A 57,671-nucleotide genomic window follows, 5' to 3' on the forward strand; every position below is an offset into this window, starting at 1 on the left:
AGCGCTTGTGTAATTCGTCGGCTTTTTGCTGTTTATCATGGGGCCGCTCGCGGGGGTCCTGAATACTCAATGCGGCAGTAATAATTAATACTTCTCGCACCGAATGAAAATCTTCAGCCGCCACGACCATACGTCCTAAACGGGGATCAATAGGGAGTCGTCCTAGCGAACGACCAATCGCCGTCAGCCTGCGTGGACCTTTGCGGCCCCCCTTCTGCATCGCGCCAAGTTCATCGAGAAGACGCATGCCGTCATTAATAAAACGTTCATCAGGCCGCTGTAAAAACGGGAATTTGCGAATATCGCCAAGTTTCAGCGTGGCCATTTGCAAAATAACCGAGGCCAAGTTAGTGCGCAGGATTTCTGGGTCCGTAAACGGCGGACGTTGCTGATAGTCATCTTCGCTATATAAACGAATACAGATCCCTGGCCCTACCCGACCACATCGCCCTGCCCGCTGATTGGCACTGGCTTGGGATATATTCTCGATAGGTAAGCGCTGTACTTTGGTGCGATAACTGTACCGAGAAATACGAGCCGTCCCAGGATCAATCACATATCGAATACCAGGTACGGTTAAAGATGTTTCGGCGACATTAGTGGCCAACACAATACGCCGTCCTTGGGCAGGTTGAAAAATACGGTTCTGTTCATTGGCACTTAAACGCGCATACAAAGGAACAATCTCAAGGGATTCACGGCTATCTTGGTGAAATTCACGCAGAGCATCCGCGCTATCGCGAATCTCCCGCTCACCACTTAGAAACACCAAAATATCCCCGGGACCTTCTTTCATCAGCTGTGCAGATGCATCACAGATCCCCTGATAGATATCGACTTCACCATCTGAGCTGGAGCTATCCAAGAGCGGTTGATAGCGCACTTCAACCGGGAATGTACGGCCACTGACTTCAATAACGGGAGCATCTCGAAAGTGTTTGGAAAAGCGCTCAGTTTCGATGGTCGCCGAGGTGATAATCACTTTCAGATCCGGACGCTTATCGATCAGTTGGCGCAATACACCGAGTAGAAAATCGATATTCAATGAACGCTCATGGGCCTCATCGATAATAATAGCGCTATAGCGCTTGAGTAGCCGGTCCCGTTGCATTTCAGCGAGCAAGATACCATCGGTCATTAACTTAATGGCGGTGTGCTCTGACGATTCATCCTGAAATCTGATCTTAAAGCCGACACGTTGTCCTAAAGGCTCTTTGAGTTCTTCGGCAATGCGCTTTGCCACGGAGCGCGCCGCCAGTCGGCGTGGTTGCGTATGGCCAATCAAGCCATGTTCAGCAAAGCCCATTTCCAACAGCATTTTGGGCAATTGTGTGGTTTTCCCAGAGCCAGTTTCTCCCGCTAATACCACCACTTGATGGTCACGAATCGCCGCTAGAATACGTTCTTTTTCCGCAACAACAGGAAGCTGTGCAGGAAACTCAATGGGCCGCAGTGGTTTAGGAGATAAATCTGACATGAATATCGAACTAACTCTGGATAGAAAAAGGCTGACAAGTTTAACAAACCTGTCAGCCTCCGCCTATGACAACGATAAAAAAGCATCAGAGGTCTAGTCCACCTGATGCGGCTTCGTACTAATGATTGGCGTAGGAGTCCCGCAAGTGCAAATCTATCGCCCGCAGCACATCGGTACGGCTAATGACACCCACGAGCTGTTTCGCGTAATCCACCACCGGATAGACTTTCGGTCGTTTGTTTCCTAACTCCTGCGCTAAGTCGAGTATGGCCATATCGGAATTAACCGTGACTACCTCATTCGACATGCAATCAGCAACGGTTGCCGACTGCTCCTTGTGATAGGTTCCTTCAAGCATCATCGCTAGGCAATCTTGTTCAGACAAAAAACCAATCACTTGCTTATCGTCGTCAACCACAGGGCCGCCGCTTTGACTCGCTGCAATAAGCATAGCGACTGCCGTTTCTACCGGCATTTCACGCGTAAATTTCACTGGATGCCGATTCATGTAGTCATGAACTTTCATCGACCGCATAGTTTACTCCTCTTCAGCATAAATCCCGATCACGGTACCTTCCCGGCTCGTCCGAGCGCCACGGTACATCCCTTCGGTGTTAAATGGCATGCTTACATTGCCTTGTGCATCCATAATAATCACCCCGCCGGTACCGCCCGCTGGTAACAATTCTTCGTGAATCACGTAGCGCCCAGCTGCATCAATTGTTTCGCCAAGATACTTCACCCGACTGCAAATTTGAGCCGACACGTTATAACGAATAAAATATTCACCATGGCCCGTTGCTGAGACACCACAACTGGCATTGTCTGCCCAAGTTCCTGCACCAATAATTGGTGAGTCTCCTATACGATTATAGCGCTTCGCTGTCATTCCGCCTGTTGATGTGCCAGCCACGATATTACCAGCGCGATCTAAGGCTACAGCACCTACGGTACCCATATCAAAGGCGCGATCCCAGTCTGCGTGGGCAATGTGATCACCGCTACGATCTTGCTCACGGAGTAACTCGAGCGCACGCTGCAACTGCTCATACCGATGCTCTGTATTAAAATACGTATTATCGACAAGTTCTAAACCACGCTCTGCCGCAAATTCTTCCGCCCCGGCGGCGCTCAACATAACGTGGCGGCTGTTCTCCATCACTTCCCGAGCCAATGCAATTGGACTGCGAACCGTGCGAACACCAGAAACCGCACCGGCATCCAGAGTTCCGCCATGCATTAATGAGGCATCCAGTTCATGCCCCCCATCAAAGGTGTAGACTGCCCCTCGGCCAGCATTAAATAGGGGTTCTTCTTCCATCAGTTGAATGGCTGCAATGACCGCATCCATACTGTCACCACCTTCTTCCAATATCGCATAGCCGGCATCAAGCGCAGCGGTTAAGGCAGCTGTAAAGGCCGCTTCACGCTCTGGCGTCATATTTTCCCGGGTGATGGTTCCAGCCCCCCCATGAATAACAATGCCAATAGGCGGCAGTTCCGACGCATTGGCGCCGCCGTATCCTGCTGTTTCAGTGTTTGGCGCTTCGGAACAAGCGGTTATAGTGAGTAGTGCCGCAGCAACTAGTGAAATGCGTGCCTGAATGGTCATAGCTCTCTCCTGGGATTCTTATCGTTTGAGTTTGCAAGATAAAACTTAATTACACCATTATGAACACGACCAGAACTCGCATACAAGTCTGCAGCGGTGATATGCTTACCTTTACCGTTTAATGGAATAAAAATAATCATGACTGCTTCCATATATTGGCACGATTATGAGGCCGGTGGCGTGAATCCCCGTGCCGACCGCCCGATGCAATTTGCCGGCATACGTACGGACCGGGATCTGAACATCCTTGGCAAGCCGCTCTCCATGTACTGCCAACTCTCGCCCGATTACTTGCCACATCCGCAAGCTTGTTTAATTACTGGTATCACGCCGCAAACGGCAAACCAGCGTGGCTTACCTGAGGTGGAGTTTGCCCGTCGCATCTTACGCGAGTTTTCCCAACGGGAAACCACCATCTGCGGCTACAACAACATTCGTTACGATGACGAAATGACCCGATTTATGCTGTACCGGAATTTTCTCGACCCTTATGCGTACAGTTGGCAAAATGATAACTCCCGCTGGGATTTACTCACGCTCACGCGAGCAGCCTGGGCGCTGCGCCCAGACGGCGTAGTATGGCCGGAAAACGAGGATGGTCGGGTGGTATTAAAGCTCGACCAGCTGGCACCAGCCAACGGCATTGAGCACAGCCAGGCTCATGATGCCCTGGCGGATGTGTATGCCAGTATTGAGTTAGCTAAGAAAATCAAAACAGCCCAACCTAAACTCTATGATTTTTGTTTTGATATTCGGCGCAAAAAGCAGCTGAGCGCCATTGTCGATAAGGCGATCTCCGGACAAACCTTATTGGTGCATGTGAGCGGCCATTACGGTGCCGAGGCTGGTTACGTACGTTGGGTCATGCCTCTTGGCTACTCCCCACATCAAGCCAACCAATTAGTAGCTTGGCGCGTCGATTGCGATCCTGATCAATTTGCCAAGATGTCGGCCGAAGAGATTCACCAATTATGGATGACACCCAGCGCCGAGTTGGGCAATCAAGAACGCCCAGGATTAGTAACTATCGCTCTTAATCAATGCCCATTTTTGGCCCCACCCATGACCCTCAGTGACGCCCGCGCTGCCAATTTTGGACTTGACCGGCAATTGGCAGAAACCAGCCGCAACCAACTCCAAGCCAACGCGCCCCTGCGCGATCTCTTGATGCAGGCGGCCACTATCCAACGGGAGTTTTCCGACACCGAACAGGACGTAGACATCGCCCTTTACTCCGGAGGTTTCTTTAGCCAACAAGCACGCAGCCACATGGATCTAATTAGCCATGCCGCGCCAGAACAACTTGCCGCGTTGGATTTACCATTTGATGATCCTCGTATTCCGCAGTTGCTATTTCGCTATCGCGCCCGCAACTTTCCAACTACCCTATCTAGCCCCGAACAGGAGAAGTGGCGGCACTTTTGTCAGGACCGTTTGCAACACGGCAGCAAAGAGTTCTTAAGCTTAGAAGAATACGCGTTGGAGATTGAGAACCTCGCCCACCAGCATGAAGGCGATCCGAATAAAATGGCCATCTTAAAAGCGCTCTATCAATACGCAACGAGCTTATAGCAAATCGCAGTAGCAAAGCTTCACAGTAAAAGTCGGTACATGTTACGCAGACCCATAAAAAAACGCGGCCCGTGAGGCCGCGTTTTCTATTCATGGTTCCCGTAACGGTTAATTATTACTACCTAAGGCCTTCGGTTCTGATTTTGGGCCCACCCGGAATAGGCATGCAAGCGCAGGAATTAGAATGAGCGCACCGAGCATATTCCATAGGAACATAAAGGTTAATAGCAAGCCCATATCGGCCTGGAACTGAATCGGCGACCACATCCACGTAGCCACACCAATAGCCAAGGTTAAACCGGTGAAACCAACCGCTTTACCTGTTTTTGATAAGGCATACAGATAGCTCTCGGCCAATTCCATTCCTTGATTCAAGGCTTCGCGGATCTTCGAGTAGATATAAATACCATAATCCACACCAATACCGACCCCAAGCGCAATCACAGGCAAGGTTGCTACCTTCACACCGATGCCGAGTTTTGCCATCAAAGCTTGGCTCATTACCGTGGTAAACATCAGTGGTAACACAATGCAAATAACCGTTCGAATGCTACGGAAGGTAATCAAACATAAAGCGATGACCACCCCATAAACCCACATCAGCATACGGAACTGCGCGTCTTCAATCACCTTGTTGGTGGCCGCTTCGATACCCGCATTACCCGCGGCCATTAAAAACTCCACATCCTCAGTTGGGAACTGTGACGCAAACGCACGAACTTCATCCACCACCCGGTTTAAGGTATCGGCTTTATGGTCGTTAAGATATAAAATCACCGGGGCCATAGAACATTCGCCATTAAACAAACCACTTGGGCGTTGTCCAATAGACGCATTAATCACGAAATTATCGCGATTCACGCTACCCCATTTGAGGTTCCCCTCGTTGATACCCGCCATACCGAGCTTCGACACGTACACAATTGAGCGTACGCTTTGCACCCCAGGTACGTTTTCCATATGCCACTGGAAACGATCCATAAGTGCCATGTTCTTATAGTCGATACACTGACCTGGCGCTGTTTCCACCATCACCACAAAGATATCTGTGCTGGCGCTATAGTTTTCGACTTGGAATGCGTTATCTAAATTGTATCGTGAGTCCGCTCGTAATTCAGGCGCGCCGCTATCCAAGTCACCAATTTGTAGGTTTTGGGATTGATACACTCCCCACACCGTCATCATTAAAGCGACGGCAACGGCACCCATGGCCCATTTTGGCTGTGTAAAGCGGCCAAATAAAGTGAGCACTGGATGGGATCCTTTGCGTACCTTCTGCAAATACGCCACGCCGCCTTTGGAAACGTCCAAGTACGAGGTAAGAATCGGTAACAACCCTAAATTGGTCAGTACGATAACCGCAACACCAATACTGGCCGCTATCGCCAGCTCTTTAATCACTTCAACGTCGATGACCATCAAGGTCGTAAAACCGATGGCATCTGATGCTAATGCAGTAAGACCTGCAACATATAAGCCACGGAAAGCCAAACGTGCCGCATTGATTTTATCTTCACCATCGGCCCGATTGGCCATCACAGCGTTGATAATTTGCACCCCGTGGCTAACCCCAATAGCAAACACTAAAAACGGTACCAACATGGAATATGGGTTAATTCCACTGCCGATAAGTTTGATAATCCCTAGTTGCCAAATGACGGCAACAATGGAACAGAGCAAAACCACCAAGGAGCTGCGCAGACAGCGACTGTATAAAAATAGCATCCCCAACGTAATAAACATGGCGAGGATGAAGAACCCGCCCACCAACATGGCGCCGTCGATGAGATCGCCGACGACCTTGGCGAAGCCGACGATCTGAATATTGATCGTATCGGATTCAAAACGCTCACGAATATCCCGTTCTAAACGCTGGCCAAACTCGTGGTAATCCAAGCGCTCACCGGTTTCTGGATCGATTTCGTTCAGCGGCACATAAATCAATGCCGAGCGGAAGTTATTCGCCACCAAATCACCAACGGTGCCGGAGCGTAATATGTTTTGCCGCAATTGCTCCAGAGATTCTTCAGAACCGTCGTAGGTATCTGGGATGACTGGGCCACCGACGAACCCTTCTTCGGTTACCTCCGACCAGCGTACATTAGGCGTCCAAATCGAGCGCATTCCCGAGCGGTTTACACCGCGCACAAAGGAAAGTTCGTCGGTTACCTCACGCAGAAGTTCTTGGAATTCCGCTTCAAAGATAGTGCCGTCGGTGGTCTCTACAGACACCCGAATGGCATTCCCCATGGTGGCCAAATCATCTTCATATTTGAAGAAGTTTTGCACGAACTCGTGGTTCGCTGGAATCATTTTACGAAAGGATGCATCCGGGCGCACTTGTGCGGCGTGATACAGCAAAAATGCTGTCAGTCCCGCAAAAATCAACACCCAAAGTAAACGATACTTAAACAGCAGGTTCTCAGCCAGAGACGCTTTGCCATGTGTCGAAGTGTTTTGTTGTTCTTGCATGAGTTCCATGTCCCCTTAGTGGCCGATACGTGCAGGCAGTTGGAAGGTTTGCACACCCGCGCGACCTACCAAGATTAATGTATTTTCTGCGCTTTCACGCACACCAGAGAGAGGTGAGTTGGTTTCGTGAGAATAAAGCGTACTTTCGAGCGTATCGGGGTCAATAACCACAATCACACCGGAGTGACCGACCAAAACAACGCGTCCATCCGCCAACACCGTGCCGCTATTGAGGTTATAGCGCGTATTAACTTGAACATCGGTAAAGGTTTCACCATCGTTGTCAGACACAAATACATTACCGCGCAAACCATACACCCATAACTGATTTTGCTGATCATAAAGCGCACCAAACAACGAACCATGGTAAGGAGAATCTAACATCTCAAACGTTTCCCCTTGATCGTCGCTCCGCGCTAACAATCCCGCTTCGCCCACTAACACCAAGGTGCCATCTGCTGCGAGCACGAGTTTGTTGGGGTGATACCCCACGGGGTTATCAATGGCATCGGTATTTATCGACCAGGTATCGCCGCCGTCAGTGGTGCGCAAAATAGTTCCGTATGCCCCTACTACTAAACCGATGTCACGGTTTAAAAAGAGTACATCGAGAAAAGGCTTGGTCGGGCCCACTTCAAACTGGATTTCCGCCCCACCGATGTGGAACATTAATTCGTCTAACTGGAATTCGAGATCTTCCCGCTCGTATTCATCATCTGTTTCTGCGATAGCATCTTCAAAGTATGCTTCACGTTCTTGCAGCCATTCGTATTCCATCTCCAACAACTGAAGGCCATCCATGCGAAATTCCCACGTCACCCCGCCATCGGTGCTCTGCAGAATTACGCCTTCATGACCCACCGCCCAAAGGTGCTCCTGATCCACCGCATGAACGGCAGTGAGTAAAACACTAGTGGGAATATCTCGCTGTACCCAGTCGCCGTCTGCGTAATACTTCACGACGGTGCCAAGTGCGCCTACCGCATAAAAATTTCCATTCACTTGTTCTAAACCAACTAATTTCCCTTGGGTCGCTAAACGCGCCTGTGGGGCTGGTGTGAATAGCGGATCGTAACGCTCTACCTCGTCCTCAGCTAATGCTTGGGGACCAGCAAGGATGGCGGTCAACAGCCCAGCCAACGCAATCCGTTTCATAGATTTACTCCAGTCGTTTAATTTTAATCGGCGAACCGACCTTTCTTTGTTATTCTTCCGATTGTATAGTCTAACGGGCGTTTGAAAACCCCTGAGGCCAAATTTTTCTTATATTCGCTAGTATTTAATACAAAAATTCTACATATTTTATTTTAGTAGAATTTGGTGTAGCTTAGGTGTAACTCCATCCGGAACTAAATTCCGGACTGGTGTTCCAATTAAAAGAACGTACAGGAACTAAGGACAACGACAATGAAGAAAATCATGCTTACTGCTGGAGTCATGGCGTTATCGCTGGTCTCTGCGAGCGTCAGTGCAGCAGTTTCTGCAGAAGAAGCTGCGCGATTGGGTCAAGATCTGACTCCATTAGGCGCTGAGCGTGCCGGAAGCGCTGATGGACGTATTCCGGAGTGGACAGGCGGATATAGTCGTCCTGGTGAAGACGTACGCCGTCCGCAGAATCCTTTTCCGGATGACGAAATTCTTTACACCATTACCCGTGACAACCTTGATGAGCATCGCGATCGCCTGAGCCCAGGTCAAATCGCTATGTTCGAACGGTATGACACGTACAAAATGAATATTTACCAGACACGTCGCACAGCGGCTTATCCGCAAGAAATTTACGATATCGTAAAACAGAATGCGACCAATGCCAGCTTAGTTGAAGGCGGGTCTGGATTAGACGGATTCCAAGGCTATGTGCCCTTCCCGATTCCAGAAACCGGATTGGAAGTCATTTGGAACCACTTAACGCGTTATCGTGGCGGTGCCGTTCAGCGTACTGTGGGACAATTCCCAGTACAAACGAATGGTCGCTTTGAAATGGTACGTTTACGTGAGCAACTCGTATGGCCTGAAAACCTGCAAGGTGGTCGCGATGAGCGTGCAGACGACAACATTCTTTTCTACTTCTTACAAGAAGTTCTGGCCCCTGCATCGCAGACCGGTAACATCCTGTTGGTACATGACACCATCAACCAAGTAAAAGAAGTTCGCCGCGCATGGTTATATAATGCCGGTCAGCGCCGTGTTCGTCGGGCACCAAGTGTTGCTTACGACGGTCCGGGTACCGCAGCAGATGGTCTTCGTACTTCCGATGGCCTCGATATGTTCAACGGTGCTCCAGACAAATACGATTGGAAACTAGTCGGCAAGAAAGAAATGTATATCCCGTACAACAACTATAAGTTGTTAGACGATAGCCTTCGCTATACGGATATCATTAAGCCTGGCCACATGAACCAAGACTACGTTCGTTACGAACTGCATCGGGTATGGGTTGTTGAAGGTACACTTAAAGATGGCGAGCGTCATATTTATGCCAAGCGTAACTTCTTCATCGACGAAGATACTTGGACCGCATCGGTGATCGACCATTACGACGGTCGTGGTCAGTTGTGGCGCGTAGGTGAAGCCTATAACGTGCAATATTATGGAAACGACGTTCCGTGGATGTCTGCAGAAGCGCTGTACGACCTCAACAATGGCCGTTACCTGGTATTGGGTCTAGCCAACGAAGAAGGTGATTTCATGAACTTTGATATCACTCCACGTCGCTCAGACTTCACAACTCAGGCGTTACGCCGTATGGGTGTGCGTTAATTCCAACGTCCCAATAAAACACGAAACCCCGCTTCAGAGCGGGGTTTTTTTATGCATCTCACATGGCTAATCTACGCATGCTTCCAAACGCAGCAGGCGCTAGCCCATTCGTTACTTGAGTCGTGTAATTAAACTGCTGGTATCCCAGCGCCGACCACCGGCTTGCTGCACATCCGCGTAAAATTGGTCAATCAGCGCGGTCACCGGTAAACGAGCGCCATTGCGGTTTGCTTCCGCCAGTGCGATTCCCAAATCTTTGCGCATCCAATCGACCGCAAAGCCAAATTCGAATTCATCTTTCCACATCGTGTGGGAACGATTTTCCATCTGCCAGCTCCCTGCAGAGCCCTTGCTGATCGCATCCACCAGTTTCTCTGGATCCAGTCCCGCGCGCTTGGCGAAAGCGAGGCCTTCGGAAAGCCCTTGAACCACACCCGCGATACAAATCTGATTGACCATTTTCGCAAGCTGACCACTACCGACTGGACCTTGTAGCCCAACAAACTTGGAAAACGTATCCATTAACGGCTGTACACGCGACAACACGGAGGCCGCACCGCCCACCATAACCGTGAGCTGGCCGTTTTCGGCACCAATCTGACCTCCAGATACAGGCGCGTCTAGAAAAGCCGCTCCATGGCCCGCAGCGGCCTCGCCTAATTCCCGAGCTAAATCTGCTGATGCGGTCGTGTGATCGACCAATACCGCATCCTTTTTTAACCCAGCAAGAATGCCGGAATCGCCATAAATCACACTGCGTACATCGTCGTCATTGCCCACACAGACGAACACCGCATCTTTGTTGTCTGCGGCTGCCTTTGGTGTATCCGCCCGGGTACCTCCGAATTCGGCCACCCATTGGTCTGCCTTGGCTTGCGTTCGGTTATAAACGGTAACTTCATAGCCTGCACGAGCGAGATGACCCGCCATCGGATAGCCCATCACGCCCATACCAATAAAGGCCACTTTGAGCGAACTGGTTGTTGATTGGTTCATCGATACTCCTTTCTAAATAACGTGTGTTGATAGCGTCCCAGCGCACGATATGGCTCCTGGTGACGATAGCGTAGCTCAAGCTGCAATAATTTCTCGAAGTCAAACTCTGGGGGGCGAATATAGTCGTGAAAACAGCGTACCCCGCTATGTCGAAATAGCGTTAGCGGAAACTGCTGCATACGGGCCAACACAACCCCAGGATCTAACGGATGATTCGGGCTAAAACGGACTTTTTTCTTTACTTGAAGGTCGTTGGCTACATAGTCAAAGTTGCTATACACCATGTTAGCCATACGTTTTGCATGAACGTTATAGAACATCAATGATAGCCAACCACCTGCAGCGACGCGTTTTGCTAATAAAGGTAATGCCGCGAAAGGTTGGGCTAGCCACTCCAAAACTGCATGACACAGCACCACATCAAATTCTTGATCGGGAACTATACTCTCCAAGGATTGCAAATCCGCAACGTAATAGTGATACCGCTCCGATAGACCCAGAGCCTGATGGCGTAGTTTTGCTTTGTCCACCATGTCCTGAGATATGTCCGTGTGGATCACCTCATGCCCTGCTGCCGCAAACCAGGTGTTGACCTGCCCTAACCCAGCGCCAATATCAAGCACCCGTAATGGACGCGCACTGTGAATCAAAGCGTTCAGGTCTGCTGCGAGTACAGCCTCACGAATTTTCCCCTTTCCGGTGGCATAAATATTGCGATCAAACTCATCCACATCCGTGGCAAAAGCGCGATCTTGAGGATCTCGAGAGCTCATTAAGCAGGGTTGTCCATATCAAGAAAGTCTACCTGAATATCGGTTTCAGCGGCTAAACGCTCACCGAGCGCTCTCACACCGTAACGCTCTGTGGCGTGATGACCCGCAGCAAAAAATTGTATTCCACATTCTCTGGCCACGTGAATGGTTTGCTCGCTTACTTCACCGGTGATAAAAGCATCAGCGCCAGCAGCAACAGCTTGTTCGATAAAGCTCTGACCGCCGCCGGTGCATATGGCAATACGGCGAATAGGTTGTTCGCTCAGTTCCACCGCCACCAACGTGCGCTCAAGCAATGTTTCAATTTGATCGGCCAATTCATAGCCGCTTTTTGCCTCGGGCAAAGTCCCCATCATTAAAATACCATCGGGTTTCACACCGACAATGCCTTGAGCTTCTTCGGCACCCATTAAACGCAACATTTCCGCATTATTGCCAAAGTCAGGATGGATATCTAACGGCAGATGATAGCCAATTAGATTCATATCATAGGCGAGCAACGCCTTCAGGCGACGTTGTTTCATACCAATCACACGGGCATCTTCACCTTTCCAAAAATAACCATGATGAACCAACAAGGTATCGGCACCCGCTTGGATGGCTGCGTCAATTAAGTTTTGGCTTGCGGTCACGCCAGTAATTACATGACGAATATCTTCTCGCCCCTCTACTTGTAAGCCATTAGGGCAATAATCCTGAATCAATTGAGGCTGTAACCAAGAATCAAGTAAGCGAATGACGTCTGTGCGTAACACGAAAACACCTCTTATGCTGAGTTCCACACGGCGATGGATTAGACAGTTGCCGTAAAGTTAGGTATAAAAATACTGTAAACACATTAATCTATGTTACCACACAGGGAAACAACGATGAGCAAACTTGACAAAGAGCAGGTGCTTGCCGACTTTACAGCGGCTTACGAAAAAGCCAACGGCAAAAAGCCCAAAATTGAAGACAACAACGGCTGGTATAGTGTTGATGGCGGCAAGAATGTGCGCCTCGCTCAACTTGCTAAGGACGCGAAATCATTAGGTGGCGGAAAGAAAGCTGCCGTAGATAAGAAAGCGCCTGCAGCTAAAAAAGCGGCTGCGCCTAAGAAAGCCGCTACAGCCAAAAAAGAAACAGCAACCAAGAAAGCCCCTGCCGCTAAAAAAGCCCCAGCAGCGAAGAAAGCGAGCAGCAAGGCCAAACCGGCAACCTCCAAGAAATCAAGCAGTGGCGGCCTTACCGCAAAAGAGCTTTGGAAACAGAAGCTGGAAGAACAACCAGCGGCCCGCCTTCCACGAGGAATGCAATAACATCCTAAGTTCAGTAGCCGCTCCGGCGGCTACTCACTTTTTCCTATTCTTTACGCTCAATAAAAATTGTAATTTCACCGACACGAAAACCAAATTTGCGCATCTCGGTTTTGTTTACCAAGCGGTCGTCATCCAGTAAAAACATCCAGTCATCCAACGTAATGGCAATGGTGCCATCGCGCCAAGGTACTTCTAGTTGGTACACCCAATGTAGCGCGTTACCCGCAGTGGTTCCTCGCGCAGTACCCACAACATCACCGGCAGTGCCTTCATAACTATTTGGACCCGTCTTGGTGATTTCCCAAACCCGCGTTTCTTCGCGACCATCATCCCAGTAAAATACTTCGTCTAAAATCCCTTGGTTACCGTCCCACGTTGCCACAATATCTGCACGAAAACGTTGCGTCACCTTTCCAGATCGATCTTGAACCATTCCATAGGCCACGAGTTCACCGACAAAGAATTTATCAAGCGCAAGCCGCGGCTCCACATGCTCATAATCAGAAATATGCGTTGAGCACGCGCTCAAAAATAGTGTAACTGCCCCAAACCACCACCATTTATTCATTCTGAACTCCCACTGCATCGCAGCTGTAACCTGTTTATAATTCAACCCTATTCGCTGGCAGCACCAACGAGTTCATCACGGTTGCTGCGAAAACGCGCATCTTCCGACAACCAAATCCCCAGAAATCGTTCCGCGAACCCGTCTGCTTGGATAGAGCCAAGTAACCCTGTTTCCCCATGAAAATACGTGGTCCCGTTGCCCAAGGTATGGGCCACAATACAATCGCCACGCTCTACATCGGGCCAGATTTTCGCCAGCTCTTGGAGCCAAGATTTTTTCTCTTCATCAATCGTATAGCCCATACGTTCCCACTCATCGCGGGTTTGATCCACTAAGGTATTGGCAGTAAAGGAACGTCCGTAATTGATACGTAAGGCAACAGCTTGCGCATCAGAATGGCGGCCGGTATCTGTGTATAATTGGGCGTCGTAAATACGAAATAGCATAACGCGAAGACGTGTCTCCCCTACCTTTTCCCAATCCACCTGGCTGTACTCTGCTTCCCACATCTGTTCAGCACAGCGTCCATAATCTGAAGCAAGTGCCGTACCCGAGGCGCAGAGTATCGTTACACCCACAGCAAGTAACCCCATACAACGTTTCATCATTCCTCCTACGCAACGCGAGCGCACGAATCACCATGAACTTACTTACGGGATTTTAGGGCCTCTGGATTGACCAAGCGTGAAATAAATATCATGAGCAGTGCCCATGCTATTGCGTAAACCGCTATCACCCAAGGCACGGGGAGAAGAAGTTCTGCAGCGCCGAAGCGAGCACCCGCAAGATAGGTCACGGGACCAAATATTGCTCCCGCAATAGCCGCAAGTAGGTAACGGCGGTGTAACCAATCGAATACCACCAAGGCCATTCCAGTGAATCCGACCCAAAGCAGATAAAGCCACGCAGGAATGCCATTGGTTCCGGTAAATTGAATCACGCCGAATAGGACGGTGAGCCATTCCACCAATAGTCCCACGAGTAAAATAGCAATAAAGGCGCGGCGTTGCCGCCATAGAGCGGCAGGGGTAGCGGCAAACATGACAGCAATCATTAGCGCCGTGAGCCACAGCCAAGGATCACGCCCCCAGACGGCGCTTAACCACACCCCATCAAAGATGACAAAAGCGATAATGCGTGGGTTCATATTAGCTCGCGTGGGAGGCTTTGGTAGCCTTGAGTTGCACCGCCGAAATGGTGCGCTGTAAAAAGCCACCTTCGCAATAGCACAAGTAGTAGTTCCAAAGGCGGGCGAAACGGTCATCGTAACCGAATGCCTTCAGTTCCTCTGCTCGATGGTTAAATCGAATCCGCCAATCGCGTAAGGTGTGAGCATAATCAAATCCAATATCCGTTAATTCCCGCATCACAAGCTGCGTATGCTTGCGGAACATACGACTGACCAGCTCCACAGACGGCAAATACCCCCCAGGAAAGATATGTTTCTGGATAAAATCCACGTTGCGGTTATAACTATCCAAACGCTGATCTGCAATGGTGATTGCTTGTAGCACCATGGTGCCACCGGGTTTCAATAAATCGTTACACTTTTTAAAGAACACAGGCATGTATTCAGCGCCCACGGCTTCAATCATCTCCACCGACACCAACTTATCGTACTGCCCCTGCAGATCTCGATAGTCTTCTTTAAGAAGGGTGATTTTATCTTCAAGGCCTTCCTGTTTTACAAGAATTTGCGCGTGTTGGTACTGTGCTTCAGAGATGGTCGTGGTGGTTACGCGGCAACCATAGTGTTTGGCCGCAAAAATCGCCAACCCGGCCCAACCGGTGCCAATTTCTACCAAATGATCGTCTGGCGTGAGGGCGAGCATATCGCACAAGCGCGCGAGCTTGGCCTCTTGCGCTTGTTCCAAGGTGGTATCATGCGACGGATAGACCGCACTTGAATACTGCATACGACTATCCAAGAAACGCTCATAGAGCTCGTTGCCAAGGTCATAATGAGCTGCAATATTCTCTTTGGCGCGGGTTTTACTATTTCTACGACGCAAATGTGTGATGCGTTGGAGCGGCCAGCTCAACCAAGCCAGCTTTTTTTCAAGGCGATCCATGACATGCAAATTCGCCGCAAATAATTCAATCACTTTCGTAAGATCAGGGGATGTCCATTCACCCGCAACAAAAGATTCGCCAGCGCCGATATCACCTTCAAACAGAAAACGCCGATAGGTGGCCGCGGACTGAATATCAATCACCGCTGCTGGGCTTGCACCACGTTTTCCGAAGCGCCCTACTTCCTCACCTTGTTCTAGAATTCGCAGCTCACCTTCTGCAAGCTGATTTAACACCTTAAACAACAGCTGCCGAGTGAAACGCTCAATACGTGACATTTCACCGGATTCCATTAAAGCCGTATTTCCTTGCGACATTCTCATACTAAGATTCCTTGGAGCGGCTGTTCGCGCCGTTATCTGAAACTTTGTTGTTGGGCTTACCCGGGTGCCCATAGAACGGCACCCGTTTGATCAATAATTTCAATGCTTGCCAATAAATCCCACCGAGAATTTTTAAAATCATCAATGGGTGTCGTCTAAATACGTTGCGAATCGTACTCTGGTTCAATGGTTCACGGGTTAAGGCAAGACTGGCGTCAAAATGTTTCTCATCAACGTGGCATTCAATGTGCACGAGTAAAGGGCTCCCGGTATCCATCGACGGTTTCGTGAGGCGCCAGTGATACCGCATATTCATCGGGTTAAAGGGAGAGACGTGAAACGCTTTCTCGTGATCACGCACATCGCTAAGATCTAATAAATAATAATGCCGTTCGTTCCAAGGCGTATTACTTACCTCAGCAAGCATATAGCGAAACTCACCTTGATTATCGCGCAGGTAGTAACAGTTAATAGGGCTAAAGAAGAGCCCAAAGGTACGAATATTTCCTAAGAAAAACACGGTGCCTATTACCGGTTTCCCGGCTAACTCCGCCATTTTGTGACGAACCGCATCGGCGAGCGTATGACAATCGGCAATGCTGCCATTGCGCGGTACACTGGGGACGTAATCAGGCTCATGAAAGCGAAAATAAGCGCGCTTGTGACTCGTTGACAAGAGTTTGGATTGACGCTCTGCAGCGTCCAGGGCGTCAAGGTTAAACCACCACTGCATCACGCGATAATTAAAACGGTGGGATTTTGGGGTAAAACGTCGGTGTCGAACATTCCCCCAATAAATACCGTGCCCTGCAGCCTGTTCAGACATGTCTTTACTCATACAGCGCCTTTCATCTGATGTAGCGCAGCATTGCCCGCATCATCCGGCCCTTCTATGCCGAAGCGATGGGCGATATCTACAGCACTGCGCACCCCGTCTTCATGAAAGCCGCTGTACCAATAGGCACCGCAAAAATGGGTGTGGCGTTTACCACAAATTTCTAGTCGTCGTTGCCGTTTTGCAAATGAATCCACGGAATACACCGGATGGGCGTAGGTAAATCGCCGTAAGATCCTATTGGGATCAATCGCAGCGGTATTATTGAGCGTCACGCAGAACGTTTTCGATGGGTGCGTGATTCCCTGCAAAATATTCATGTTGTACGTCACCGTGGCAGGGTGAAGCTCCCCATCTTTGTGTTGTGGTAATAGGTAATTCCAACTGGCCCAAGCGGCTTTGCGTTTCGGTAACTGCGAGATATCCGTATGCAAGACCACATCGTTATCTTGGTATGGAATTCCACCAAGAATTTCTTTCTCTTCCGATGACGGATCAGCAAGCAACGCCAAGGCTTGAGCACTATGGCACGCGAATATCACTTCATCAAAATTTTCTTCGCGGCCGTCGCTATGCACTATGACCACGCCTTTATCCAATCGACTGACGGTGGCAATGCGAGCATTTAATTGAATGCGATCGGCAAAGGCTGCGGTTAATGCCGGAATATAAGAGCGTGAACCGCCTTCAATGACATGCCACTGAGGCCGATCACTGATATTAAGAAGCCCGTGGTTCATGAAAAAGCGTAAGAAAAACTGCAGCGGGAAATTCGCCGCTTCCTTAAGACTTGCCGACCAAATTGCCGCACACATGGGATACAGGTAGTTGTGCCTAAACTCCTGACCCAAAGCGAGTTCATCGACAAATTGAGATAAGGTCTGCTGTGCTAAATCTGCTTCTGAGCGATTACTAAATGCCTGTTTCGCCTGATCGTTAAAGCGCACAATATCCCGCAGCATACGGTAAAAACGAGGGCGCAAAAAGTTACGTTTTTGCGCAAACAAGGTCCAAAGGCTATGTCCGTTATACTCAAGACCAGAATTTGGATTCTGTACACTGAACGACATTTCCGTATCTTTCCAGGCAACCTGATTCTGCTTCAATAAAGCCTTGAAGTGCGGGTAAGTTCGATCATTAAACACGATAAAGCCCGTGTCTATTGCAAAGCGCTGTCCATCGAGGTCCACATCCACGGTTGCTGTATGTCCGCCCACGTAATTATTCTTCTCAAACAAAAACACATCGTGTTTTTGTGACAGCAAATGGGCCGCGGTGATTCCTGCGACGCCTCCCCCAATAACTGCAATTTTCATATATCGTCCTGAAGCCAAACACCGTTTGTATGTGTCTCACGCCAACCCGTAACTAAATCACGGGAAAAGCACTGACAATTAAGACTGCTTCATACGTGTTGCAAGGTAGTTTTGGATCCCTCGGGGTAAGCGTTCTAATAAAGAAAGTATGCCTCCAAACAGCCGAGGAAAGGCAATATGTGATTTCCCTTTAGCGATGCCTCGCCGTATCGCTAAGGAAGCGTGTTCGACAGATACCCGCATCGGCATCTCAAAGTCATTTTTGTCCGTGAGTGGCGTTTTCACAAAGCCTGGAGATATCGTGATGACCTGAACACCGTTTTGTCCTATATCGGCTTGCAGGGAACGAGCAAAATAATGAATCGCCGCTTTACTGGCGCCGTATGCTTCTGCGCGGACAAAGGGAAACTGACGTGCCATGCTATCGACGATGGCTATTTTGCTCGATACAGGCATACGCGCTAGTAATGCCTGCAAGCAATACACCACGCCAAAAAAATTAGCAGCGAATACACGTTCAACTAAGGCCGCATCAAAATGCAAAGGATCATCAATGTATTCGCATACACCCGCATTTAAAATGGCAACGGTGATCTCCTGCTCACGCAAAAAGTCCGAGAGCACTCTGGTCGTCTGCGCCCGATCGGTGACATCGAATGCGAGGGTCAGAACCTTCCCTTGATGGGCCTTGCAATCATCTTTCACTCCCGCAAGCTTCTCCAGATTACGACCACAGGCAACCACATCCGCGCCTGACTTCGTGTAATCTTCCACTAATTGGCGCCCAATACCTGAGGTTGCACCGGTAATTAAGATCATGTGAAGTCCACCATACGTTTGCGAATTTTACCCAAGGCCCAACCTAATATCGGTACATGGTCGTACACCATGGACCCAAGATCGTAATAGTCCACTTGATGGCGAATACTGTGGCTATCTTCAGCAAACACGAGATGACTGGTTCCTGGAACAACAATCTCCCTACCCCCGGCAAGTTTCTCGTGATGAAGACGCATTTGCCACACCACGAACGCATGTTTGGCATTAATCATTTCTTCATGGATCGCAAAGTGACATGAAGTTACGTTCGCAAGCCCGTGCTCGAGATAGCTGTGTAAATGCTCTAATCCATTCACCTGAGTGACAGGATCTACAAAGCTCACCTCCTTATGATAAATCTCTCCCAAATCGCTTAACGAATCGAGGCTAAGGTCATCATAGAAATGTTTGAATTTATCGACGAGATCCCGCCGTTCCTTCGTTTTAATTGTTGCCATGTTTCACCTGCTTAAAGTTCGCGATAAATCGTTCACGCGCTTCTTTGTGATTTACCATCGGCGCTGGGTATGAATTATCCGGATCATATTGCCGCAACCACTGATGAGGTTCATGTATATGTTTGATCGGCACGTCCTTGAGTTCAGGCAACCAACGGCGAATATACACCCCATCAGGGTCCACTTTCTCGCTTTGCCGAGTAGGATTAAATACCCGAAAATAAGGCACTGCATCGGTACCGGTCGAGGCGCTCCATTGCCACCCACCATTGTTTGCGGGGAAACTGCCATCGATTAAATTTCGCATAAACCACTGTTCTCCCAGGCGCCAATCCATGTGCAAATCTTTGGTAAGAAAATTTGCGACAATCATGCGTACACGATTATGCATCCATCCGGTTTTCGCCAATTGGCGCATGCCCGCATCAACGATGGGATATCCCGTCTGCCCCTCGCACCATGCCTGAAAGGCTTTTTCATCCTTGCGCCATGGATAATTGTCAGTTTCTTCTTGAAATGGTTTATGTCGAGATAATCGCGGCACATGAAACATCAGATGCTGGTAAAACTCGCGCCAGGCTAACTCAGAGAGCCATGTATGCATCCCTTCCGAGAGTCCAGAGGGGAACTCTGGCGCTTGCTTTTGCAGAAAATGAGCTGCGATCCGCGGTGAAATAGCACCGATCTCCCAATAAGGAGATAGCTGGGATGTGCCTACTTCACTGGGCAAATCTCTGAGATGATGGTAGTGATCCGCTTTCTCACGTACATACACCGATACTTTCTGGCGAATTTGGGCCTCACCCACAAGCCAATCATCGGTGTGTCGACATTGCCCAGGAATATCATCAGGAACTCGCACATCAATGGTGGGCGCAGAATTATCACTACCGTCAGGAATCACGCTGCGCTGGTAGGGTCCCGGTAAACCCGCTGTGACCAACTCCTCTTTCCATGCTCGAAAAAACGGTGTAAACATGCGATAAAAACTACCGGTTCCCGATTGAATCCGTTCCGGAGCCACCAATAGATTGCTATCGTATTGAACCACTTGGATGCCTACTTCCTCAGCGTTCACGCATAACCTATGATCGCGCTGCCGTTCATGCAGCGGATACTCGCGATTAATATAAATCGCTTGTACGTCCTGCTTTGTGGCATACGCGACTATGTAGTCGACACTATCCTTAAAACTGGCCACCGTATGCACATGCAAGCTGTGCCCCCGTTCTGCGAGATCATTTGCAAGGCATTGCAGTTGACGATGATACAGCGACCACTTTGCCGCCGACCAATCATGGGCGCGCCATGTATCTGGGGTGCGCACCACAACAAAGTTGAGGCGTTCATGATTCGACGCTGCTCCGTAGATGGCGTCATTATCGAGTAGCCGCAAATCATTACGCAGCCATACCAACGCCTTGCTATTAGAGCCCATAACGCAGCTTCAGATCATTTGGATAGGGTTGAAAATAGGATTGCGTCTGCAAATACGCATCTGGATATTGGCGCAAATAGCTATTCATTAACGTAAGCGGTGCCGCGAGTGGCTCTTCACCATGCCGATAGCGCAGGATTAAATCAGTTAATTCTTGCCGTTGCACATCGTTTAACTGATCCGAAAAATAGCCTTGAATATGCTGCAGTACATTGGTGTGGTCACGGCGACTTGCAGGCGCACTCAAGGCACCCATCAAAGTTTCAATATAACGGGTAGCGAATTCGTCAGAAAGCGCGCTGACTTCCCCTAGTTCACGCCCTAACCGACGGTAAGTTGGCTGGTCATGTGCTAATAACAAAAGTTTGTGACGTGCATGAAACTCATACAGATCACGCTTACTCACAGGCTTCGGCAACGATTTCCAATCGTGATACACATACAAACGCAGCACAAAGTTTTCCCGTAACAAAGGATCATTCAAACGACCATCCTCCTCCATCGGCATGGCTGGAAACATGCGTCGGAGTTCTGCTGCAAATATGCCCATGCCCTCTTTGCGATTTGCGTTGCTCTCTTCGTCGTAAACCCGAACGCGCTCCATGCCACAGCTCGGTGATTTTGCGCAGAGGATATATCCACTCAGCTTGACTAGTTGGCTTTCACGAACGCGCGCAAATGCAGCCAGCTGCTCTGTAACATTCTCGCCAGTTTTTTGCACCACTGCCTGCGGCGCGTCGGAATCCCCCACCAATCGTATCGTTGGGCGAGGCACCGACATACCGATCCCGACTTCCGGGCAAAGCGGCAAATACTCCACATGCTTCCCTAAATCTTGCTGACAAAACGACGAGGCTTTGTGGCCCCCATCGTAGCGGACTTTCTGGCCTAACAAACATGCGCTAATGCCCACATATATCAAAGCTATTACTCCTATTTCCCTATCATATTTACGCCGCGTTTTATGCTGCTTACATAACGATAGAATGAATTACGTAGATTTACACCTCTAGGATTGCTTCTTCATCATAAAAATAATTGGTCAAAATAGATCCACCTACTTTCATTTCACGTAACTCTCTTCGATTTGTCACAAAAGCACCAGCGTTCTGGTGATTATGAAGTACTGTGGGTTACTCGCTATGAATCAGGACCGTAAACAAACATTAGGATTATTTCCACTCACCTCCCATGTTTTGCCTGGAGGCCGGATGCAACTGCGCGTATATGAACCACGCTATCTGCGCATGGTTCGTGATGCCTTGCGTGCGCAGCAAGGGTTTGGCTTATGTATGCTCAATCCACATGGCTGCAAGGAAGACAACAAACATATATATTCGGTGGGAACTTTGGTGCGTATTGTCGACTTCGAAAGTTTAGATGATGGCTGTTTAGGTATTACCATTGAAGGTAATCAGCTCTTTGATATTCAGTCGATCCGTACCGAGTCCGATGGCCTTCGGGTGGGCGATGTTCACCTCCGCCATCCCATCAACGGAGTGAGCGAAAGCGAGCAGGATCAGGAGTTACGCGTCCGCCTTCAAGAAGTATTTGAGTCCTATCCAGAGCTTGCTCAGCTGTATCCCCAGAAACAACTTAACGATCCAGTATGGGTATATCACCGATGGCTTGAAATCCTGCCCTTACAAGCAGATACCAAACAGAATCTGTTAAAAGACAATTACACCCAGTCGGTTCGTAATTTTCTGCAAGATTTATTTGCACAAAACCAATGAGTTAAGCTTGTTTAGACACTTCAAGTTAAAAAGCCGCGAGAAAATCGCCGCCCATGTGATCCACTCATTCAAGACACACGTTAAAGAGATATGTGGAATTGGTGCTGTTGGGAAATAAGGCGTACACTACTATGCAAGTCATGCCAGAAAAGCGGAACACGCGTCAGTACATGAGCACAGTGCGAAGGGAACCCCAAGAGATGACAGCGGAACACTTAGGTCAGCTGTTAGCAGAAGTGGCGAAAACACGCTCGCGCGTTGCGTTCAGCGAGTTATTTCGGCATTTCGCGCCGCGTTTGCAATCCTTTGCAACGCGCCAGTTTGGTAACGAACAAACTGCAATGGATTTAGTGCAAGAGACGATGACGAACGTGTGGCATAAGGCGCATTTATTTAGCCCTGAAAAAGGCTCTCCCACCACCTGGATTTTCACCATCGCGAGGAACATTCGATTCGATATTCTGCGTAAGAATAGGCATCGGCAAAATGATGTGAGCGCGGAAGATTTATGGCCAGTACTATCCGAAGAAATGTCTGATAGCGATGAAGATTTTGCGCTTGATACGCGCATTCTATTGCAGGAAATTGGTGAATATTATCTGCAATTGCCAGACGCTCAACGGGAAGTTGTTGAGCAGATTTATATCGAAGGGAAGTCGCAGCAAGAAGTATCCGACACCTTAGGCATACCGCTAGGCACGGTGAAGTCACGCACACGGCTTGCGTTGCAAAAATTGAGAGAGTTAATTAGTGAGCAAAATTAAATTTCATCCCTCAGAAGAGTTACTCGTGAACTATGTGAGCGGGCAACTAAACGCAGCACTCGCTGTAGTTGTGGGAACACATATTGATATGTGTCCTCGCTGCCGCGCGGTTGTGCACGATATCGAAGTGCATTTAGCAACCCGGGAACTTCATCAAACGTCACCGGTTGCAGAACCGCAACTTACAGCCATGCTTGAATCCATTTTATCGTCTGAAGCACCGGCGATGCCGGAACGCCCTGCGCTGCAAGAACATGTCGTGCTTGAGAGTAAATCTTTTAAAGTTCCGCCTTCGTTAGGTCGGCATGCCGCACGTATGGGCCCTTGGAGTAAGATGCCCGGAGGTTTATGGCGTTCGCCCTTGGAGCTCAGTGCAGAAGAACGGATGTATCTGATTTATATGCAGGAGAATGCCAAATTACCAGAGCATACACACCGCGGTAATGAAGCAACTCTCGTGATCGATGGTGTGTTTCATGACGAGCACGATGAATATCGCGATGGTGACTTTATCTTCTTGGATTCAGATCAACATCACACGCCGCACACAGCCGATGAGAGCTGTTTAACCCTGGCGTTTTTAGATGCCCCACTTCACTTTACTTCAGGTGTGGCACGACTCCTAAATCCGTTTAGTAGCTTGTTCTTCCGCTAACGGATATCCGCAAACCGCACAAAGAAAAACACTGGCTTAAAGCCAGTGTTTTTTTGATCTTAGGGGTTATTCTTTATCTTTAGGAATTGCATCCTCTACCCGTGCTTTAAACTTTTGTCCTGGTTTAAAGGTCACCACCCGCCGAGCAGAAATTGGAATATCCTCACCCGTTTTTGGATTACGTCCCGGACGTTCTGCTTTGTCACGAAGGTCAAAATTCCCAAACCCAGAGATTTTTACCTGCTCGCCGCTTTCGAGGGTTTGTCGAATTTCCTCAAAAAACTGCTCAACAAGCTCCTTAGCGTCACGGCGATTAATCCCAACTTTCTCAAACAAGTGCTCTGCAATTTCTGCTTTGGTCAGCGCCATATTAACTGTCCCTCAACACCGCATTAAATTCATCTTTCAGTATCTGCACAACCGTTTCCATCAGTGCGTTAACTTCACTGTCTTCCAGCGTACGGTCTGCAGCTTGAAGCGTTAGAGCTATTGCCAGACTCTTTTTATTTTCTGGCAGATTGGCCCCTGTATAAACGTCAAATAAGTTTAGGTCAACTAACTGATTTGCGCCAACTTTCCGAATGGATTCAAGGATATTTCCTGCCAATACCTGCTGATCTACCACAATTGCAATATCGCGGCGGATAGAAGGATAGCGGGAGATCACGCCAGCAGTTGGAATCCCACGAGCACGAATCACGTTCAATGCGAGCTCAAATACAAAAGCACGGCCTTTAATTCCAAAGGTCTTTTCATATTGTGGATGTAACCCACCGACAAAGCCCACTAAGGTGTCACCCCGATAGACCCCAGCGCTTTGCCCCGGATGCAATGCCGTATGTGCTTCAGCCACAAATCGGAACTCATGAGCAGCGCCGGTTACCGCAAGCAGCCGCTCGACATGCCCTTTGACATCATAGAAATCCACTGGGCGCGTACCATCAGCCCAATGCTCACCCTGCACACTTCCGGTAATAACACCCGCAAGCATTGGCTCTTGGCGAATTCCATTCTCTGCCTCTGCATCAGGTACAAAACGCAAACCGGATTCAAACAAACGAACATTTGGTTGCTGACGTTTCTGGTTATACCCTGCGGCGGCCAATAGACCTGGCCATAAACCTAAACGCATCGACGACATATCCACGGAGATTGGATGCGGTAACGTAAGCGCCGGGAGCTCAGGATATAAAAGCGCCTGATGCTTCGGATCGACAAAACTATAGGTAATAGCTTCTTGGTAGCCCTGTGCCATCAAGCTTTGCTTAAACACCCGCAACGACACTTCAGACTCTTCCGTGCGCTGCATTCGCAAGGCCGCTTGCGGCGCTTCGGTGGGGATATTGTTATAGCCATATACGCGTGCCACTTCTTCAATAAGGTCTTCTTCAATGGCGATATCAAAGCGATAAGTCGGTACAACAACTTCCCAGCCTTCAGCGCTTTTAGTCACGGCAAAGCCTAAACGGGCCAGCATGTTCTCTACGTCTTGAGCAGGTACCGAAATGCCTAACAAACGCGTTAAGCGCGACGCTCTTAGGGTAATTTGCGCCGGCTTAGGGAGGTGATCGGAAGATTTTGCCTCAACAATTGGACCTGCTTCTCCGCCACAGATAGATAAAATCAGCGCAGTTGCGCGTTCCATCGCAGTGGCTTGTAGTTCCGGATCGACGCCACGCTCATAGCGGTGCGACGCGTCAGTGTGTAAGCCAAAGCGACGGGCACGACCCATAATGGCGTCCGGTGCAAAGAATGCGCTTTCTAGGAAAATATGTTTGGTATCCGAAGTAACACCACTGCCTTCACCACCGAAAATACCCGCCATAGCCAGAGGCTTCTGCTCATCCGCAATCAGCAACACATCATCTTGCAAGGTGACGGTTTGGCCATCCAGTAAGGTAATCTGCTCTTTATCCTGAGCCCAACGCACTTGTACGTCACCATTGATTGCATCAAGATCAAACCCATGCATGGGGTGGCCCAGCTCCAACAGGACGTAGTTGGTCACGTCGACTACAGGATCAATTGAGCGAATCCCACTGCGGCGTAAACGTTCTTGTAGCCACAACGGGGACGCTACCGTCACATCCAAATTGCGAATCACTCGACCTAAATAGCGCGGACAGCCATCAGGGGCCTTTAGATGTATCGCGCGCTGGTCATTAATCGTTGATGCAACAGCCTTAATTTCCGGTTCGCGTACGTCTAACTGATTTAATACACCCACTTCGCGCGCCAACCCTTTTACGCCTAAACAGTCGGCGCGATTCGGTGTGAGGTCAATATCGAGGGTAGAATCATTGAGCCCAAGCCAGACACGGAAATCTTCACCAATTGGCGCATCCGCGGGCAATTCTAGAATGCCATCATGCTCGTCACTGAGTTCCAGCTCAGATGATGAACACAGCATGCCGTGCGATGGCTCACCACGCAGCTTGCTTTTTTTAATCTTGAAATCACCTGGCAATACAGCACCCACAGTGGCTACCGCCACTTTGATGCCGGTACGACAGTTAGACGCACCACACACAATATCAAGATGCTCATCGGCGCCAATATCGACCTTGGTCACACGTAATTTATCGGCATTCGGATGTTGCTCACACGCCACCACTTGGCCTACCACTACCCCGGTAAACTCTCCTGCAACGGGTTCAACGCCATCGACTTCTAATCCGGCCATACTGAGTTGTTCAGCTAAGGCTTCGGTGCTCAGTTGTGGGTTTACCCACTCGCGTAACCACTGTTCACTGAATTTCATATCTCTATCACCCTACCACTTAGCTGAATTGTTTAAGAAAACGCAGATCGTTTTCAAAGAATGCGCGCAAATCATTCACGCCATAGCGGATCATGGTTAACCGCTCCACACCCATACCAAAGGCAAAGCCCGTGTATTCTTCCGGATCTATACCCACTGCTTTGAGTACATTCGGATGCACCATGCCACAGCCCAATACTTCTAGCCATTTTCCGTCTTTACGACGCACGTCGACTTCTGCTGAAGGCTCAGTGAATGGGAAGTAAGACGGACGGAAGCGGATATCCAGATCTTCTTCAAAAAAGTGATGGAGAAAGTCGTGCAAAATGCCTTTGAGCTCAGTAAAACTCACATTTTTATCGACCATAAGCCCTTCCACCTGATGAAACATCGGGGTATGGGTTTGATCGTAATCGTTTCGGTAAACGCGGCCTGGCGAAATAATGCGTAATGGTGGTTTTTCTACTTCCATCGTACGTATCTGTACGCCAGAGGTTTGCGTACGCAACATGGTTTGTGGCGTAAAGTAGAAGGTATCATGGTCGGCACGGGCTGGATGTTGCGCTGGGATGTTTAGCGCATCGAAATTGTGGAAGTCGTCTTCCACTTCAGGACCTTCTTTTACGGCGAAACCAAGTTGACCAAAATAGTCTTCAATGCGCTGAATGGTTCGCGTTACCGGGTGTACACCACCATACTGCGCCATACGCCCGGCAAGAGTGACATCGATCCGTTCCGCTTCAAGACGTGCGTTCAACTCTGCATCTTTTAGGGCATCTCGGCGTTCATTCAGCAAATCTTGGAGTTCTTGCTTCACCTGATTAATCAGCTGACCCGCTTTCGGGCGCTCTTCCTGGCTTAGCTTACCGAGGCTCTTTAGCTGCTCAGTTAACTTGCCTTTCTTCCCCATAAACTCAACGCGGACATCCTCGATGTCGGCGGGAGTTACTGCGGCATTTGCGGCTGCTTTTCCTGCCGCCAGAATCTCCGCAAGATTTGCTTGTAAATCCATGCTCATCCTCAATTACTCATACGCCCATGTATACCGGCGTTTCGCCCTAATTTTCAAAGCCGCAATCATAGCACAAAATTACGCCGGGGTAAGGCCCATATAGCGGGTTGAGTGCTTGGAAACTAAACAAAAAAGCCAGCTTCCGAAGAAGCTGGCAAAGGTCTCTCGAGGTTCGAGGGGGGAGAGATTAATAGAACGCTTTATGTAAGCGCGTAGCCGCGACCGCATAATCGCCCCGAGTCATACGCTTCGACGGCTCGAAAGTTGCCGTAATCGTCGGTTCCAAATCGAGCAATCCTTGCTGAATATGGAAGCGTACTGGCAGAACGCCGGCTTCTATAGACGCTTGTACATAACCACGCAGCTCTGATGGAATTAGGTTTGCATCCGTGACCGGTACCGCTTGGCCATTGAAATAAGCCACTACTTCACCGTCAAAATCCGCGACCTGAACACCTAACCCCATGGATTGAATCAAAGTGTAGGCAAGTTCAGCTTTCGTTACCCGCCCATTTGGGTTGAACTTGCTGCCGCTTGCACGAATCACGCCCGGCTCGAACTGTGCACGATCTTTAAGTGCTGCACCACGTGCTGTAGTCGCTTCAGCCAACAATGCTGAAAAACCACTTACATCTGTGAAGCGCGCGGCACTTGGAAGGAACTGACGAATACCTCCACCCATCACTTGAAAGTCCGCCAACTCGATGCGACGCAGTTCCCGGTTTGGGTTAAACGTATTGCCTAAACCATCCACTAAGCGGTTTTGTACTGCATATTCAATAAACCCTTGCGCTGGGTGTTGGTCGATATCGTCTAAGCCGCTGAAGTCGCCCGCACGCTCTTGAACAACCCGCACATTGATATCACCTGGTACGCCATAGCCATTGGTCACACCGAGCGGATCAAGGGCAACACCGGATAAACCACCGACACCGCGGATTTCTAGTGTCCACTCGCCGGCAACACCAGGCGCTGTCGCTGCAATGTTTTGACCAAGCACAGGCAATGACACACCGGATCCATAGCGATTACCGTTTGGGTCCGTCAGCACAATGGCGACGGTGTTTTCAGCCACATTTGCGCTAGCAGAAACTAAGGTAATGTCGCTACCTACTTGAAAACTATAACGCTCCGGCTCACCTACAGGCGAGAAGAATGCAGTGATGGTGTCTTCCGCGCCGACTTCAATTGTCGCTGACGCATTGAAATCGCGATCCAAGTTGTTCAAACCACTTGGGTCTACCGCAAGGCTCGCCGCCATTTTTACGGCTTCGTAGGCATTCACATACCCTGCGCCCACTTCCCAGTCATCGCGACCTGGCATGTTGGTGGCTGTGTGTTGCAGAATCGCTTTTACTTCACGCCATTCAAGCGACGGGTTTACTTCCAGCATTAATGCCACGATCCCAGCAACATGAGGTGCTGCCATCGAGGTACCGCTTTTCGCTGTGTAGTACGGTAAATGCCCCACTTCAATGCGCTCAGCATCAGATGTAGCACTCAAACCACCGAGCGGATCCGATTGTACCCGCGCAGAAATCACACCCACACCAGGGGCTGTGACAGTTGGACGATCTTCCCAAGTAAAGGTCTCGCCATTGATGGTGACATCGCCACCACGACCGCGCTCACCACGACTTGAAAACGATGCAAGGTTCCCCTGTGCGTCACCAGCCGCTACGGTAATTACCCAAGGGGCTTTTTTGAAGTTACCGGTAATGGTCCCTGCACCTGAACCTGAGTTACCTGCAGAGAACACCACGATCACGCCGCGGTCTGCAAGTTTCTTGGTCGCGATATTGGTTGGGTGATTCGGGTCAAAATCCGTTCCAGTATCACCAGTAGAGCCAAATGAGTTGGTAATCACACGGATGTCGTAACGCGTTTGGTTCGCTAATGCGTAATCGAAACCACCTAGGGTGTCGAGTAAGAAAAGCGCAGCGCCTGAACCATAACCAATGAGGTTCGCACCGGGAGCAACCCCTTCGTACAAGCCACCAGACATCACACCGTCACCACCCACGGTAGCTGCTACGTGCGTACCATGACCACCAAGCTGATCGGTAGTGACTAGGTTTTCTTGATAGGTAATAGGCAGTAATGGCGAAAAACTATTGAGGTTAATCGCTGCTGCGACGTTTTGAATCGTGCGGGTTGGATACTCCACGTCCCGATGTAAGCCATCAATCCCTGAATCGTTCACCACAACACCGACGCCACGACCAGTCACGGGGAAACCATTCACCCGCAAATCGCGATCCGTGCGTACCCGGTTTACCCCGGTTAATTCCGTCTCTTCGGCGTTCTCGTAGGTCATTTGTTTGTTTAAATACACTGAACGTACGTCAGGCAATGCTGTAATCGCCTGAATCTGCGGCAAGCTTGCCACAACACCTGCGATGGGAAGCTGTGAGAATGTGGTTCCGGTCACACCCAAGTTCTCAAGTGCAAGCACTTGATCACGAGTAAGTGGGCCGTCACCGTCAAAGCTCACAACTAATTCGACCGTACCGTCCAATTGGTTCGCATCCAGAATGGATTGAACCTGTGGGCCAATACTGGTCGCTTGGGCGCCAAGAGCAAACAGCGTCGCTGCCGCTACTGAAGCAAGTTTTAAGGAAGTTGATGTAGTGCGTTTCATTGTTGTGTCCTCTGTAACACGAATTTAACAAGGACACATTTACATGGTGGACGATTGCTTCATATCGGGGAAATCCCCGAACTTTATAATCAGCAAATATTCGAGATCAGAGATAAATAGGTAAGCTATTGATATATTTTCATCTTTACTGCAATTCGAATCAGCTCAGCGGTACTGGTTACTTGGAACTTCTGTAACACTTTCCCACGATGGTGCTCTGCAGTTTTCGTGGCCATATTCAACAAGCGACCAATTTCTTTGGTGGGATGGCCTTGCACCACCAGATGAAATACCTCCCGTTCTCGTCGGGTCAAGTGCTCTAAACTCGGGGTTACATTCCCGCTTTTTAAGGCATCTTCCAGTTCCTCAGGAAATATGCGGCGACCATCGTACACGGCGCAAATCGCTTGATAGAGTTCTTCACCCGTTGAATCTTTTAGCAAGTAGCCCGCGGCTCCGGAGTGATAAAACGCCTCCATATATTCAAGTTCATTATGCATGGTGAGTACCAGCACTTTTGCCTCGGGGCGTTGCAAGAGAATTTTTTCAATAGCGACTAAGCCATTCATGCGCGGCATGGCGATATCCATCAATATTACATCCGGTTGATGGCGAATTACCGCTTTGGTTAACTCCGCGCCGTCTTCACACTCAGCTAACACCTCAATATCATCGTACACGTCTAACATGCGCACCACCCCTTGCCGCATCAGGGTGTGGTCATCTGCAATCACGAGTGTAATACGACGACTCATAAGCGCACCTGCAAGGTGAGCTGGGTGCCGTTATTGGGACGGGTTTGCAGATCCAAGTTCGCATCAAAGGCGGCGGCTCGGTCAAACATGCTACTTAAACCCACGCCTTTCTCCACTGCGTCGTACACAAAGCCGACACCGTTATCAATAATATCCATCCGGAAGGCTTGGCCGTTGCGACAAGCAAACACACGTACTTCTGTGGCGTGCGCATGTTTCAAAATATTGGTAAAGGCTTCTTGGGCAATTCGGAATACCATAATATTCAGATCTGTGGGTAACTGCTCGGCTACGTCCACATCAATATCATAGCGAATTGCCTCATGTTCAAACATAGTTCGCGCTAACCATTTCAGTGCGGCGTGCAACCCCAAATCGTCCAAAACTGTTGGCCGCATTAAGCGCGCAAGTGTACGAATATCCTCCATGGCATTATTGGCAAGCAGATAGAGATTTTCGTCATCTTCGGAGTCGTCACGGCGAAGTTTCAAGCGCCGCGATAGAATGGCTAAGGATTGACCGACGCCATCGTGGAGGTCGCGAGCCAATTGATTACGCTCTAGCTCCTGTTGGCTCCATACGCGTTTCGCGAGATCACGTAATTCCTGCTGCTCTTCCATAAGCAGCGTGCGTAACTGTTGCTGTACCTGCCAGAGGGACTCGAGCTTATTGCTCACGGGCACACTCCATTAAAAACCAACACTGATAGCGCTGCGCCTGTTCTCTAGAAAGGGAGTTCAGCCATTGCTGCTGGGCATTGCCGATGACTTCTTCAGACGCGTCTGAGGCCACAATAAACACATGGTTGCGCCAATGGTCAGGGTGCCGCGCAAGCAAAGACGCCAGGTTACTCGGCGCTTCTAACTGATCCCGTGCCATCAAATAATGCACATGCAAATATTCTTTGTAATAAGATGACCGAATGCGTGCGCGTAGTGTCCGCTTTTCATCGTCATCCAGATAATCAGGAACAAACTCCCACAGCGACAAACGAATCTTCAGCTCAGTGTGCAGTGGTAAATTCACTTCATTCACCGCCTGAAGTAACTCTTCGATGCCTTCCGTACTAGTCCGTTGCTCTTGCAGAAAATGGTAACTCCAATTTAGCCAAGCAAACACAACCGCCTGCTCTCGCGTGAATCCGTCTTGCTGATCCATAAGCACCATATACTCGCGTTCAAGACAATCTCGATCCGCAAGCCAGAAACACATTTCATATTGCCATAGCGCGTTTTCAATCATCGCCCGATAATCTTGAATTGTCGTCGCTTGCGCAATAGCCGCGGCAATATTAGTGCGTGCCGTATCCATATTTCCTAAACCAAAGTTGCGATGGCTAAGAACAAAATTCAAAAAGGCTTGCTCAATGGGGCGATGATCCCCTACTTCACCACTTACGCGCGCTAAAATACGGGTCGCAATTTGGTATTCCCCCCGATGCAAATGCAAGTTCGCCAGTTGCAACTCTGTACGCAACATCCCATTTTGATGACCAATACGTTCAAATAACGTATAGGCTTGGCGTAAAAATATATCGGCCTGACTGAAATCCCCAGAGAGGAAATACACAAAGGCGACATTACTGATGCTTTCCGCTTGCTCGCTAGTACTACCATAGCGCATACGCAAATCTAGGGCGTCTCGAAAATACCGTAATGCAGCTTCGTAGAGCCCCTGTTCCTCTGCAACGTAGCCACGATCATTCATCACCTGCGCCATGCCTCGATGATCGTTCATTTGCGCAAAAATATCCGCCGCACGGCTTAACTGCGCGTCGGCCTCATCGTATTCCTGCATGATCGACAATACGTTGGCAAGATTGCCTAAAGTCACTGCCTGTCCCGATAAATCATTAGCCTGCTCCCGCACTGCAAGGGCCTCTTCGAAATAATCACGGGAACGCTCAAGATTACCCATACGAAGATATGCCACGCCAAACGCGTTTAAGATAGTGCCTTGACCCGCCAAATCTTCTTGCTGACGAAAACGAATCAGGCCTTGGGCTAATTCATGGTGAATGGCGCTTTGAATATCGCCTTGATTGATGCGTAATCGGCCTAGTTCAAACCACCGATAGCCTGAATTAGGATCAATGGCTAAAGCCCGCTCCAACAATCGTTCTGCAAGGGCAATATCATCGAGCTGCTGGGCAATTTGGGCACGGTGCTCCAGTAAATCCGGACGCTCTGGGAACTCCCTGAGTAAACGATCCAAAGCGACCGCTGCTGATTCAAGGTCTCCGTTAAGCTCAGCTTCCAATACTTGCCCTTGCAACACCCAGTAGCTCGCACTGTGTTGCTCTTGCGTGGCAAACAGTTGTGCCAGGTACTCCCGCGTCGCCGCGTCGTTGTCTTGCCAATACGCCCAGTCTGCTAGGGCATACCAAAAAGCTGGCGCTTGTTGATACTGGTCACGATACTCCTCAATTAACGACTGAAGCGTTGCATCAGACGCCTCCTGAATCCGTAATATGAGCGCGGTGAGCTCAGGCGATAAAGGAGTGGAGGTTACTTCCTGAACTTGACGACCCAGTTGCTCATCCAAATGACCACGGATGACTTGAAATACAGGCAACGGCCCCTCAGTAAGGGCAAATGCTTCCACCCCGTGAATACGATTATCCGGGAAGTGGCTTAGGTAAACCTGAATATAGGGTGCCGAGGTATCTGTTCCTGATGGTGATTCGAGAAATACGAGGGTGGACACATTGAGCAAAGTGGCCAAACGTTGGCGGTCGCGCTCCTGCTGAAAGGGATTCAATCCCAACTGACTCAACAACTCATCCACTCGCCCGGATGGGATAACCGAAAAGTCTGGTTCTGCGGTATAAGTCAGTGTGAGCATTTGTAGGATCTGCTGTAGTTCCGACGATCCTTCACCGCGCACAAAAGCAATACGTGCCGGTGCCTCGCCGCTTTCCACAATAGGCGCAGGAGCCGCCCCAGAGCGATCTTGGTAAAATTGATAGATGAAGGTAAGGCTTAGCAACATCACGATAAGCCCACCAAACATTACCGAGGGACGAATAGGTTGCGCTGAGGTGTACCGACTTAATGCGGAAAGTGATATCCGCGCATTGGGATCTGCATGGCGCATTTTTCGGGCCAATTGACGCCAACGTGAACGCCATAGCACCGACCGCAGATCACGCCCTTTCACCGCGCTAATGAGCCGTTCAACTACCCTTCCTAGGGCGTAAATATCAATGGCCGAGGTCGCGGTTTCACCGGCATCGAGCTCAGGGGCACGATAACCATCGGTGCCGCTTGTTCCTGAAAACTGGGTGCCTTGCGCTGCACTAATGCCAAAATCCGCCACAATCAGATCATGTTTTTCATTGATCAGTAAATTGGCGGGTTTAATATCCCCATGAATAACCTGGCCTCGATGGCAAGCACGCACCCCTTGAATAAGTTGCTGTATCCAGCGATCCGCTTCGGCCAGTGTGATCGGCTTCTGCAATCGGGTCGACAAGGTGGTGCCCTCAATACAATCCATTGTGTAAAACACATAGGCGTCGTCGCGATAAAACTCATGCACACGAATAATGGTGGGATCGGAAATTTGGCGGGCAGCAAGGAGCTCATCACGTAAGCGTTGAATGGCACCCTCAGAGAGCTCAGAACGGCGCGCTAACACTTTAATCGCAATGATCTTATCAGTCACCTGATCATGAGCACGATACACCTGTGCCTGACCACCTTCACCAAGCGCACCTTCAATCAGAAAGCGATTCGCTAAAAGGGTTCCAGCGGCAATTCCTGTATCGGTGACTACAGTTGTGCGGACGTCATCCTGATTCCCGTCTTGTGGGTTCGAAACATCCACCTCAGCTTCTACCTCTCATGCATAAGGATTGTTTTGATTTATATGAATTTTGAGGGGGTAATAGATGACTGGAAACAGCCCGCTATACAATTTTCTACAGTAGATTTTACACTGTAATCTTTACACTATAGCGGTATTTAAGAATTAGCAAGTTCTTGATCAATCTCCCGTAGACCAAAAACGATCCCTAATTGACGGGCATACGATGTAACGACACGTAAGTCAATCTCAGTGAATGGCCGCGATACTTCGGTGCTATCTGCGTACAACACCCCGTAGAGTGTTTGATTTAACGCTACAGGTACACAAATTAAGGAATTGATGCCTTGTTGCACAACACTATTGGCAATGCGCAAGTGGCGATCATCCTGAATATTTGCAAGTACAACTGGCTTGTGCGTTTCTACCACGCGACGAATCGCCGTTCGACTGCCAGCAAAATCATCGGTGTTTACCCAGTGAGGATTACCACAGCTGTGTGTTAACTCGCCCTGCTCATCAAGGAGTAAAAGTGCCGCCCGTTCACGGGGAAAGAGGTTCTGTAGAATTTCGGTGGCAAAGTTGGCAAAGGTATCTAAGTCCATCGGCTGCATTAACTGAGGCGTGCTATTCTGCACTTGCTTCAGTTGCCAATTTGCTTGGCTATCACTCACCACCGCGTCTCGATAAGGAACCCATTCGGCAACGCAATTTACCTGCCCCATCCGAAACTGCACAGGATCACGGGTTAAGCGCAATTGCGCCACTCGCTCGTGATTCACATAGCAACCACTGCTGCTATTGAGATCCTGTACTTGCCAACTGCCGTCGTGGAACTGAAACTGCGCATGGCTGCGAGAAACTGCCGGATGATTTAGATGAATATCTGCACTGGAGCCGCGGCCAACCACATAGGGTCGCCCTTCCATAAGAAGGGCAACCTGACTTGGTTGATCAACGAGATTCATGTGCAAGCGTAATGGCATGGCGTTGGTTCGTCCTTATAGAATCCGCAAGCTATAGCGCAACGTGCGCGCTTGCGCGAGCAGGGTTCCCGACACGTTCTCCAGGTCCTTCGATGAACGCCAGATAGACGGCATGGCTGCCTCATCTGCAGTTTCAAGAATCGTAATCAAGCTGTTTACCGTTGTTTGCGCACCACTATAATTACCGCTCGCCACTTGTTGTTGCAACGTCGACATTGCTGCTGCGAGTAAGTTATAGGTCGGAGAATCAATCACGTTAGATTGTGATTGTAAATAATCCGACAACGCACTGACCTTCCCTGAAATAACCGCGGAAGGCGACCGTAAGTCAGTCAAGATGATAAAATCTGAGAAGGTACCCATATTACCCCGGGCCCGATAACTTCCCGCACCCGTAGTGACCGTAATATCCTTAAATTGGCCGCCATTGGAGCTATGGAATAAGCGCAATGGGGAGCCCGGCACATAATGCAGGTTTTTCGTATAAACTTCGATTTCCGCAACCCCAGCAAAGCTAAAACCGCGATCTGATTTTGGTTGAATGGAAATCAGTACGGGGAAATCCGTCGGCAGCGAAACAAGAGTGCCGGGCAACCGATTCAGTACACTGGAATTCAATGGCGACACCAATTGAAAGTCCAAGGTGAAGTTCTCGGCTGACACTCCAATGGCATCTTCAAAACGAACAGCCACTTCCAGTTCAATTAAGCTAGTGAGCTGAACTTGGGCAGTAAAGCCGTCATTCGTATAAGAAACGTCCACGTTTGTTGCTGAATGTGCGGGTGTGGACATTGCATAAGCGGCAATACACACAAGCAATACACTCAAATAATGGGTAAGCCGTGAACGATTTGGCGTAGCACGATTGGCTGAGACAATCATCATCTTGCTCCTACGTTGAAACAATTTGTTACAAACTCAGTAACACAAATGTAACGCCTGTTTGAAATATAATCAATCGGGTCACGTCCTGTGAACCCGATTACTTTGTTTTTAGTTAGTTTTTATTGAAAATAACCATCATATAAACGGCTAGCCCATACCGAATATTCCGCACGTGTGATTGTTTTTTCTGGTTCAAAGGTTGCGGTAATGGTCGGTTGTAGGTCGAGCAGTCCTTGTTTGATATCGAATTTCACATTCGATAGCGACAAGTTCAGTGCCATCTGGACATGACCGCGCAGCTCACGAGGAATTGCATTCTGGTCGCTAATCGCAATGGTCTGCCCTTGATAAGTCACAGTGATTGGTTGGTCTGGATCAAAGGCCTCTGCCGCTGCTTGCAAACCGAGTGATTGTACAAAGCTATAGGCTAAATCCAACTTAGTCACTGCATCACGCGGCGCAAACTGATCGTTCACGATACGCATCACTGATTGTTGTGAGTAATCGGTATCACGCAGTGCACCACCTGCTTGGCTGACCGCTAAAGCAAAGCTTTCTTTGCCGCGCGGAAGCTGACTTACACTCGGTGAAGGCTCATTCAAGAGGTCACGATACTGACGCACAGCCGCGCCCATGACGAGGTATTCCGCTAATTGCTGACGTTGTAAGTTAGCATTTGGACGGAATCGACCATTGTTCAAACCATCCACTAAACGGCGGCTAATGGCATATTCAATGGCACCTTGTAACGGATGCCCTTCGATATCATCCACACCATCGTAGCCTGCAGACTCAACGAACTCTACCTGACCTGAAATTAACTCTGGTACACCAGGACCATTGGTCAAGCCCAAAGGATCTGCTTCGACACCAGAGAGTGACGTCAGTCCATAGGCATATAATGTCCAAGTGCCCGCTTGACCCGGTGCAGATACGCGCATTGCGGTTTCTAACGCAGGCAACGTCAGGTTTCCTGAATACTCAGTACCATCCGGTGCAACAAGCATGAGTTTTACCGTATTCGCTAACGAAGACGCGCTCGCTTTTACCCACGCAGTGCTATCGTCCACATCAAAAGTAAATGTATCTGGGTCGCCTACTGGGCTGTATAACACTTCAAAGTTCTCAGTGCGCTCACTGATCGATGTTAACGCATTGGCATTGAAGTCACGCAAACTGTTTACGTTCTCGCTAAACTCTTGGTTATAGCCAAGCACCGCAGACAAGGCAGCCCGCGCATTCACGTAACCTGCACCCACTTCCCAAGACTCGCGGCCTGGCATATTGGTGGCAGTTTGCTTGAGTAATTCAACGTAATCTAAAGGTTGTAAACGAGGGTTCGCTTCCATCATTAGTGCAAGCACACCAGATACATGTGGGGTAGCCATGGAGGTTCCCGAGATCATGGTGTAGAACGGCAGATATTCTTCTTCAATGGCGCCGATATCGTTCGCACCGCCATTTGCAGAAAGGTTTGTAGACGCGCGGGTTGAAATCACATCGACACCCGGTGCCACGATAGTGACATCATTAGTGTAGGTCCATTCAGAACCATCAGGCATGGTAAAGCTACCACTTTCACCGGCTAAACCCCGTGAGGAGAAGCTCGCTAGGTCACCATCTTTTGTGCCTGCGCCAACCGATACACCCCATGGGATTTGTGCGTATGGGTTATGCGTATCTTCACCAGGACCTGAGTTGCCCGCAGCAAATACGGATAAAATTCCGAGCTGATAAGCTTTATAGGTCGCAATAGTAATTGGCCCATTCGGGTCAAACTTCCCAGAGCTACCCCAGGAGTTACTGATAATACGAATCGGGCTGTTAAACGAATACACATTGCTGATGGCATAATCAAAGCCACCAAGGGCATCAAGAATCGCAATACCGCCACCAGAGCCGTAGCCCACTAATTCCGCATCCGGAGCCACACCTGCGTACTTACCGTCAGACATCATCCCGTTGCCGGCAATAGTGCCCGCAACATGAGTGCCATGCCCTGAGTTGGTATCCGTATTAATTTGACCTTCTAACCAGAAGCCATTGGTGCCTAGCAAACGCAGAGCCTGGGCATGGGTGAGGCCTTGCACATTCTCAACGACAGTGTCACCGAAGAAGTGATCTTGGTGACTCGCGTCGATACCACTATCGTGTACCACAACAGTGACACCCTTCCCGGTAAACTCAAGTCCGTTACGGTCGATAAAGTCTTGACCTTGTACCTGCTCAACACCGGTAATCTGACGTGAACCTGCGTTAAAGTACTCCAGTGGGCGGTTTAGCCACACTGAACGAACTTCAGGCTTGAGACTAATCGCTTCAATCTGGCTGGGGTCTGCGAGGACTCCAATAACCGGCAGCGATTGAAATTGCACACCTTCAGTAATACCTATATCCAGTAAACGGCCCAACTGGCTTTCCGATACAGGCTCCAATTGGTCATAGGTCACCACTACCATCACTTTGTCGGTAGGATCTAAGGTATCAATGGTATTTTTTAATACATCGCCAAGCACGCTAGCGTGGCTAGCATGCGCCATGCTCAACGCAAGCGCTGCGCCAATGGCTGCTGAAACAGATGACTTCTTCATGGTCGTTTCCTCCGCTGATCGACATCACGATCACATGTTATTGAAATGTTACGGGGGTAAGACTGACACTAAGGGGGCGATGCAGGTATAGGGGAGATCCCCGAAGTTCATCGTGTCTATTTAAGCCAAACAAAAAGGGAGCCTCGCGGCTCCCCTCTTTCTGACAAACTTGAAGCGGCTGCTTACGCGCCCAGACCTTCTTTAGCTTTCGCTACCAAAGCAGAGAAACCTGCTTGGTCGTGAACAGCGATATCCGCCAGGATCTTACGGTCGATTTCAACAGATGCTTTCTTCAAACCGTTGATAAAACGGCTGTAAGACAAACCACCTTGACGCGCCGCAGCGTTAATCCGAACAATCCATAATTGACGGAAAGTACGCTTTTTCGCACGACGGTCACGGTATGCATATTGACCGGCCTTGATTACTGCTTGTTTCGCTACGCGGAATACGCGTGAACGAGCACCATAGTAACCTTTTGCTTTCTTCAGGATTTTCTTGTGACGCGCACGCGCGACCACACCACGTTTTACTCGTGCCATTTCTCAGTCTCCTCTTACGCGTACGGTAACATGCGGTCTACTAAAGCAACATCGCTCTTATGAACCATGCTCTTAGCACGCAAATGACGCTTACGCTTAGAACTCTTCTTGGTCAAAATGTGACGCAAGTGAGACTGTTTGCACTTGTATCCGCCTGAAGCGGTTTTCTTAAAGCGCTTAGTAGCACTTTTTACACTTTTCATTTTTGGCATTGTCGTACTCCGCATTGGATAGCCAATTGAAATAACCAGGTGAACGTTCGGAATAAACGTTACTTGTAAACCTAAATTACTTCTTACTTTCTGGTGCCAGAACCATAATCATCTGGCGACCTTCGGCCCGTCGAGGGAACGATTCGCAGCTTGAAACTTCCTCGAGGTCGGTTTTAATCCGCTCCAACAAGTCAATTCCAATCTCCTGATGCGCCATTTCCCGGCCACGGAAACGAATGGTAACTTTTGCTTTGTCACCACCCTCAAGAAAGCGACGCAGGTTGCGCAGTTTTACCTGGTAATCGCCTTCATCAGTGCCAGGTCGGAATTTAACTTCCTTAACCTGAATCTGTTTTTGCTTTTTCTTTTGCTCTTTCTGCTGCTTACTTTTCTCGTAAAGGAACTTTCCATAATCCATTACGCGACACACAGGCGGCTCAGCATTTGGGCTAATCTCTACCAGATCCAGCCCCGCTTCTGTAGCAGCTTCCAGTGCTTCAGTTAAAGTAACAACCCCCCGCTGTTCGCCTTCTGCGTCAATCAAGCGAATCTCTGGAGCGGTGATATTGTCATTTATACGTGTTTTGTCGACCTTTTGGCCTTTTTTTCCGCCTTTAATTGTGTGTTCCTCCAAGCAGTTTAAGAAATTACGCGAGACGTAACGTCTTCGCGCAGACGAGACATGAAGTCGGCAACCGAAAACTTGCCAAGGTCTTCACCTCGTCGGGTCCGTACCGCGACTTGTCCTTCTTCGACTTCGCGATCACCGACCACCAATAAATACGGCACGCGCTTAAGCGTGTGCTCGCGGATTTTAAAGCCTATCTTCTCATTTCTCAAGTCGGCTTTTGCTCTAAAGCCGTGTTTTTTCAATTCTGCGACCAAATTTTGCGTATATTCGGCCTGATTGTCGGTAATATTCATCACCACAACTTGAGTGGGTGCTAACCAGATTGGGAAAAATCCAGCGTACTCTTCAATGAGAATTCCCATAAAGCGTTCAAGCGACCCCAAAATTGCCCGGTGAATCATCACTGGCACATGGCGTTCATTATCTTCGCCAACATAGGTTGCACCCAAGCGATTAGGCAATGCAAAATCCAGCTGTATTGTACCACACTGCCACGCACGACCTAAGCAATCGAATAAAGTAAATTCAATTTTTGGACCGTAGAAGGCGCCTTCGCCTGGTAAATACTCAAACTCGATGCCATGACTCTTCAGTGCTTCAGCCAGAGCCGACTCTGTGCGATCCCATGTTGCGTCGTCGCCTAAGCGTTTTTCAGGACGTGTGGAGAGCTTTACCACGATCTTATCGAAACCAAAGGTTTTGTAGGTTTCATAGACCATACGAATACAGCCAGCCACTTCGTCTTGTACTTGTGCTTCGGTACAGAAGATATGCGCGTCATCTTGGGTAAAGCCACGAACACGCATTAAACCGTGCAACGCGCCCGATGGTTCATTCCGGTGACAGCAACCAAACTCAGCCATGCGCAGTGGCAAATCACGGTAGGACTTCAACCCTTGGTTAAAAATCTGTACGTGACCAGGACAGTTCATTGGCTTCACCGCATACTCGCGATTCTCCGACGATGTAGTGAACATCAGTTCTGAGAATTTTTCCCAGTGTCCTGAGCGCTCCCAAAGCACACGGTCCATCATGAGCGGACCTTTCACTTCCTGGTAGTTATATTCGTTTAGCTTTTCCCGCACATAGCGTTCAAGTTCTTGGAAAATGGTCCAACCATTGTGGTGCCAAAACACCATTCCCGGCGCTTCTTCCTGCCAATGAAATAGGTCTTGGGATTTACCAATTTTCCGATGATCACGTTTCTCAGCTTCTTCTAACCGCTGCAGATACGCCTTTAATTCTTTCTTATCGGTCCAGGCCGTGCCATAAATCCGCTGCAACATTTTGTTGTCGGAATCACCGCGCCAATACGCCCCTGCCACTTTCATCACTTTAAAGTGCTTACAGAAACGCATATTTGGCACATGCGGGCCACGGCACATATCCACGTATTCTTCGTGGTGATATAACCCTGGCCGGTCTGATTTTGGAATGTTTTCGTCTAAGATTTCAACTTTGTAGCTTTCGCCGCGCTCAACAAAAGTTTCCCGCGCCTCTTCCCAACTCACATTCTTCTTAATGACATCGTATTCGGTTTTAGCCAATTCATGCATACGCTTCTCGAGTGCTTCGAGATCGTCTTGCGACAATGGGCGGTCGATATCAACGTCGTAATAGAATCCATTATCAATCACCGGGCCAATGGCCATTTTGGTATCTGGCCAAAGCTGCTTGATCGCATGACCTAGCAAATGTGCGCAGGAGTGACGAATCACTTCTAAACCCTCGGCGTTTTTCGGTGTAATAATTTCTAAGGATGCGTTCTCTTCAATCAGATCACTGGCATCAACTAGGGTTCCATTCACGCGGCCGGCTACGGTTGCCTTGGCTAAACCAGGGCCAATGTCGTTAGCAACATCAAGCACAGAAACGGCGTGATCAAATTCACGTTGACTACCATCGGGGAGTGTAATTACAGGCATGCTAAATCCTTTCTACAGTGGTGACACCTACCAAGTGCCACTTGTATGTTTCGGTTATGTTCGGCATGGGATCGATATACGTACATCGGGCGCGAACTGCGGTTCAATAAAACCCGTGAATCATAACGGTTTATGCTCTTAAGCGCAACGCAACAGAGGTGATCCAACGTAGGAAAACACGAACAGCCGCCGCGAAACCATTCGTCCGAAGTAATCGCCAAGACTCCATCGAAAACGAGCGTTCTAGCGCAAGAAGAGTAAGGCAATTCCCGCCATTGCAAGCAAGGTACCCGCTAAGGCCCGAAAGCTCACACGTCGGCCTCGAACAAAATTGAGGGATAGCATAAATAACGGCGCCGTGGATAATAAGGTTTGGGCAATGCCTGGTGTCACATAAGCAATAGCCAATTGCTGCAGCCAGATAGCCACAAAGGTACCGAGCAAAATGGCCATGATCAAAATTGAAATTCGGGTTTCTCGAAGTCCTTGGGCGGTAGCCATCAGCATCTTCGGTCGCAATAGAAGCAGTGCCAATGTAAGCACCAAGGTGCCCGCTGACAGTCGAATCATGGCTGCCTGCAAGGCACTCACCTCAAATTGCTGAAAGGCATGGAAGGCCATCACCAGCCCAAGCGCCTGACACAAGGCTGCCGCCACGCCAAACCAGACTCCGATCCGGTTTATCGGCACACCTGCGACAGGTTGACGTTCCGTGAGTACAGTGATTACCCCCACCAACACCACCAGTCCAGCCAAAATTTCAAACACAGTTAGGGTTTCAGACAAAAATAACCAGGCAATAATTGCCGCCAACGGGGGTGCCAGATACTCAAGCAAAATAGTATGCGCAGGCCCTAAACGCCGCAGTGCAGAGAAATAGCACGTATCGCCGATGGTAATGCCAATCACGCCACTCAGGACAAGCAACAATACCGGGCCAAGCGTCCACGCCAGAGCGTGCACATCGCTACTGAGCCAAAGGCCTAATAATAACAAGGGCGACGCCACGACCCCTTTTACCAAGTTCAATTGAGCTGCCGATAAATGATGGCTGCTGCGGCTATACATAAGGGTCGCCAATGCCCAGCTAAAGGCAGCGGCTAGAGCGGCTAATTGGCCCCAATACAAGCTCATAAAATCACCCTCATCGTGGCCCTATGCTCGTTAAATTCATTTAAATTGGCGCTTCACCGCCACACAAAATTCCTTGCTTTACCGCAGCTTTACTCGCTTTACACGGGTTTGCGCCGGCTGTTATGTGCAGGCTTGCTATAGTATGAATAAGTCGCACCATTGATAAAACCTTTCGGGATTTCCGAAATGGAGGTTACCACTACGAATAAGGACACTTTATATGGACGAAGCAAAGTTATGTGACGCACGCATCCATTGCCCTTACTGTGGGCACACGGTTCATCTGAATGTAGATACATCGGAAGAGAACCAAGAGTATGAAGATGAATGTCCAAATTGCGGTGATGTATTGTATATCACCATGCACCGGGACATCGGTGACGATAAAATTCATCTGCGTATTAACACGAGCGACGAACAGTACTACTGAGCCTGTTTAGCGAGCACGCGCCGAACGGTTTCAACGATGGTCATCGTTTGTTGATCTGCTTCAATATTTACGCGCTGACCGGGGCGTTTATCGCCAAGTATCGTAATCGCCAATGTTTCTGGAATGAGATGTAGCCAAAACCCAGAAGCAGTCACGTCACCGACCGTAAGACTCGCCCCATCTACGGCAATAAATCCTTTTGCTAAAATATAATCGAGCCACTTTGGCGCAATTTCAAAATACATGCGACAGTTGTTCGCGCTATCAATCCGCTCTTTTAAAGTCGCCGTTGTATGAATGTGCCCCGATACAATATGACCACCTAACTCTTTGCCCATGGTTAATGAACGTTCAAAGTTAACCGAGTCATCTAGCTCAAGTTCACCTAGGTTGGTTAAACGTAATGTTTCATCGATAATATCAAAACGTACCAGACTGCCATCGGAATCGTTTGATGGCTCAAGGTCAAAACTAGTTACTGTGAGACAACAGCCATTCACGGCAATACTGGCACCGGTTTCAATGCCGCGTAAGTGCTCACGTCCAACACGAAGTTCAAGATGACGAAACGTACCCTTATCTTGAATATGGTTCACCACAGCTTGGGTTTGAACAATACCTGTAAACATGACATCACCTATGCAAAAAATGACGCGCCACAGCCTGTTTCACCGAATGCTCAAAGTCACTCTGGGCGACGCTCTGACGCGTATGCGTTGTAATGGGCAAAGTGTAACTGAAAAAATCAAAGGAGAACACCAATGGAAGGCGCGATCCCTAGTGACTTTTGGAATCGTCGCGGTATTTCTAAGCGGCTGTAGCCGGGGTGTTGAAAACGATTTAGCCGACTATCAACAACGACTTAGTCGCTTACTCGACGAGCCCAAAGTTGCCGTGGAGTTGCCTCCTAACCCACGTATGCCTAGGACTCAAGAGGTGCAAACGCCAATTCCCGAAATCTCGATAAGTTTACTCGACAGTATGCGACTTGACCGTTGCCGTGTTGGTCAATTAGTGGCAGAACGCAATAGCTCCCTTGGACGTGTGCAAAGTACTCAATCCCGCGTACTTTATGAAATACAGATGATTGCTGCCTTACAGGAATGTTTAGCGAGCCCAGCCGCCGATGAAGAACGCATTGCCGAGTTATTAACATCAGCGTTAGCGCATAAAGTGGATACCCTTCCGCTCTGGTTTGATCGCTTTCTTACCAGTGAATCAGTAATCCGTGAACGGATGCGCGTATCCCGCTCTACCCTCAATCTTGAAAACACGCAGCAAGGTAGCGCAAGCGTAGCCGCCCTCACCTATTTTGCTGATGTCTTTACTGGCCTTAGTACTGACCCCTTAGGTTATCAAGTAGACCCGGAGCACTGGAACGAGCATATGCGGCATCTCGGGCAAAATAATTTTCTAAGTGATTTTTGGCGCACCCAACAAGTGGTGCATGGGTATCTGATCGAATTGAACAACATGCTCAACGATGCAGGCGATAAAGTGAGTTGTCAGGGCCAGTCAGTGCCCCAGCAAGCCCATTACCTACAAAACGTTATGCATAGCCTTTGGATTGCAGAACTGCAAACCAAACTTGCTCGTTTACAAGGCTATGAGCAGCAGATCTCCGCTCAATTGCGTCGATTACAGCAATTTGTTCGCCACGAACCATGGCAAAATTACATCGAGGAGTTGATTGGTACCGAGAGTCACGGCGAATATATTCGTGAACATAGCCGTGAGCACGCGCAGCAATATCAAGGCTTTTTAGCACAGTGTGGGTTTGATATCACAAACTAGCTATAGAAGGCATCCGCATGGTTATCCAGAGGGCGACCGCGCAATAGACAGGCGGCGGGAATCGTCCGAATAAATGCGGGGGTCTCACCTAAATACTCCCCGTCCACTTCAATAGGCAAGCCAACGGTTTGCACCTGGAGTGCATGAAACTGACCACAGTGCACTTCCTTAAATTGAATATGGGTGCCCCGATAGATCCGACGCAGCGCTCTCAGCTTACGCAGTATTCCGGCAGTTTCTACAAAACAATAGGCTAGCACGCCATCATCGACATGCGCATGAGGCGCGATTTTCATGCCGTTCCCAAAATAAGGGCCGTTGGCAAAGTTAAGCATAAAGAAAGGCCGACTCGATAGCGCCAAAAGCTTTTGTGAGCTTCCGGAAAGCTCGATTGGCTGCGCATTTACCGTAAAAAGAATGCGTAGCGCGGTGAACAAATAACTTAGGCTTGGAAATCGTCCTTTGCGCCCTTGCAAGCGTTTAGCAACATGGGCATCAAAGCCTACCCCCGCCACGTTAATAAAATACCGTTGGTTTACTTGACCTAAATCTATGGCATGCACATCCCCGTGAATGGCTTGTTGAATCCACTCTGAAAGCGATTGCTGCTTATAGGTTTTACCAAAATAACCGCGCGCAAAATCATTGCCGGTACCGCAAGGAATATAGCCCATCGGTAAACGATAGCCGGCAAGCGCATTGACTGCCTGATGGAGGGTGCCATCACCTCCCACCACAATCACATCGGTAATTGTGTGCGCACGCAATTGATCTTCCACCGCAACCACGGTTTTCTGCAAAAGTTCATGGGTTTCTAAACGAACGAAAGGAATAGCGCGCTGTTCAAGCTCAGCCATTAATGCATCGACCACCTGGCGGCGGTAACTTGAGCTCGCGGGGTTGATGAGCAACAGAATGCGCTTGTTCTCACCTATCTGAGTCATCAGTACTCCCCGCAGCCATGGGCACCCGCGGTGCCCTTTTCTTTATACTAGCGGTTTATCCTTGATTTTCAATGAAACCATCAATGTTTCATATATTTGCTGAAATAACCTAGCCATTACTCGATTCAGGTTTCAGATTGTTGTACACCTCGCGGGCATCAAAAGTTTGCCCTTCTTCCGGTCGTACACCGCGTCCCATACGCACTTCCAAGACAGTTTCTACCACACTTCGATCGTCCCCGAGGGCAATCCCCATATGGTAGCTACGTACCGGACGACGATATACGCGGCACCCTAATGGGGTGCAATCGCGAATGGTTTCATACCCCGCGCCAGCGCCAAAGCTGCTGCCAGAGCTTACACGCTCACGATTAACAAACGTCTCCCGATTCACTACTTGAAACCAGTCATACTCTTGTTCCAACGTAAGTTCACTTGCGCGCAATAATGCGTAATCCATGGCCAAGGTGGTATTGTCACCACGGGCTTTAAAATTCACTCGGTAGTGGTTATCGGTAATTTTGCGTTCACTGTACCCAAAACCACTGCCATCGGCAGCACGATACGGCGACGCACTTGAGCATGCGGTTAACGCCCACGCCACCAGTAATAGTGCACCAATTTGTAGAATCTGTGAAAGCACTGTGGTGTCTTGCCACCGTGCTGTTTTTTGTGTCGCTGTCGTCGTTTTCTTCACAACTACCTCCGTAATGTCATGATATCAGTCTAGTTATCAAAACAGACTGTCGTAAAGGTATCTTACTGAATCTTTGCGTGTTCTTCGTCGGATTTAATCCAGATCCGCTAACCGTGCCTGTTCCTCTTCAATGCTGAGCGCGGCACTGCCATCTAACACCTGCAAAGTAACTTCCATAAGTTGGCTTGCAGAGGCGGCCGCATAATCACCTGCTTCGGTATTGCTACGGTAAGCCGTAGCCACTGGCAACCATGCATTCCCACTGCGACAGGCAATTTCATCTCGGGTAAACTCTCCGTGTATGGCATAGCTGCGGCACAAACGGCCATCTCCCGCCGTAAAGCTAAAGTACGGCTGCAACTCATCACCACTCGCCAGTATAGCCCTTTGCCCACTTGCCGTTGCATTCAGTGCATCGCCAATCTGCGCCCAATAACTTGGTCCCATTGTTGTGTCACCCGAGGGCAACATTTGCCCCGCACCGATTCCAATCAGTAAGGCAACGCCTGCGGCCAAGGCAACGTGTTCTCTTAGCTTTTGTTTCGCTGCTTGCCATGCAGAGATTTGCACCACAGTATTTGATTCTGGATGCTCTGCCTGGGCTGCTGGGCTATCCGTTAATAGCGCCTGCAACTGTTTTGGCACCGGTGTACGATCGATTTGTGCCGCGTAACTATTCACCGCGTCATCAACTTGGCTCAACATCGCTAACCGATCTGAAAGCGTTTCATCACGAGCGAGGGCTAATCGAACCTCATCCATGTCTTTGCGCGAAAGCTCGTTATCGAGAAATGCGGAGAGTTTTTCATCACTGATTGCCATTAGTGTAACTCCTTTTCTGTGCCATACAGTTGCTGAGCAAGCGCGCTCCTTGCGCGTGCTAGCCGACTCATTACCGTACCGATGGGAATATTTAATGATTCTGCGGTTTCCCGATAGGACATGCCTTGAACCGCGATCATGGCCAACACTTCATGTTGATCCGCAGGTAACCGCTTCATCGCTTCACCCACATGATTGAGTTCCATTTCGGTTTCAATCACATCGGTGCCATTCACCTGCTGAGCTTGTTGTAGATCCGTATCGAAGGTGGCATTTTCCCGAACACGACGGGCACGATAATCATCGATCCACAGGTTTCGACAAACCCGAAACGCCCACTTTAATAACTCCACATCGTCAGGAACCGGGCGCGTAAGAATGCGCTCAACGGTTTGCTGCACCAAATCATCGGCATCCGGCATGGATGTCGTGAGTGAAAATGCAAATCGACGTAAGGGTGGAAGTAAACTTGCCAACTCCGCTTTTCGCCTTGACGATGCACTCATATAGTCAATCTCCGAAGTCACGTGCGGGTCATCTAGTCACATAACGCGCCAGCATATGGGTTTATTCCATAAAAATTGCAAAAAATGAAATAGATTAGGGTCTGAAACGTTACTATAGTAAGACAGTAATTTAATTTTCTGAACCAGAGGTACAGAATATCATGCCATGGCTTGCAAGAACGCTCTACTTCACCATAGCCGCGAGCATAGCGCTCATTCCTCTGTTAGCGAGTAGCCAACAGGCCCCGAATGTGCCTAATGTTCCCGTGGTTAACCCAGCGGAACGTGCCATTGAACGGCAAATTGAGCGGGCGACGCGACAGGCCGAACGACTTGAGCGAAACTTGCCGAGTGCCGCTGAAATCGGCCAGGCTCGTGCCCTTGAACAGATTGCAAGTAATACAGAGCGGACGATTGAGCGCTTGTCTAGCCTCGATCCCCTTTCCAACCTTCCCGAGCGCCTGTCGATTCGTGATAAGGAAGGCGTTGAACGCTTTGTCGATATCGAAATCGAGCCTGGTCGACGCGCGATCGAGCGGCAATGGGTGTTAATGCTAGATAACGAGGCATTAGCGCAATTCCCCCAACAAGCACCAGAACTGTGGAAATACCTCACTGAAAACGAAACCTTATCTGGGTTAGGTCAGAATATCCTGACATTTACGGTGCCCCGTCATCTCGACAACCGCGCGGGAGTTGAGCGTTTAGTCCCAACAGGTTTACATCAAGCCTTAGACCGCAACCATATTTACCAAGCGACTGGTGATCTTCGTCCTGAACAAATGCCTTCAGAGCAAGCCAGTATTCCGGTTCCCCCCCTGCAATTGCAATGGCCTGCCCGATCAGTGTGCACAGCGCCCTTACGCATTGGTGTGGTTGATACCGGCATTCATTCAGATCACCCTGCCTTTGCACAAGCCGTCACGGAAGGTCGCTTAATACGTCGCGGATTTCTAGACCGAGATATCCCCCAGCCGGGTCATCATGGCACGGCAGTTACAGGCATTCTCATTGGTGCTGCTGAGAATCATCCGGCACTTCTCCCAGATGCCACTGTGTATCATGCGGAAGTGTTTTATCAACAATCGGTTTACCATCAAGGCGCATCCCTAACCCACCTGATCCGCGCATTAAGCTGGCTCAGCGAGCAGCAGGTGCAAGCCATTAACCTGAGCCTTACCGGTCCAGAGAACCGTTTGTTAGCGCAAACCGTGCGACGCTTACACCAAGCCAATATCGCTGTGATTGCTGCCGTCGGTAACGACGGTCCGCACGCGCCGAAACTCTATCCTGCTGCTTACGATGAAGTGATTGGTGCCACTGCCGTGGATAGCTATGGTCGAATTTACCGTTGGGCCAACCAAGGGGAGCATGTGGAATTTGCGGGCTTTGGCGTGTCTGTTTTGGCACCACGCGCAGACAATCAATGGGGGTACGAGTCAGGTACATCTATGGCCGCACCTTTTGTCACAGCGCATGCGGCCTGTTCCGCCCAAGATACAGTTACAGCAACACGCGCTGAACTGAAAAAACGCGCATATGCGGAGAAGCAGGAGCGAGATCCCACCATTGGCTTTGGTGTTTTGCATCCCGCGTTGATTATTAACGGTGTGTTAGCGAACACGCACTAAACAAGAAGCGTACACGGCAAACACCTGCACCTAGGATCATAAAAGCCTGAACCACAAAGATGTGATTCAGGCTTTTTTCTGGCAATTTTTTGGATAGCCTATGGCGGTGGAGCTTCGACTTGAACGAGCACTGGCTTACTAGAAGCGCAAGCGAAGTCCAATTGAAGCACGCGTTTCATCGTAATCGGCTGTCTCTAGGTTAGACGAATAATCGCCATGCTCAACCTGGCCAATAAAGGCGAGTTGCCGCCAGACAGGGAGTTCAACTCGAGCATCAATAACTTGATGACGATCAGAGCGCGGCTCGCTAATGATCGTGGTCATTCCTTCGTAGTCCCGATCATGCCAGCGATATCCTAGTTGGAATCTTCCATCCCCTGCTGCAAACGAGAACCGAGTGGAATAGCGGATACGGAGCGTATTTGCCTTATAGGAGTATTCATTACTGCTTGCATCTTCATCATCATGGTTGGCACCAAGCAAAATAAAGCTACGACCTTCATTAAAGAAGTAAAAAACATCCGCTGAAACACCCACCGCATCTGCGTCACGCTCGGAAAAGTCCGCAAAGGTCTTATCAGACTGATTTAAGGCTAGCCGCGCGTAAAACTGGTCGCCTAACATACGCGCTACATAAATAGAGCGTTGATGTAAATCTAGAAATGAATCGCCACCTAAGCTCGCATCAGCAAAGTAATAGTTACCGCCAACGGTATACACATCAAAGTCATAGCTCACATCTGCGTACACGAGGTGCATTGCCAAATCAAACTCATTGAACTCGCGATAACGTCGGTCGCTGTAACTGTAGCCCCCGTCGATATTCCACGACGGTGCAGGTTGCCATTGGGCGTCTAATGCAACTTCAATCACGGTGGCGGTATCTGACTCGCCAATTGCCGTTTCCAGTTCACTCACACTCACATTACTGTTGTGTTCACCAGATACGTCAACACGGCCCGAAAACGAAAATGAATCTGACGCGTCTTGCGCCGATGCTATGCCTGCAGAAAGTGCACAAGCCAATGCCAGCGCAATTGGACTTAACTTTGTGATTCGGTTATTCATAGATTTCTCCAACGCTCATCGTTTTGGTACCCATGCCTCAGCCAGATAGTCTCTGAACCGTGCATGTACACGGCGATAGCTCAAGGTTTCTCGACCTTGAGTATAGATACGTTTAGAACAAAGAAACAGAGGGGGAGCCCCCCTCTGTTGTCGGTCATGATTAGCCACCATTCGGGCCGACACGATTACGGATGTTATCGCGAACATTACCACGTACATCACTACGTACTGTTTCCGATACCGTGGTACGTACACTTTCCGATACGGTCGCGCCTACTTGGCCTGCAACTTCAGCACTTACCTGTGCTCCTACATTACCCGCAGCTTCCGAGCGAACTAGGTCGGTCATTACAGAGCGCATTTCTGCGGCTGTTGATGTCGCTAATTCCGCGGTTGCACTTCCTGTGCTCTCTGCACGGTTTTCGAGCTCACTGCGCATCATTTCTGCGCGTTCCTGACCAGCTTCCACTTCCTGTTCTGTGCGCGCTTGTGCACGAGCGGTGGTATTCCCTAGCGCCTCGAGCGCGGCTTCGGCAACAGATGTTCCCTCTTCCTGCGCTTGCTGAACGGCACTTGACACGTTCAAGCCGATTTCAGCATTGGCGTTTGCTTCTGCGCGCGCTTCAGCAGATGCTTCAGATTCGGCGTCAGATTGCGCTTCGCTTTGTGCAGATTGCTCTTGCTCAGTATCTGCAGAAGACGACTGTGAAGCTTGCGTCCGGGCATTTACTGAAGCTGAAGCACTAACACGTGCTTGAGCGTCAACGCTTGTATCTTGCTCGTCTGCAAAAGCTGCTGGAGCAGATGCTCCTAAGGCGAAAGCACAAGCGATAGCAAGAACTGATGGTTTAAACATGGTTTTCATGGTCATTACCTCCGTTTGTCACAAATGACACCTAGGTAACGTCACAGGCTTGCGCTTTATTCCGTAAAGAATGGGTAAGCTAAAAATTCAGGGCACTTACATACCGCGTTTATTCGCCATGAAGTTCTTTATGCAGCTTCCGCCAATGGGGAATAGCATCCTCCATAAGCCGGTAAAAACGTTTGTTATGGCCAGGTTCAAGTAAATGCACCAATTCATGCACAAGCACATATTCGAGTAAGGTATCGGATTTCGATGCCAGCATCATACTCAGCCAAATTTTCTTGGTACGCAGGTTACAACTGCCCCAGCGGGTTTTCATCAAGCGTACGCCAAAGGCCGATGCTTTCACTCCGAGTTTCTGCTCCCACCGCGGTGCAAGGGCATGAACTCGCGCTAACAATGCGTTGCGGGCACGGGTTGAGTTATCGATAGGATGTGTGCGTGGCAGTGCTTTCGCACGCTGTTTCTGCTTTAAGATCCAGTCTTCACGTTCCTGTACAAATTGATACAGCACATGGTCGGATACATGGTGAGGGGCAGACAAATGCACAGTGGCATCGGTGGCCCTAATCCGCAAACGAATTGATTTCATTTGTTTTCGGGTGACCGAAATAGGAATTCCTGAGGCTGTCCGCATGTTGCGCTCCATGGTACTCACTGCAATACTGAGCTTAACACACACCTTCGGAGTCAAATAGATGAAGCACACCATTATTGTTCTGCTGGCGATTTCCGCCAGTTTTTTTGCCTTTACCAGTCATGGAAACTCACCAGCCCATGTCATCATTAGTGACGCCCTTGAACAGCGCGTGATTGAGTGGCGCCGTGACATTCATCAGAACCCAGAATTAAGTAACCGAGAGTTTCGTACAGCGGGAGTCGTTGCCGACCATTTGCGTGACTTAGGCCTAGAAGTCACCACAGAAATCGCGCATACCGGCGTTGTTGGCGTGCTTCGTGGCGGCCGTCCTGGCCCGACCATCGCGTTACGGGCAGATATGGACGCCCTCCCGGTGAAAGAGATGACAGATGTACCCTTTGCGTCCACTGCCACCGGCGAGTACCGTGGTCGCGAAGTGCCCGTCATGCATGCCTGTGGTCATGATCTTCACGTAGCTATGTTAATGGGCGCAGCCGAGTACTTAGCTAGCATGCAAGAACAGCTCGCCGGTACTGTGATGTTTATATTCCAGCCTGCTGAAGAAGGCGCCCCTGAGGGGGAAGAAGGGGGCGCGGAACTCATGCTGAAAGAAGGGCTTTTCGATATCGTGCAACCCGAGGCGGTGCTCGGTATCCACGTATGGTCCGCGGGTACCACAGGCCATATTGGCTATCGCAAGGGCCCTCTAATGGCATCTTCCGATCGCTTTGAAATCCGCGTACGCGGTGAACAGACCCATGGTTCGCGTCCTTGGGGCGGTGTCGATCCCATCGTCGTCGCTGGCCAGATCATCAATAACGTGCAAACCATTGTCAGCCGTCAAGTAGATATCACTAAAGCGCCTGCGGTAGTCAGTTTTGGGATCGTTGAGGGTGGTGTTCGTAATAATATAATCCCAGACGAAGTCTACCTTGAAGGCACCATTCGTAACTTCGATATGGGTATTCGTAGTCAGATCTTCGAAAAACTAACGACCACCGCGGAAATGACAGCGGCAGCCAGTGGTGCACAAGCAGAGGTAACCATTCATGAAGGCTACCCAGTGACCGTGAACGACCCTGAATTAGTTGCCCGCATGATGCCCACCACGGAACGTATTGTCGGTCGTGAGCAGGTGTATGAAGCAGATTTGGTAACTGGTGCAGAGGATTTTTCGTTCTATGCGATGGAAGTGCCCGGTATGTTCGTGTTCTTAGGAATTACGCCACCGGATCAGGATCCAGCCACGGCACCGAGTAATCACTCCCCCTACTTCTATGCCGATGAAGCTGCATTACGCGTAGGAACCGAACTCTTTATTAATTGGGTGCTGGATTATCCAACGGCGCGTTAAGTTCGTGACGTAAAAACTCATTGAGGTCCGCTAGGGGCATCGGTCTCGCAAAATAATATCCTTGCAGCAAGGTACAGCCTTGCTGCTTAAGGATGGCTTCCTGCTCTGCAGTTTCGATGCCTTCGGCCACCGTAACGAGCGATAAGTGATGAGCCAAATCAATAATCCCCCCAACGATGGCACAGTCACGCTCACTTTCGGTCACTTCATGAATAAATGAACGATCTATTTTTAATTTATGCACGGGCAAAAGCCGTAAATAGCTTAAGCTCGAATAACCGGTACCGAAATCATCGATAGACACGCGAATGCCCATGTTTTGCAAGCTATGCAGCGTGTCGATAGCGATTTCCTCATCGTGAAAGAGCACCCCTTCTGTCACTTCAATTTCTAGCATAGAAGGTTCAAGGGAGAACTCCTGTAATAGCTTCTCAATATTGCATAAGAAATTACTGCGGGTAAATTGTAACGGCGAAATGTTCACAGCAACCGTCAGTGGTTCCTCACGGGTTTGATTGAGTTTTGCAATGGTTGTACAGGCCTCGCGCAATACCCAATCGCCAATTGCAATAATTTGCCCAGTTTGCTCCGCTAACGGAATAAACACCGCTGGTGAGATCATGCCTCGCTTTGGGTGAATCCAGCGCACTAAGGCTTCGACACTTACCGTGCGGCCTGTTTTCGAATCGACAATAGGCTGAAAATGCAACTGCAAATCATCCTGCTGCAAAGCCCCTTCTAGCTCACGGCGTAAAATAACCCGCTCGTTCATCTGCTCAGTAATTTCGGAGGAATACCAATGAACGGTATTACGGCCCCCTTTTTTCGCCTGATACATGGCCATATCTGCTTGCCGAATCAGCATGTGAGGTTCCCGCGCGAGGATAGGGTTCGAAAATTCTCCCTCTGCAATACCGATACTTGCGGTGAGATACACGGTTTCAGAATCTATCGAGAAGGGTTGCGAAAGCGTGGTTAAAATACGCTCGGCAACAACCTGAGCGTCATCCACGTGCATCAATGAGGGTAAGAGAAGTAGGAATTCATCGCCGTTATACCGAGCCAACGTATCTCCCGGCTCAATCACATCACTAATTCGCTCCGCTACGTGTTGCAGAATTTTATCGCCAACAATGTGCCCTAAGCTATCGTTTATCGGTTTAAACTCATCCAGATCCACGTAAAGCACCACCAAACTGCGATGGTTGCGAATGGCCAGTTCCGCATCATGGCTTAATCGCTCTTCAAACAAACTCCGATTAGGAAGGCCCGTTAGCACATCGTGGGTACTTTGATAGTCGAGCCGGTTTTCTGCTTCTATTCGACGGCTGATATCTTGTTGAACGCCGATAAAATGAGTTATCTCACCACTGTTATCCCGTACCGGCGAAATATATAAATCATTCCAAAAAGGCGTGCCGTCTTTACGGTAATTACGAATCACCACGTTCACATCGCTGCCTTGTGAAATCGCAGTGCGCAACTTGCTCACAACCTCTGGATCGCTCCCCTCACCTTGCAGAAATCGACAATTTCGCCCTAATACCTCACTTTCGCTATAACCTGTCATTTTTAAAAATGCTGGGTTTACATAGGTAAGTGGGTGATCCGGTTGCTTTGCGTCAGCAATAATAATGCCATTAGCACTTGAATCAACGCTACGCTTTAACACCCGCATTTCTTCTTCGTTAAACACATCGTGGCTAATATCTTTCGATATTCCAAAAACTTCGATGACTTTCCCTTCTACCGTCAGGGGTAAGTTAATAATCTCGATATGCCGAAGGTTGCCTTGTAAATCAAGGGCACGGGTTTGGTAGCGAAGGCGCTCACCATGTATCGCTCGTTCGAAGTATCCGATGACTTCCGCTTTGTCGTCATCGAGCATAAACTCAGTAAAATGATGTCCAACTATGTCGGATTCATTGCAGTTGAGCATTTCACAAAGACTTTTATTAGCGCTTGTCACATATCCTTTCAAATCCAAAGAAAACACGTGATCCGGATGATGAGTAAATAAACTCTCATACCGGCTCTGCTGCTCCAACAACTGTAGACGAGTATCCTCGGCTTTTGACACGTGCCACCTTCCTTGCATCCACTGCACTCATGACATCATAGTGCTCGCCTTTCTAAAGATTAAATCGGCAAAAATGAAACATTAATAAGTTCACGATAACTCAGTGTATGGCCCCTCTTGCCTGCTCGGCTGGCCACACCACGACCTTCTCGCCATCCTGCCATTGAATAATCACTCCCTGATTCGCTTCCTGATAACCACGCTCATCAACGCGGAAACGGCCAAAAACGGTAAAGATATCTAAATCAAGCAACTCTCGACGGATGGAGTCTGCCGACAATGAACGTGCCCGGCGTACCGCTTCCGTCCAAATCTGACAAGTGCCATAGGCCCCCGCAGCATGGAAACTCGGATCGCGGTCAAAGCGATCGCGATAGCTTTGGGTAAACTCACTGATCCCCGGATGGTCCAATGTGGGTTCCCATGCAGACAACCCAAGCACCCCTTCAGCACGTTCTCCCAGCGCATCGTAAAATTCTTGCACGGCGCCCGAGGTTCCAAAAAATGCCAATTCGACACCGTGATCGGCTAAGGCATTTTGCATCGCAATAAAATCATCAAGGGCACTAGCAGCCATCGCTACCACCTCAGCTCCGGATGCAGAAATCGCCTCTGCAAGTGCACTAAAATCATCGAGCCCGCTGCGATAGGTTTCATGCAGTACCAAATCGAGCTCACGGGCATTAACCTCAGCTACCGCCCCCTGACCTGCTGCGCGAGGAAACAACTGATCTTCCTGAATCACGGCAATAGAGCGGTGGCCATGCTGTTCAGCAATCGCAATCACGCCACTGAGAAACACTTCAGCGGGGGGCAATACCATAAATAGATACTCCCGGCCCTGCTCCCAAATGGAGGTCGTCGCCGCTAGCGGCGATACATGCACCATGCGATGGGCTTCGCTAATCGGTGCAATCGCCTCGGTCAGCGTTGAGCCATAAGGCCCCCAAATCGCATCGACATTGTCTTCCTCGATCAGTTTAGTATATAGCTCGCGGGCTCGCTCCGAA

Annotated in this window: 53 protein-coding genes (2 of these 53 running past the window's edge); 10 read left to right on the forward strand and 43 right to left on the reverse strand. The window is 49.4% G+C overall.

Annotation, left to right across the window (positions count from 1 at the left end; translation table 11 throughout):
- The 3 genes from hrpA to FM042_RS02965 form a co-directional block, all read right to left on the reverse strand.
- On the reverse strand, window positions 1-1,477 hold the 5' end (the start) of the coding sequence (gene hrpA, locus FM042_RS02955) for an ATP-dependent RNA helicase HrpA (protein ID WP_143234250.1). Its footprint begins 2,279 nt before the window's first position; only the first 1,477 of its 3,756 coding nucleotides appear in the window; the start codon lies at window positions 1,475-1,477; the stop codon falls past the left edge of the window.
- 118 nt (window positions 1,478-1,595) lie between these two features.
- Complete coding sequence (locus FM042_RS02960; RefSeq protein ID WP_143234251.1) at window positions 1,596-2,012, reverse strand: CBS domain-containing protein; 417 nt, start codon at window positions 2,010-2,012, stop codon at window positions 1,596-1,598.
- A 3-nt stretch (window positions 2,013-2,015) separates the two neighbouring features.
- Complete coding sequence (locus tag FM042_RS02965; RefSeq protein WP_143234252.1) at window positions 2,016-3,089, reverse strand: isoaspartyl peptidase/L-asparaginase family protein; 1,074 nt, start codon at window positions 3,087-3,089, stop codon at window positions 2,016-2,018.
- 138 nt (window positions 3,090-3,227) lie between these two features.
- Here FM042_RS02965 and sbcB point away from each other — a divergent pair, with 138 nt between their 5' ends.
- Window positions 3,228-4,661, forward strand: coding sequence for an exodeoxyribonuclease I (gene sbcB, locus FM042_RS02970; RefSeq protein ID WP_143234253.1), 1,434 nt, complete (start codon window positions 3,228-3,230; stop codon window positions 4,659-4,661).
- Window positions 4,662-4,769: 108 nt separating this feature from the next.
- Here sbcB and FM042_RS02975 read toward each other — a convergent pair whose 3' ends face one another.
- Both FM042_RS02975 and FM042_RS02980 read right to left on the reverse strand, forming a co-directional pair.
- Window positions 4,770-7,133, reverse strand: a complete 2,364-nt coding sequence (locus tag FM042_RS02975) for an efflux RND transporter permease subunit (RefSeq protein ID WP_143234254.1) — start codon at window positions 7,131-7,133, stop codon at window positions 4,770-4,772.
- 15 nt (window positions 7,134-7,148) lie between these two features.
- Complete coding sequence (locus FM042_RS02980) at window positions 7,149-8,288, reverse strand: WD40/YVTN/BNR-like repeat-containing protein (RefSeq protein ID WP_143234255.1); 1,140 nt, start codon at window positions 8,286-8,288, stop codon at window positions 7,149-7,151.
- 252 nt (window positions 8,289-8,540) lie between these two features.
- Between FM042_RS02980 and FM042_RS02985 the strand changes: the two genes are divergently transcribed.
- Window positions 8,541-9,893, forward strand: a complete 1,353-nt coding sequence (locus tag FM042_RS02985; RefSeq protein ID WP_143234256.1) for a DUF1329 domain-containing protein — start codon at window positions 8,541-8,543, stop codon at window positions 9,891-9,893.
- A 111-nt stretch (window positions 9,894-10,004) separates the two neighbouring features.
- Here the strand turns inward: FM042_RS02985 and FM042_RS02990 are convergent, their stop codons facing one another.
- Genes FM042_RS02990 through FM042_RS03000 form a run of 3 tightly spaced genes read right to left on the reverse strand, consistent with a single transcriptional unit; the run spans window position 10,005 to window position 12,417 of the window.
- Window positions 10,005-10,889 (reverse strand): NAD(P)-dependent oxidoreductase, encoded by an 885-nt coding sequence (locus tag FM042_RS02990; RefSeq protein WP_143234257.1) that lies wholly within the window; start codon window positions 10,887-10,889, stop codon window positions 10,005-10,007.
- The gene (locus FM042_RS02995; protein WP_143234258.1) at window positions 10,886-11,662 is read right to left on the reverse strand and encodes a methyltransferase domain-containing protein; all 777 of its coding nucleotides are present in this window, start codon (window positions 11,660-11,662) and stop codon (window positions 10,886-10,888) included. The genes FM042_RS02990 and FM042_RS02995 overlap by 4 nt, the downstream gene beginning before the upstream one ends.
- Window positions 11,662-12,417 carry a Nif3-like dinuclear metal center hexameric protein gene (locus tag FM042_RS03000; protein ID WP_143234259.1) on the reverse strand — a complete coding sequence of 252 codons (756 nt, stop codon included), beginning with the start codon at window positions 12,415-12,417 and terminating at the stop codon, window positions 11,662-11,664. The genes FM042_RS02995 and FM042_RS03000 overlap by 1 nt, the downstream gene beginning before the upstream one ends.
- A 114-nt stretch (window positions 12,418-12,531) precedes the next feature.
- Here FM042_RS03000 and FM042_RS03005 point away from each other — a divergent pair, with 114 nt between their 5' ends.
- The gene (locus FM042_RS03005; RefSeq protein ID WP_143234260.1) at window positions 12,532-12,960 is read left to right on the forward strand and encodes a hypothetical protein; all 429 of its coding nucleotides are present in this window, start codon (window positions 12,532-12,534) and stop codon (window positions 12,958-12,960) included.
- Window positions 12,961-13,003: 43 nt separating this feature from the next.
- On the opposite strand, the gene FM042_RS03010 is transcribed toward FM042_RS03005, so the two are convergent.
- The 10 genes from FM042_RS03010 to FM042_RS03055 form a co-directional block, all read right to left on the reverse strand.
- Window positions 13,004-13,528 carry a DUF3833 domain-containing protein gene (locus FM042_RS03010; protein WP_143234261.1) on the reverse strand — a complete coding sequence of 175 codons (525 nt, stop codon included), beginning with the start codon at window positions 13,526-13,528 and terminating at the stop codon, window positions 13,004-13,006.
- A 47-nt stretch (window positions 13,529-13,575) separates the two neighbouring features.
- Window positions 13,576-14,136: a chalcone isomerase family protein gene (locus FM042_RS03015; protein WP_143234262.1), complete on the reverse strand. Its 561-nt coding sequence runs from the start codon at window positions 14,134-14,136 to the stop codon at window positions 13,576-13,578.
- 38 nt (window positions 14,137-14,174) lie between these two features.
- Window positions 14,175-14,675: a DUF2878 domain-containing protein gene (locus FM042_RS03020; protein ID WP_185960675.1), complete on the reverse strand. Its 501-nt coding sequence runs from the start codon at window positions 14,673-14,675 to the stop codon at window positions 14,175-14,177.
- A gap of 1 nt (window position 14,676) precedes the next feature.
- A complete protein-coding gene (locus FM042_RS03025) occupies window positions 14,677-15,918 on the reverse strand; it encodes a class I SAM-dependent methyltransferase (RefSeq protein ID WP_143235592.1) in 1,242 nt (413 codons plus the stop codon).
- A 7-nt stretch (window positions 15,919-15,925) separates the two neighbouring features.
- The gene (locus FM042_RS03030; protein WP_232366339.1) at window positions 15,926-16,762 is read right to left on the reverse strand and encodes a DUF1365 domain-containing protein; all 837 of its coding nucleotides are present in this window, start codon (window positions 16,760-16,762) and stop codon (window positions 15,926-15,928) included.
- Complete coding sequence (locus tag FM042_RS03035) at window positions 16,759-18,075, reverse strand: NAD(P)/FAD-dependent oxidoreductase (protein WP_143234264.1); 1,317 nt, start codon at window positions 18,073-18,075, stop codon at window positions 16,759-16,761. Before FM042_RS03035 ends, FM042_RS03030 begins: the two co-directional genes overlap by 4 nt.
- A gap of 78 nt (window positions 18,076-18,153) precedes the next feature.
- Complete coding sequence (locus FM042_RS03040; protein WP_143234265.1) at window positions 18,154-18,894, reverse strand: SDR family NAD(P)-dependent oxidoreductase; 741 nt, start codon at window positions 18,892-18,894, stop codon at window positions 18,154-18,156.
- On the reverse strand, window positions 18,891-19,352 hold the full coding sequence (locus FM042_RS03045) for a nuclear transport factor 2 family protein (RefSeq protein WP_143234266.1): 462 nt from the start codon (window positions 19,350-19,352) through the stop codon (window positions 18,891-18,893). The genes FM042_RS03040 and FM042_RS03045 overlap by 4 nt, the downstream gene beginning before the upstream one ends.
- Window positions 19,339-20,790 (reverse strand): deoxyribodipyrimidine photo-lyase, encoded by a 1,452-nt coding sequence (gene phrB / locus FM042_RS03050; RefSeq protein WP_143234267.1) that lies wholly within the window; start codon window positions 20,788-20,790, stop codon window positions 19,339-19,341. Before phrB ends, FM042_RS03045 begins: the two co-directional genes overlap by 14 nt.
- A complete protein-coding gene (locus FM042_RS03055) occupies window positions 20,780-21,712 on the reverse strand; it encodes a YbgA family protein (RefSeq protein WP_143234268.1) in 933 nt (310 codons plus the stop codon). Before FM042_RS03055 ends, phrB begins: the two co-directional genes overlap by 11 nt.
- Before the next feature lie 220 nt (window positions 21,713-21,932).
- Here FM042_RS03055 and FM042_RS03060 point away from each other — a divergent pair, with 220 nt between their 5' ends.
- From FM042_RS03060 to FM042_RS03070, 3 genes are all read left to right on the forward strand, one after another.
- A complete protein-coding gene (locus FM042_RS03060) occupies window positions 21,933-22,526 on the forward strand; it encodes an LON peptidase substrate-binding domain-containing protein (protein ID WP_143234269.1) in 594 nt (197 codons plus the stop codon).
- Window positions 22,527-22,696: 170 nt separating this feature from the next.
- The gene (locus FM042_RS03065) at window positions 22,697-23,290 is read left to right on the forward strand and encodes a sigma-70 family RNA polymerase sigma factor (RefSeq protein WP_408608846.1); all 594 of its coding nucleotides are present in this window, start codon (window positions 22,697-22,699) and stop codon (window positions 23,288-23,290) included.
- The gene (locus FM042_RS03070) at window positions 23,277-23,945 is read left to right on the forward strand and encodes a ChrR family anti-sigma-E factor (protein WP_232366342.1); all 669 of its coding nucleotides are present in this window, start codon (window positions 23,277-23,279) and stop codon (window positions 23,943-23,945) included. The genes FM042_RS03065 and FM042_RS03070 overlap by 14 nt, the downstream gene beginning before the upstream one ends.
- Before the next feature lie 66 nt (window positions 23,946-24,011).
- On the opposite strand, the gene ihfA is transcribed toward FM042_RS03070, so the two are convergent.
- The 15 genes from ihfA to FM042_RS03145 form a co-directional block, all read right to left on the reverse strand.
- A complete protein-coding gene (gene ihfA / locus FM042_RS03075) occupies window positions 24,012-24,314 on the reverse strand; it encodes an integration host factor subunit alpha (protein ID WP_143234271.1) in 303 nt (100 codons plus the stop codon).
- Window position 24,315: 1 nt separating this feature from the next.
- Window positions 24,316-26,706 (reverse strand): phenylalanine--tRNA ligase subunit beta, encoded by a 2,391-nt coding sequence (pheT, locus tag FM042_RS03080; protein ID WP_143234272.1) that lies wholly within the window; start codon window positions 26,704-26,706, stop codon window positions 24,316-24,318.
- 19 nt (window positions 26,707-26,725) lie between these two features.
- Window positions 26,726-27,718 (reverse strand): phenylalanine--tRNA ligase subunit alpha, encoded by a 993-nt coding sequence (gene pheS, locus FM042_RS03085; RefSeq protein ID WP_143234273.1) that lies wholly within the window; start codon window positions 27,716-27,718, stop codon window positions 26,726-26,728.
- Window positions 27,719-27,905: 187 nt separating this feature from the next.
- Window positions 27,906-30,359: a S8 family serine peptidase gene (locus FM042_RS03090; RefSeq protein WP_143234274.1), complete on the reverse strand. Its 2,454-nt coding sequence runs from the start codon at window positions 30,357-30,359 to the stop codon at window positions 27,906-27,908.
- A gap of 125 nt (window positions 30,360-30,484) precedes the next feature.
- Window positions 30,485-31,114: a response regulator transcription factor gene (locus FM042_RS03095; protein ID WP_143234275.1), complete on the reverse strand. Its 630-nt coding sequence runs from the start codon at window positions 31,112-31,114 to the stop codon at window positions 30,485-30,487.
- Complete coding sequence (locus FM042_RS03100; protein WP_232366344.1) at window positions 31,111-31,791, reverse strand: sensor histidine kinase; 681 nt, start codon at window positions 31,789-31,791, stop codon at window positions 31,111-31,113. Before FM042_RS03100 ends, FM042_RS03095 begins: the two co-directional genes overlap by 4 nt.
- On the reverse strand, window positions 31,781-34,942 hold the full coding sequence (locus tag FM042_RS03105) for a protein kinase domain-containing protein (RefSeq protein WP_143234276.1): 3,162 nt from the start codon (window positions 34,940-34,942) through the stop codon (window positions 31,781-31,783). Before FM042_RS03105 ends, FM042_RS03100 begins: the two co-directional genes overlap by 11 nt.
- Window positions 34,943-35,079: 137 nt before the next feature.
- On the reverse strand, window positions 35,080-35,907 hold the full coding sequence (locus FM042_RS03110) for a GAF domain-containing protein (RefSeq protein WP_143234277.1): 828 nt from the start codon (window positions 35,905-35,907) through the stop codon (window positions 35,080-35,082).
- A 15-nt stretch (window positions 35,908-35,922) separates the two neighbouring features.
- Window positions 35,923-36,792 (reverse strand): DUF6689 family protein, encoded by an 870-nt coding sequence (locus FM042_RS03115; protein WP_143234278.1) that lies wholly within the window; start codon window positions 36,790-36,792, stop codon window positions 35,923-35,925.
- 119 nt (window positions 36,793-36,911) lie between these two features.
- A complete protein-coding gene (locus tag FM042_RS03120; RefSeq protein ID WP_143234279.1) occupies window positions 36,912-39,383 on the reverse strand; it encodes a S8 family peptidase in 2,472 nt (823 codons plus the stop codon).
- A gap of 182 nt (window positions 39,384-39,565) precedes the next feature.
- Window positions 39,566-39,925, reverse strand: a complete 360-nt coding sequence (rplT, locus tag FM042_RS03125; RefSeq protein ID WP_143234280.1) for a 50S ribosomal protein L20 — start codon at window positions 39,923-39,925, stop codon at window positions 39,566-39,568.
- 14 nt (window positions 39,926-39,939) lie between these two features.
- Window positions 39,940-40,137 (reverse strand): 50S ribosomal protein L35, encoded by a 198-nt coding sequence (rpmI, locus tag FM042_RS03130; RefSeq protein WP_126790895.1) that lies wholly within the window; start codon window positions 40,135-40,137, stop codon window positions 39,940-39,942.
- A gap of 76 nt (window positions 40,138-40,213) precedes the next feature.
- A complete protein-coding gene (infC, locus tag FM042_RS03135; RefSeq protein ID WP_143234281.1) occupies window positions 40,214-40,771 on the reverse strand; it encodes a translation initiation factor IF-3 in 558 nt (185 codons plus the stop codon).
- Window positions 40,772-40,776: 5 nt separating this feature from the next.
- On the reverse strand, window positions 40,777-42,693 hold the full coding sequence (thrS, locus tag FM042_RS03140) for a threonine--tRNA ligase (protein WP_143234282.1): 1,917 nt from the start codon (window positions 42,691-42,693) through the stop codon (window positions 40,777-40,779).
- A 243-nt stretch (window positions 42,694-42,936) separates the two neighbouring features.
- Entirely contained in the window at window positions 42,937-43,827 is an 891-nt protein-coding gene (locus tag FM042_RS03145) for a DMT family transporter (protein ID WP_143234283.1), read from the reverse strand.
- Between the two features lie 220 nt (window positions 43,828-44,047).
- On the opposite strand from FM042_RS03145, the gene FM042_RS03150 reads away from it, so the two are divergent.
- Complete coding sequence (locus FM042_RS03150) at window positions 44,048-44,257, forward strand: CPXCG motif-containing cysteine-rich protein (protein WP_143234284.1); 210 nt, start codon at window positions 44,048-44,050, stop codon at window positions 44,255-44,257.
- On the opposite strand, the gene FM042_RS03155 is transcribed toward FM042_RS03150, so the two are convergent.
- Window positions 44,251-44,886 (reverse strand): riboflavin synthase subunit alpha, encoded by a 636-nt coding sequence (locus FM042_RS03155; RefSeq protein WP_143234285.1) that lies wholly within the window; start codon window positions 44,884-44,886, stop codon window positions 44,251-44,253. The genes FM042_RS03150 and FM042_RS03155 overlap by 7 nt on opposite strands.
- Window positions 44,887-45,037: 151 nt before the next feature.
- On the opposite strand from FM042_RS03155, the gene FM042_RS03160 reads away from it, so the two are divergent.
- Complete coding sequence (locus FM042_RS03160; protein WP_185960677.1) at window positions 45,038-46,051, forward strand: DUF3080 family protein; 1,014 nt, start codon at window positions 45,038-45,040, stop codon at window positions 46,049-46,051.
- Here the strand turns inward: FM042_RS03160 and FM042_RS03165 are convergent.
- The 4 genes from FM042_RS03165 to FM042_RS03180 all read right to left on the reverse strand — a co-directional run bounded on the left by FM042_RS03165 (window position 46,048) and on the right by FM042_RS03180 (window position 49,020).
- The gene (locus FM042_RS03165; RefSeq protein WP_143234287.1) at window positions 46,048-46,995 is read right to left on the reverse strand and encodes a diacylglycerol/lipid kinase family protein; all 948 of its coding nucleotides are present in this window, start codon (window positions 46,993-46,995) and stop codon (window positions 46,048-46,050) included. The genes FM042_RS03160 and FM042_RS03165 overlap by 4 nt on opposite strands.
- 109 nt (window positions 46,996-47,104) lie before the next feature.
- Window positions 47,105-47,692: a CC0125/CC1285 family lipoprotein gene (locus FM042_RS03170; RefSeq protein WP_232366346.1), complete on the reverse strand. Its 588-nt coding sequence runs from the start codon at window positions 47,690-47,692 to the stop codon at window positions 47,105-47,107.
- Between the two features lie 93 nt (window positions 47,693-47,785).
- Window positions 47,786-48,514 carry an anti-sigma factor gene (locus FM042_RS03175; protein WP_143234288.1) on the reverse strand — a complete coding sequence of 243 codons (729 nt, stop codon included), beginning with the start codon at window positions 48,512-48,514 and terminating at the stop codon, window positions 47,786-47,788.
- Window positions 48,514-49,020: an RNA polymerase sigma factor gene (locus tag FM042_RS03180; protein WP_143234289.1), complete on the reverse strand. Its 507-nt coding sequence runs from the start codon at window positions 49,018-49,020 to the stop codon at window positions 48,514-48,516. Before FM042_RS03180 ends, FM042_RS03175 begins: the two co-directional genes overlap by 1 nt.
- Before the next feature lie 161 nt (window positions 49,021-49,181).
- Here FM042_RS03180 and FM042_RS03185 point away from each other — a divergent pair, with 161 nt between their 5' ends.
- On the forward strand, window positions 49,182-50,651 hold the full coding sequence (locus tag FM042_RS03185; RefSeq protein ID WP_143234290.1) for a S8 family serine peptidase: 1,470 nt from the start codon (window positions 49,182-49,184) through the stop codon (window positions 50,649-50,651).
- A 138-nt stretch (window positions 50,652-50,789) separates the two neighbouring features.
- Here FM042_RS03185 and FM042_RS03190 read toward each other — a convergent pair whose 3' ends face one another.
- From FM042_RS03190 to FM042_RS03200, 3 genes are all read right to left on the reverse strand, one after another.
- Window positions 50,790-51,719 (reverse strand): surface lipoprotein assembly modifier, encoded by a 930-nt coding sequence (locus tag FM042_RS03190; protein WP_143234291.1) that lies wholly within the window; start codon window positions 51,717-51,719, stop codon window positions 50,790-50,792.
- A gap of 160 nt (window positions 51,720-51,879) precedes the next feature.
- On the reverse strand, window positions 51,880-52,584 hold the full coding sequence (locus FM042_RS03195) for a hypothetical protein (RefSeq protein ID WP_143234292.1): 705 nt from the start codon (window positions 52,582-52,584) through the stop codon (window positions 51,880-51,882).
- 109 nt (window positions 52,585-52,693) lie between these two features.
- Complete coding sequence (locus tag FM042_RS03200) at window positions 52,694-53,224, reverse strand: M48 family metallopeptidase (protein WP_185960678.1); 531 nt, start codon at window positions 53,222-53,224, stop codon at window positions 52,694-52,696.
- A 61-nt stretch (window positions 53,225-53,285) separates the two neighbouring features.
- Between FM042_RS03200 and FM042_RS03205 the strand changes: the two genes are divergently transcribed.
- Window positions 53,286-54,581 carry an amidohydrolase gene (locus FM042_RS03205; protein ID WP_143234294.1) on the forward strand — a complete coding sequence of 432 codons (1,296 nt, stop codon included), beginning with the start codon at window positions 53,286-53,288 and terminating at the stop codon, window positions 54,579-54,581.
- On the opposite strand, the gene FM042_RS03210 is transcribed toward FM042_RS03205, so the two are convergent.
- Both FM042_RS03210 and FM042_RS03215 read right to left on the reverse strand, forming a co-directional pair.
- Window positions 54,547-56,661, reverse strand: coding sequence for a sensor domain-containing protein (locus FM042_RS03210; RefSeq protein ID WP_185960679.1), 2,115 nt, complete (start codon window positions 56,659-56,661; stop codon window positions 54,547-54,549). The two genes, FM042_RS03205 and FM042_RS03210, sit on opposite strands and share 35 nt — an antisense overlap.
- Before the next feature lie 100 nt (window positions 56,662-56,761).
- Window positions 56,762-57,671, reverse strand: the 3' portion of a protein-coding gene (locus FM042_RS03215) for an amino acid ABC transporter substrate-binding protein (RefSeq protein WP_185960680.1). The gene runs 263 nt beyond the window's last position; the window shows 910 of its 1,173 coding nt (coding positions 264-1,173); the start codon falls outside the window, past its right edge; it ends in the stop codon at window positions 56,762-56,764.

The organism is Aliidiomarina halalkaliphila (assembly GCF_007096385.1).
Classification (GTDB): Bacteria; Pseudomonadota; Gammaproteobacteria; order Enterobacterales; family Alteromonadaceae; genus Aliidiomarina; species Aliidiomarina halalkaliphila.

Bases quoted from the DNA above. Each gene is read 5' to 3' on its own strand.
- FM042_RS02960 (WP_143234251.1), bottom strand. From the start codon at position 2,012: ATGCGGTCGATGAAAGTTCATGACTACATGAATCGGCATCCAGTGAAA.
- FM042_RS02965 (WP_143234252.1), bottom strand. From the start codon at position 3,089: ATGACCATTCAGGCACGCATTTCACTAGTTGCTGCGGCACTACTCACT.
- sbcB (WP_143234253.1), top strand. From the start codon at position 3,228: ATGACTGCTTCCATATATTGGCACGATTATGAGGCCGGTGGCGTGAAT.
- FM042_RS02975 (WP_143234254.1), bottom strand. From the start codon at position 7,133: ATGCAAGAACAACAAAACACTTCGACACATGGCAAAGCGTCTCTGGCT.
- FM042_RS02980 (WP_143234255.1), bottom strand. From the start codon at position 8,288: ATGAAACGGATTGCGTTGGCTGGGCTGTTGACCGCCATCCTTGCTGGT.
- FM042_RS02985 (WP_143234256.1), top strand. From the start codon at position 8,541: ATGAAGAAAATCATGCTTACTGCTGGAGTCATGGCGTTATCGCTGGTC.
- FM042_RS02990 (WP_143234257.1), bottom strand. From the start codon at position 10,889: ATGAACCAATCAACAACCAGTTCGCTCAAAGTGGCCTTTATTGGTATG.
- FM042_RS02995 (WP_143234258.1), bottom strand. From the start codon at position 11,662: ATGAGCTCTCGAGATCCTCAAGATCGCGCTTTTGCCACGGATGTGGAT.
- FM042_RS03005 (WP_143234260.1), top strand. From the start codon at position 12,532: ATGAGCAAACTTGACAAAGAGCAGGTGCTTGCCGACTTTACAGCGGCT.
- FM042_RS03010 (WP_143234261.1), bottom strand. From the start codon at position 13,528: ATGAATAAATGGTGGTGGTTTGGGGCAGTTACACTATTTTTGAGCGCG.
- FM042_RS03015 (WP_143234262.1), bottom strand. From the start codon at position 14,136: ATGATGAAACGTTGTATGGGGTTACTTGCTGTGGGTGTAACGATACTC.
- FM042_RS03020 (WP_185960675.1), bottom strand. From the start codon at position 14,675: ATGAACCCACGCATTATCGCTTTTGTCATCTTTGATGGGGTGTGGTTA.
- FM042_RS03025 (WP_143235592.1), bottom strand. From the start codon at position 15,918: ATGTCGCAAGGAAATACGGCTTTAATGGAATCCGGTGAAATGTCACGT.
- FM042_RS03030 (WP_232366339.1), bottom strand. From the start codon at position 16,762: ATGAGTAAAGACATGTCTGAACAGGCTGCAGGGCACGGTATTTATTGG.
- FM042_RS03035 (WP_143234264.1), bottom strand. From the start codon at position 18,075: ATGAAAATTGCAGTTATTGGGGGAGGCGTCGCAGGAATCACCGCGGCC.
- FM042_RS03040 (WP_143234265.1), bottom strand. From the start codon at position 18,894: ATGATCTTAATTACCGGTGCAACCTCAGGTATTGGGCGCCAATTAGTG.
- FM042_RS03045 (WP_143234266.1), bottom strand. From the start codon at position 19,352: ATGGCAACAATTAAAACGAAGGAACGGCGGGATCTCGTCGATAAATTC.
- phrB (WP_143234267.1), bottom strand. From the start codon at position 20,790: ATGGGCTCTAATAGCAAGGCGTTGGTATGGCTGCGTAATGATTTGCGG.
- FM042_RS03060 (WP_143234269.1), top strand. From the start codon at position 21,933: ATGAATCAGGACCGTAAACAAACATTAGGATTATTTCCACTCACCTCC.
- FM042_RS03065 (WP_408608846.1), top strand. From the start codon at position 22,697: ATGAGCACAGTGCGAAGGGAACCCCAAGAGATGACAGCGGAACACTTA.
- ihfA (WP_143234271.1), bottom strand. From the start codon at position 24,314: ATGGCGCTGACCAAAGCAGAAATTGCAGAGCACTTGTTTGAGAAAGTT.
- pheT (WP_143234272.1), bottom strand. From the start codon at position 26,706: ATGAAATTCAGTGAACAGTGGTTACGCGAGTGGGTAAACCCACAACTG.
- pheS (WP_143234273.1), bottom strand. From the start codon at position 27,718: ATGGATTTACAAGCAAATCTTGCGGAGATTCTGGCGGCAGGAAAAGCA.
- FM042_RS03090 (WP_143234274.1), bottom strand. From the start codon at position 30,359: ATGAAACGCACTACATCAACTTCCTTAAAACTTGCTTCAGTAGCGGCA.
- FM042_RS03095 (WP_143234275.1), bottom strand. From the start codon at position 31,114: ATGAGTCGTCGTATTACACTCGTGATTGCAGATGACCACACCCTGATG.
- FM042_RS03110 (WP_143234277.1), bottom strand. From the start codon at position 35,907: ATGCCATTACGCTTGCACATGAATCTCGTTGATCAACCAAGTCAGGTT.
- FM042_RS03115 (WP_143234278.1), bottom strand. From the start codon at position 36,792: ATGATGATTGTCTCAGCCAATCGTGCTACGCCAAATCGTTCACGGCTT.
- FM042_RS03120 (WP_143234279.1), bottom strand. From the start codon at position 39,383: ATGAAGAAGTCATCTGTTTCAGCAGCCATTGGCGCAGCGCTTGCGTTG.
- rplT (WP_143234280.1), bottom strand. From the start codon at position 39,925: ATGGCACGAGTAAAACGTGGTGTGGTCGCGCGTGCGCGTCACAAGAAA.
- rpmI (WP_126790895.1), bottom strand. From the start codon at position 40,137: ATGCCAAAAATGAAAAGTGTAAAAAGTGCTACTAAGCGCTTTAAGAAA.
- thrS (WP_143234282.1), bottom strand. From the start codon at position 42,693: ATGCCTGTAATTACACTCCCCGATGGTAGTCAACGTGAATTTGATCAC.
- FM042_RS03145 (WP_143234283.1), bottom strand. From the start codon at position 43,827: ATGAGCTTGTATTGGGGCCAATTAGCCGCTCTAGCCGCTGCCTTTAGC.
- FM042_RS03150 (WP_143234284.1), top strand. From the start codon at position 44,048: ATGGACGAAGCAAAGTTATGTGACGCACGCATCCATTGCCCTTACTGT.
- FM042_RS03155 (WP_143234285.1), bottom strand. From the start codon at position 44,886: ATGTTTACAGGTATTGTTCAAACCCAAGCTGTGGTGAACCATATTCAA.
- FM042_RS03165 (WP_143234287.1), bottom strand. From the start codon at position 46,995: ATGACTCAGATAGGTGAGAACAAGCGCATTCTGTTGCTCATCAACCCC.
- FM042_RS03175 (WP_143234288.1), bottom strand. From the start codon at position 48,514: ATGGCAATCAGTGATGAAAAACTCTCCGCATTTCTCGATAACGAGCTT.
- FM042_RS03180 (WP_143234289.1), bottom strand. From the start codon at position 49,020: ATGAGTGCATCGTCAAGGCGAAAAGCGGAGTTGGCAAGTTTACTTCCA.
- FM042_RS03185 (WP_143234290.1), top strand. From the start codon at position 49,182: ATGCCATGGCTTGCAAGAACGCTCTACTTCACCATAGCCGCGAGCATA.
- FM042_RS03190 (WP_143234291.1), bottom strand. From the start codon at position 51,719: ATGAATAACCGAATCACAAAGTTAAGTCCAATTGCGCTGGCATTGGCT.
- FM042_RS03195 (WP_143234292.1), bottom strand. From the start codon at position 52,584: ATGAAAACCATGTTTAAACCATCAGTTCTTGCTATCGCTTGTGCTTTC.
- FM042_RS03200 (WP_185960678.1), bottom strand. From the start codon at position 53,224: ATGCGGACAGCCTCAGGAATTCCTATTTCGGTCACCCGAAAACAAATG.
- FM042_RS03205 (WP_143234294.1), top strand. From the start codon at position 53,286: ATGAAGCACACCATTATTGTTCTGCTGGCGATTTCCGCCAGTTTTTTT.